This is a genomic window from Leptolyngbya sp. NK1-12 (genome assembly GCF_032598965.1).
Classification (GTDB): domain Bacteria; phylum Cyanobacteriota; class Cyanobacteriia; order Elainellales; family Elainellaceae; genus Elainella.
Genome location: NZ_CP053586.1, coordinates 5860003 through 5917144 on the forward strand (window position 1 = coordinate 5860003; position 57142 = coordinate 5917144).

Sequence of the window (57142 nt, forward strand, 5' to 3'; positions counted from 1 at the left end):
CATCCCAGACAATCACCAGGCGCGTGTTCTCAACATACAAAGACTGGAGATACTGTAGGAAGGCAACCGTATTCTCTTCGTTGCCTGCGCTGTACTCTTTGACAACAAACTGCTTGGTGAGATAATCCAATGCCCCATAGTAGGTCTGTCGTTGCTTGGTAGACTTGACTTCCACATCCACCCGTTGCTTGCGGCGGCTCCACCCATAGCCACTGATATCGCCCCACAACAGGTGGCATTCGTCGAGAAATAAAACTCTTAATTGTCCATCGGCGATCTCAGATTGATGCGTTGCCAGTAGCGCTTCAAGTTCTCTTTTTTTTCCTGAACCAGAGTTTCATCCTTGTCAGGGTGAACCGGTTGTGCCTTCTTCCAACTGAAGCCAGCGTCTCTGAGCAGGGCATAGTAGCTCTGGAGTGATTGGTAGACCACCCCATACTCATCCTCAATGTGGTCAATTACCTCCTGGAGTGTCCAAGCATCCTGCCCGTCGAGCCACCGAAACAACGCTTGCTTCTGCTCACAATCGAGATAGCCTTGGGTGCCCCAATAGTTGGAGCGCAGTCCCTCCACACCTGAGCATTCGTAGCGTTGATGGCTAGCTGTGATGAAGCCAACCGACACTTGCAGAATGTCACGGATCTCCCGATAGCTGTGACCGCCTTGACTCATCTGCACAGCGAGTGCACGCTTGAGTTCCAACGGAGGTGGGTTACTTTGAATGAACTGTTCGAGCGTTTCCATCGGCTGAGGGGGTAAAGTTTGGGGCACGTCCTCAGCCTACCATTTGTTCACATCCTATTTAGGATGCCTATAGTGATCAACAAGGTAACTGATGATGAGTTGTTCCAGTCCTGCTAAATTCAAACCTATTTTCTGTTTCTCTAGCTCACGTAGATGTTTAACAGCGCGCATTATGTGCCAATTAAATGACTCGATTGCTCCGGCCATTCTCCATGACGGATTTTCCCGATGAATTTTTACTCCCAAGATGCTGCCCAATTTCAATAGCTGTGAGAAATCTCCTGTCCAACCAATAACTAAATGATTAGGAAGACCAGATGCAGTCCATTTGTGCAGTAATGAACTTTCGTCCTTCACATCTTTACGCAGGATCGCCTGCCGTAAGGTCAGAGCTATTGCTTCTGGCGAAATTGATGATGTCAGTTTTGCACCCATGTTTGTTGAGTACCTATCATGCAGGGAGATGAGAATGGGATACCCCGCTGATTCACCAAAACAATCTCTAGTTTGTTGAGGCAATTCAACCAGATTGCAACACCACACCTCGTTACTGACATTATTTAAGGTAATTTGTGAGTGTCGCACTTTGATAGGAGTTTGTGTGCGATCGCTAGATTCATTCTGTTCAGCCTTATCTTCTGGTTCAAGTTTCATTAGATGCTCCGAAGGTTGCAATTTAGAGCAAGGTAAAGTAGAGCAGAAATTCTAGGAATTTGCTCGGTTTTTTTGATAGAGATCGTTAAATGGTGCAGAGTGCAGTTAGACCAGTTCTACAAATTGTGTGAACTGGCTAAAACAGGCTACATATTATCTTCCATGGATCCTGCTCATTTAGCATTGTCGATGCCAACAGAGATGATTTATCAAATCCAATAGCTATGACATCATCCTAGTCTCCATCACTAAATTAGTGAAGCTGCTTTAGATAAGGATGCTAAATTGAATCTGTTTTTCTTCTATCAAGTTTTTATCGACGTTAAGCAGATGACGTAGTGATAATCTGCTCTTCCTCTTTTTGCCTTTGGGCAGTTGAAACTATTTCTATAGCTAGAAAATAAAGATTATGTTTTTTCTACGGTGAAACCGAGAACCAGAAGCAACGTTCAGCCACAATTATTTACAATCAAGCACATCAGGTTTTGACGGTTGTTGAGCGTAACTTGGATAAAGGCTCAGCATTAGGTGAGTACTTATGCTTATCTCCCACCACCTCTCAATTTGAACGAAACTTTTCATTTGGAAGTCTGACCAACCGAGCCAATCACTGAGTGAATTGGTTGCACAATCAACCTACTCACGCAAAAGGTAAAAATAAAACGCTTTTTGATACGTGATATCAGACACATTTGTAATCAGAGACCAGCTACCGTCCCCAAAGTACAAATCTGTAGGAATACTGCTAACCTGCCAGCAGCGCAATGAACCTTCTTTGAAGTAACCATCACGGATAAAGAAGTCTCGTGAATTGGCATCGCTGAGTTCAATCCAGTGGTTTTCCCAGGAGGCTTGTCTCCACTTCAACCAATCTCGGTTGCTACCAGAAACGGTTAAAACATAGTTGCAACGTAGTTCTTCTTCAAATACCTGTAAACAAGTAGCTTGATCTTCACCATGAAAACCATCAACCGAAACGGTTTCTGTATTGAATCCAAGCTGAGTCAAATATTCAACTATCTCAATGGCTAGTTGAGTTTTACCTTTGAACTGCTCACCTAGCTTAAGTCGTTCTCTAGGTTTAAAAACTCGAAATGTAATCGGGAAAATGATTTCATTTAAAACACCATATGCAATAAGTACAATAATTCCATTTTCTTTTCTCTTTAAATTACCCATGTACTGCCGAGTTACGTAATCCGTACCTTTCCCTTTCTTAAGGATGCCTAACTCTTCGATAACAAGTCTTATTGATCTTTGGTTCAAGATTTTTAGTATCAGTGCTAGTCTACATCGATGTAACGTCATCGTATCCCAAGACGGAACCATTGATTAGCTGAAGTAAGCTTTTATAGCTAGCAAGTCTGATAGTCTTAGCGATATCTGAAACATACTTTCGCTCAAGTTCCGAAACCATACCAAAATGTAGTGCTCTAAAGGCATTAAAATCTCTGCTACTTGAGAAAACTGGCTGGTAATTGTCACAATAATCATTCAGAAATTGAGCGTTTAAGGGTGGTAGATCTGGCAGAAAATCTTTTAAGGTTGGCATTTTGTGCGTTCCACCGTTTTTCTATTGCACCAGAGTTATGATTGCTTGGGAGTTTCGTCGATTGCCTTGAAGAATGCATCTTCCGCTGCCGCCAGTCGCTTGCCCTTGATATATCTCTCGAAAACTTTCTCCGATTTGTGTCCTGTCAGACTTCGGGCAAGTAGGCTGTCGATGCCTAGCTCTACAAGTTCACTGGCATAGGTGTGCCGGAAGCGATGCGGTGTTAAGTCTGAAATTCCTGTCGCTGTCCCCAACCGCACCTTGGTGAAGTAATAGATTCCTTGATAGCCCAGTCTTTGCCCGCCGCTACGGAAATCGTAGGATAAGAAAAGTGGGCGATCGCCCGTCAATTCTTCCTGCTGCGATCGCCGCCGCTCCAGGTAAGCCTCAATCTGCTCCCTTGCTACCTGACGCAGGGGAACGATCGCATCACTTTTATCCTTCTTGCGAAGAAACTTGAGCCGGATACCGTCATAGTTGCCAACATTCAAGCTGGAAACGTCTTCCGCTCGCAGACCGTGAGTTAGAACCGCCAGCAAAGCGCAATCGCGCAGATTAATGTCCTCATCTCCAGTCACTGCTTGATAGATTACCTCCATCTGCTCCAAGCTAAGATGCCGTGGTAAAGGTTCGCCCAACTTCTCAAACTGCACCGCTGCCGTTGGCAGAACGGCAGTGAGATCCAAGTAACCAGCGAGCTGAAACCACTTGAAAAAACTTTTGAGAGCCGTGATTGCCTGATTAATTGCAGCAGGAGACAGAAGCTTTCCCTGGCGAGTTCGGCATTCATCCTTTAAGTATTTTTTGAAACTAGCAATATCCCTGGGTGTGACGTCAATCCAGGCTTTATCGCTCCAGGCTATAAAGCGCTCTAGTTCAAGCCGATAGGATTTTTGTGTGTTGGAAGCCAAATTACTAGCGCTTAGGAACTCCTTAACCCGCTCCAATCGCAAATCAGCCATCTCCGAGCTACCTATAGCTTGAGCAGAGACCGGTTGGTTTGAAATTAGACGAATAGGGGGTAAAGGCTGCTGATCTGCTGTCATGTGAGGCTAATTCCAAAGGCTAGATACAAAAGTACCATATTTATAGAGTAAGATATTTATCTAATATCTATGTCTGACTAAAATCTGACTAACTTACTAAAAGCCCCAAAATCTGACCTTTTATGGCCCGCCGAGTGAATAAAAAATGCCTGAAATGCTCAGTCCTAGACGTTGAGGAAGCTCGGCGATTACACGGAGCAGAGGGGATGGATGTTGGGATGACCTGAAATGCCACAAGCGGAGATCGCATTACCGTCACCGGAGCGATCGCAACTTCAAGCGGTTTATCTCCCGCCAGCTTCAGCAGGAAGCAGATATACCAGAGACTCTTAAACTCACGCCTGGTTTAACGACATCGGAGTATTTTCCGCTCCTGATTCTTTACGTTGATCATCCACCTCGCCGTAAAGACCGTAAAGAGAAAGTCTTACTTCACGCATTGGGTGCGGAACTATGGCTAGGTACAGAGCAACAAGCCAAAATCGAGCCTGTTCACTGCCTCGCTTTGTCGCAAGAGCAAGTTGGCAGATTGACTCAGCAGGTTCTACAGAAATTTTCGGAATATTGTAATAGCGGCGAAAAATTTACTGTTTTCTCGGAGATCATCTATCGGGATATGCAGCACTGCCCTATTCGTCCCTGTCCGCTTCACTCCTAGTTGTTCTGCTTATCTTGTAGTCTGCCGCCGTGAGATGCCAGTTCGGTTGCTGAGGATCCGATTGATTCAAAAGCGATTGCTTGCCATGTAAAGGTTCAATGGTCTACCCTCTTAATCCTGGAAGAAGTTAGATGGTGCAGTAACGCACCCTGTCGCCACCAGTTGCTTGAATTGGTTGAGGAGGTCAGCTTGGCGCAAGAGACGAGGGCATATTTGGGTCGTCGCTCGAAGTTGGCTCCCCAGTCCTTAATCGTGGATGGGCTAAGTCCTGTTACCTCTGCAAGAGCGTTAATGCAAGTTTTCCGATAGCCTTTCCCCTCTATCGTCGGAACCCAGCGTCGGCAGTACTCAATCGGCTCTAAGGGCATCCGTTGAAGCCTATCAATAGGATGCTCGTTTGGCATAGAGCGGATTCTAGTAATTTCATTAGGTTTAGGCAAAGTAAAATGGGCTGTTGATCCCTCGACAGCAAACTTAGGGTTCAGCTTAGGCGACCCAAATTACCAAGCGCAAGCTTTTAGTCATAGATCACGACTAAATTATTCCGAAAAAAGATCCTCATCCAGAATAATCTGTTTCACTTGATTTAGCTTGTTAGCCATCTTTAGCATGTGCAAAACGTACTTAGGGCGCTTCTCGAATGAAGCCCCCTAGTTGTTAATCGTCCTCTCACTCAATCCTGTCGCTTGGGCTAAGGCGGCGATACAAGCTTTCCTATATCCCCACTCATCGGGGGACACTTGAACCCATCGTCTACAGTACTCCAACGGCTCCAAACAATCACTCCTCAGTACATTGATCCAATATTCAGCAATGATGGAACTGCTGTCTATTCGCCTACCAATGGTTGTGAAGAAGCAATAGTCATGATTCGTGACTAAAAGAGCGAGAAGAGTAGGAGCTTGGGCAAGTGATCGTAACCTACGATCAGAATCCTCCAAATTCTGTTGTTTTGCTGGTTTAATTTATTTATCCTGCTTGAAGGTTAGTAGCTACGTACTATCTCTGGGACGACTCATCCTCTAGAGAATAATGCGCCCTATTTGTTCTCTTTGAAGTTTTATGCTTTCTCTTTACTCTCAACTCACTGCTTATCAACAAATGCGCCGGGAACATCGCACTCAGATGAGCGATCGCCTCTCTCAGCTATACCAGGAAGTTCAGGATCAGCTTGAAACATTACGACAGCAGGAAGAACTTGCGATCAAAGCCGAAGAGGAGGTCCTTAGCCGGTTTCGCGCTTTCATCGGGGCAGATGCCCGATGTCTTCTATCCACACCCGAGTTGGCAGCTTATGCTAAAAGCATCTCGGTCGAAAGCTTCTGCAAACAGCCTGATTCCCCCTATTCAATTCACTTCGATATAGATCCTGGTAAGTGGCTGTTGCAGAATCTTCCCGCTCCTATCCAAATTTTGGAGTTCAGCCGTAGCTGGGAGGATGTCGATGGTGAGGACAAGGAGTCTCCCAAAACTTACTGGTTGTACTGGCTATCGGTGAAAATCAGCTCCTACCAACAGAGATTCTACATCCCTACCGCCGATGAGATTCCAGATCTGTCTGCGACTTATCGATCGCTGCCATTGATTGCTCAATATTACGATTGCTGCCGCAAGCTCAAGTTGGATGCAAAGGCGTTGCAGGTCAAGGAAGCCCAAGTCGGGCGTATAACTCAGGAATTGAGTTGCCTCCTCGTAGCGGTAGGGAGCTTATTTAACCCAAATCGCCAAACTGAGCATTTTTGTTACCCTCGTCCGCAATAGGGGTGGTAATGCTCAACCAAACTGCCTATTCTTTTGAGGAATTTGTCCAGAAGCATCCTCAGCTTTACCGCAAGCTCTGTTATTGGGCGAGCTGGCGCGACTTGGATGAACCGTCTGCACAAGTGCAAGAGTATGTTACCGAACTGGTATTGGAGGCAAAGCCTGATCACGACAATAGCGTATTGCTGAAAAAGTGGTCACAGATCCTATCTTTACAGGAACGGAATGGTCTAGCCGTTCTCAGCCCAATCGCGATCAGGGATTACCCTCATTCCGCCCAGTGGTACAAACTACAGCAGGGTGAGTACAGTGTCATGGACGAACCAGTGCTGGGTGAGATCTGTCATTCAGGTAAGCAAATAGCAGCCCTCACTCGCAATCGCTACGACTGCTTAATTCTCAATACTGATCGCCTACTAATTGTCGATGTTGATATTGGTGTGCCACAAGGGACAAATACGAGGGATTGTCCTGCCAGTTGTCAGATGGCAATTAGTCAGCAACAGGCGATCGCAGCGCTGGAGGCATTGGTTGAACAGTTTCCCAATCTCGGTTTCAGAGTCTACCGAACGCGCAACGGATTACGGTATCTCTGCACAACTCACGAATTTCACCCGCTAGAACCCAAGTCGCAGCGATTGATGAAAAGCCTGTATGCAGATCCGCTTTATGCACGGCTTTGTAAATTCCAAGCAACGTTTCGAGCAAGATTGACTCCAAAACCCTGGCGAGTAGAGCAGTCTGAGTATGTGGAACAGTTAATTTGCGATCGCATTACGGGAATGGTGTTGCCATTCTCTAACCCTTATGCAGTTTGTCACCTGATTGAAATTGTGGGTGAACAGGCAATTTTGCCGGATTTTGAGCCACTCGTTGAGGCACACGATGCTTACTGCCGAGTGAGTCGATTGGGTCTGGAGCTAGCGTAAATTCTACCGTGGGGGATAGTGGCTGATGCAAAACTTAGATGATTCCCTATCAATGTACTATGCACTGCGGCAGCAGAAGGCAGTAGAAATTTCAGCCCGAATTGGACAAATTCAACTGCAACTGGCTACTGAGCTTCAGGGCTTGCAGGAGTTGGAGCAGCAGCTTTTATCTGCTCAAGAAAATGTTCTAGAACAAATTCGCTTGGTGTTAGAAACAGATGCGCGATCGCTCCTATCCACGCCACAATTTCAGGAGTTTGTGCGCGATCTGTTGAAAGAGGTTAAAGCAAAACCAAAGAAGGCTTCTTTTGTTCTAGAAGTCGCGCCAAAAACAACTAAATAGATACTACACACACTAGAGCAGCCATTGCTGATAAATCAGATTGAAGTGTTTGAGCGAACGAATTCTTATGATGCTGGAAAACAATCTTTAACAAGGTATTGCATTCATATGCTAATTCAGTTGGGTGAATGGCGACAGGCGTTCGACATCCCAACTGCAACCGCTCAGAACAATGATCCCGATATGTATCATGCTTGCTCTGCATTTACTGTATGGTACGAATGTGATACTGGTATAAAAACGGCAGTGAAACAGTTACCTGTTGCAACTACAAAACAACAAAGATTGGCACAGGAACTCACTTATGTGATGGCATACGTCTGCGACTTGTTTAATCTTTATTCGATCGCAGAGCGAGTTGGTTTCCTACATCAATTGCAGTAGATAAAGCTAGATTAACCTATAATTATCACCAGATTCTGCTACTGTCGGTTACAGCCTAGTATCGAGATGTAACCAGCAACATCAGTACACGAAGGGGATGAGCCTCCAAGTTCTTTCTGAGTAAATTTTGTACTGTTCTCCAAATTCAGTCTCTAGCATTTCTTCTTCTACGTGGACGCAGTAAAACTGTGATAGTACTCAACGACCAGCGGAGAGATACAAAAGATTTTCAAGAGGGGCAGGGAGTTTCAGCGGCTCATCGCGCTCAAAGTGTTGTACTGCCATTTGATCAAGGACGAGTGGCTGTACTTGGAGAAGCCGCAATGCTACCTGCTCAATTGGTTCAAACACCCGACGAAGGAGTATTTCCAATGGGGATGAACCGCCCAGGATTAGACAATGAACAGTTTGCCCTGAATCTGATGCATTAGCCATCTGGATTGTTCGTTTAATAAATATATTCAGGATTAGGCGGGCGCAAGCTTAGCAATGTCTTGAAATGGGTATGAGGATATTCACAAAATTCAATAGTTTTGTTGATATGCCTTTGGAGTAATCCCTGTTAGCTTGCGAAACTGATGGCCCACCAAGCCGTTGAGTTTGGGCTGGAGGTAGGATATTGATGGCAGGAACGGCATAGGCTCCCATCCTGACCTATGAGTCGCCCGTTTGGGTGAAATACTCTGATGACAGGCAATGACCTTGAAGCGAGATAGATAGCTAGAAGCAGGAAAGTTGGGCTTGGCTGAGAGGGAACTTGCACATGTGAACTTTGAATTGCAATAATTTCAAACTGAGTCTCAATATCTTAGATTTCTTTGCAAAAATTGTTTTTGAGCAGGTTGAAGTGTGAACGCGGCTCAAGAATCAAGTGGACTTCGTACCCTTTTCCATCCCGATTGAGAACGTGATAGCAGTATAATCTGCTCGAAGATTGCTTTTCACCTAGCACTTAGAATCCGCCCTACCTCAAGTTTTTACTGCGATCGGGAATAAGCAAGCACGGGGATTAGTCGTTGCTGCGCCCAGTGCCTTTGCTCGATTGGCTGCCACAGTCAGAACGCAAGAAAGGGCAAACCCACTGGACATCGAATTATTCGATTGCCTTTCGCAACAGCGAAGCTCCCGCATTTCTGCCGAGATTGGCGACGAGACTTTGGGTTACCTGGAACCTTATCCTCCGCTGCCACAGAAATTTAGTCATTGGAAAACCTTCAGATCCACCCAGAAGCTTAATTTTCTGGAGTTTGGCAAGCGATATACTTTGGGAGACGGCTGACAGTCCTTCGTCGGAGGGAGAGTTCAATGATTACTCTGCCTGGAATGATCCATCTCGATCAGTTGATTGCCACGTTGATGCAGGTGGTAATCGAAAATGCAGGAGCCGAAACTGGTACTCTGGTTCTCCTAGAAGAGGATCAACTTACTGTGGTGGCTCAATGCAGCGGAAGTAGACCGTGCGACCTAGAAAAGCTTGCTGTTGCCGACTGTGCAATGATTCCTGTCTCTGTCATTCACTCAGTAGAACGCACTCAAGAAACTTTGGTGCTTGATGATGCAGCCAGCGAATCGCCTTTTTCAACTGATCCTTACATTCAAAAGCAACAGACGCGATCGCTTCTCTGTATGCCAATTCTCCAACAGAGTCATCTAATTGGCATTCTTTACCTGGAGAACAATCTCAGTACCGGAGTGTTTACCAACAATCGCTTACAAGTCCTGAAGCTGTTGATGATTCAGGCAGCAATTTCACTGGAAAATGCTCGATTGTATGCACAATTAGCAGACCATACCAAAACGCTGGAACGGAAAGTAGAAGCGCAAACTCAAGCCTTGCAGCAGGAGATCGCAGAACGTCAGCAAACCGAAGCCGCATTGAGACAAAGTGAAGCAAATTATCGCAACCTGTTGCAAACTGCGAATTCAGTCATCATTCGCTATGACACGCAAGGACGGATTCATTACATCAACGATTATGGAGTGAAATTATTGGGCTATGAAGAACATGGAATTGTAGGGCGAACCTTATTTGAAACCATCATTCCAGACATCGAAACCTCTGGACGCGATGTCAAACCCTGTGTCCATGCTTTACTTCGTAATCCTCAACTGTACCCACAAGGCGAGGGTGAATACCTGTGTCGAGACGGTCGGCGAGTTTGGATGACCTGGTCGAATCAAGCCATCTTCAATGACCAGGGAGAGGTCGTTGAAATCTTATCGGTGGGCAATGACATTACCCAGCGCAAACAAGCAGAAGAGGCATTACAAAGCAGTGAAGCCAAGTTCCGAGCTATCTTTGAAAACTCGCAGGTCGGCATCTACCGCACCCGCCTCTCGGATGGATTACTTCTCGATGCCAATCAACGCTTTGCCAATCTGTATGGCTTTGACTCACCAGAAGAGATCATTGGGATTGAACACACCGCAGGCTACTATGTCAATCCCAGCGATCGCCAACAATTCCTTGAGTTGCTGAAGCGGGATGGGGAAGTGCGAAACTTTGAAGCCCAGATGCGGAAACGAGATGGGACATTGTTTTGGGTACTTTTCTCTTCTTATCTGAATGCAACCGATGGATACATCGAAGGGGTGGTTGTAGATATTAGCGATCGCAAGCAAGCAGAAGCCGCTCTACAAATGAGTGAAGAACGACTACGCTTAGCATTAACCGCTTCAAATCAAGGACTCTACGATCACAATATCAAAACTGAAGAAATCGTGGTTAACCCAGAATACGCTTTAATGCTGGGCTACGATCCGGCAACATTTCACGAGACCAAATCGAGGTGGATTGAGAGTTTGCATCCTGATGACAGAGAATCAATGGTTGCAATTTGCAATGCTTTTAATACTGGAGAAGTCCCCAACTATCAAGCAGAGTATCGCCATCGTACCCAGGATAGTCAGTGGAAATGGTTTCTTTCTGTCGGCAAAATTGTTACCTGGAATGAATCCGGTGAACCCATCCGAGCGTTGGGAGTTGTTACGGATATCGATGATCGCAAACAGGCAGAAGCAGCGCTGCAAGCCTCTGAAGCAGAACTGCGAGCGCTCTTTTCAGCCATTCCCGATCCGCTGTGTGTTTACAGTGCTGAAGGGCAATTGCTCGGTTCAATCAAAGGAAATCCATCCTATGGAGAGTTGGATGAGGAGGAGCATATTGGTAAAACACTGCATCAACTTTATGCTAAGGAACAAGCTGATGAATACCTGAGTTACATTCAGCAGGTGCTGAAAACCCAACAAGTACTCACAGTTGAATGCAGCAAGTGGATAGCTGGACGAGAAATCTGGTTTTCGGCTCGTATTGCACCAATTGACCACGATCAGGTGATTTGGTTAGCGCGAGATATTACGCTGCAAAAGCAAGCAGAAGCAGCCTCAATTTTAGAAGAACGCAACCGCATGGCGCGTGAAATTCACGACAATTTAGCACAAACATTTACAGGTATTATCATTCATGCTCGATCGGCGTCCAATAAGGTAACCGTAGCTCCAGAAAAAGCGCAAACTCTCCTCACTCAGATCCTCGACTTAGCTCGTTCTGGGCTTGCGGAGGCACGTCGTTCAGTAGAGTCACTACGCCGCCCATACCTTTTGGAGAACGGTAACTTACAGGGTGCTTTAAGGCGTCTTGCGGCTCAATTGGACTCCTCGATCGCAACTCAAGTCGTCTACGAAGTCATGGGTACAACCTATCCCCTATCCTCTGATCTGGAAAATAATCTGTTTCGGATTGGGCAGGAAGCTGTGACAAATGCAATCAAACATGCCAAGGCGCATGAAATCCGCATTGAACTGGTCTATCAACCGACCCAATGCAGCTTGCGAATTAAAGACGATGGGCAGGGATTTGATGTAGAAAACCAGGCGATGAGGAATGGCTTTGGTCTAATCGGAATGACAGAACGGGCTGAACGCATTAGAGCTGAATTAAAGATTCAAAGTCATTTAGGGCAAGGGACAGAGATCGTGGTATCCATTGATCGGGAGTAAGTTAGCATGAGTCAGCCCAGTCACATTCGTGTTCTTGTTGTGGACGATCATCCCGTTGTCCGTCAGGGTTTGATCGGAATGTTGGAGGAGGCTCCAGATATCGTCATTGTGGGTCAGGGGCGAAATGGGCATGAGGCGATCGCAGTGTTTCAGCAACAACAGCCTGATGTGACTTTGATGGATTTACGGATGCCTGAGATGGAAGGTGTTGCGGCGATTACGGTGATTTGTAATGAGTTTCCCAATGCCCGGATTATTGTGCTGACCACGTATGACACTGATGAAGAGATTTATCGAGGATTGCGAGCCGGGGCAAAGGGGTATTTACTAAAGGACTCTGAGCCAGAGGAACTATTGACAGCCATTCGTACCGTGAACAGGGGGCAACAGTACATTCCCTCCAACGTGGCTGCCAAGCTAGTACAGCGGATGACTGGTCCAGAACTGAGCGATCGTGAGCTAGAAGTTCTCCAGTTAATCGGACAGGGCATGAGCAACCAGGAAATTAGCACGGCTCTCAATATTAGTGAAAGTACAGTAAAGACTCACGTCAACCGAATTTTAAGCAAGCTAGATGTCAAAGATCGTACCCAGGCAGCCATCATAGCGTTGAAACGAGGAATTGCTAATTTGTGAAAGCTAAGATTGTACTTCTGCCTGGGTTAACGCTCATCGCTAGTTACCCCTCTGGAACGCAGGATTTTAGTCGATGAGGCAGGCAATCAAACCTAAGTTTGATTCAAACCCCAGCTTAAGTTTGATTCGTTCTACTGTCTCAGGTTGACTCATCCTCAATTATTTTGTTGATTAAAATACAGACCTTAAATTGACTACAATTCTAAGCCAGCCTTATACATTAAATTTATACAAACGATTACAGGGTTGAAGGAGAGATTTCAGAGTGCCTCTCACACGATGAAACTCTTTCCATCAGAGGTTTAGAATGAGCGATGTTATTCCTGGTGATACACCTAGCAATCACAATCAATTAGTTGTACCCCCTTCTGAGCAAGACCATCGGCAAGGATCATTAAACGCCCGCGTTGTACTTGTTGAATATGGGGATTATCAATGTCCTCAATGTGGTGAACTTTATATCTCAATTAAGGCAATTCAACGACAGCTTGAGGCGACCCTATTTGGGAGAGGTTTTCTATGCTTTGTATTCCGGCATTTTCCTCAACCTCACATCCACCCTCAAGCTCAAAAGGCAGCAGCAGCAACAGAAGCAGCGGGGGCACAAGGTCAGTTTTGGCAGATGTACGAAATCTTACTGGAGCATCAACAAGAGTTAGGGAATGGCTACCTTGCCGAGTATGCTGATCGTTTAGGACTTAACGTTCCTCAATTTCTGCGAGATATCGCAAGAGGGACATATCTCGATCGCATTAATCGAGATATCGAAAGTGGAATACGCAGCGGAGTGACCGACGCTCCAGCCCTATTTATCAATAACATTCGGTATACCGGACGCTGGAGAGTAACAGAGTTGATGGCAGCCATTGTTGCTACAAGTCACTAAGCTCTTTTCCATAACTCATCAACGTTAGTAATAGACGAAAACAGTTTCGTTGTTTCGTTAGTGAATTATGCCCTGATTGCGATCGCACAAGAAGTTGCTGAGTTGCTGAAAACTTGCTTATCCAGTACAAGCTGATGACACTGATTATCTGGAGTCAACAACCAGGGATCACTCTAGTCAAAGCCCTCTCATGTAGTAATTTAAGCATTTTATATTTTCAGTCAATGCTCGTTGAAACAGAAGGAAAGCACTACCCCAATTCAAATGGAAATCACACGATGAACATGCTTAACCTCGGGAACAGAATCCGCCTGCTTCTGATTGTCACTCTCTTTTTAGGAACTCTTACCCTCACTTCTCTAGGAGCCATCATGAATACTGCAAATCCACAAGTCAACAAGCCCACGATCGTCCTCGTCCACGGTGCATTCGCCGAATCCTCTAGCTGGAATGGTGTATTAGCTAGGCTAATCACGAAAGGTTATCCAACGGTTGCTGTTGCCAATCCCCTGCGTGGAGTCAAAAGCGATGCGGATTATGTCGCCAGCGTCCTCAAGGGTATCGAGGGTTCCATTGTGCTGGTTGGGCACTCCTATGGAGGTGCGGTAATCAGCAATGCAGTCAACGACAACAGCAACGTGAAAGCATTGGTCTACGTTGCTGGCTTCGCTCCCGATGCGGGCGAGACTGCTATTGAACTCTCAGGACGTTATCCGGGCAGCACACTCGGGCCCACACTCGCGCCACCCGTTGAACTGCCCGATGGTGGTAAAGTCCTCTACATTCAGCAGGACAAGTTCCACGCCCAGTTTGCTGCGGATGTGCCCGCTAACGACGCGCAACTAATGGCTAGCACCCAGCGCCCGATTACGGAAGCCGCGCTGAACGAAGCCTCCGGTGTGCCCGCATGGAAATCTACTCCGTCCTGGTTTATTTATGGCGATCGCGACTTGAACATTCCTCCAGCAGCACTGTCTTTCATGGCGAACCGTGCTAACTCAAAAGAGACCGTTGTTGTGAATGGCGCGTCCCATGTCGTGATGGTTTCCCATTCAGATGCCGTTGCCAATCTCATCGATCGTGCTGCAACCGCGCTATAGACGAGGCGTAAACGCATCCGGCTACAAGCATCTTCTCTAATTGGTACTTGAATCTGATGGCATTAACAGAAGGAGAAACAGAATGATACTTCAGGATAAAGTGGCGTTAGTCACTGGAGGAACAACGGGAATTGGCAGAGCAACCGCGATCGCCTTTGGTGCTGCCGGAGCGAAAGTTGTGTTTTCAGGCAGACGCGATGCAGAAGGAGAAAAAACCGCCAAACTGATCCGCGAAACGGGTGCTGAATGCTTGTATGTTCATTCAGATGCCGCGAATGAGGAAGAGATCAAAGCATTAGTGCAAAAGACAGTCGCAACCTATGGACGACTCGACTGTGCCTTCAATAATGCAGGCGTTGAAACACCTGTAAAGCCCCTACATGAACAATCAATTGAAGACTTTGACAACCTGATGGCAGTCAATGTTCGGGGACTGTTTTTGTGCATGAAGTACGAAATTCAGCAAATGTTGTCTCAAGGATCTGGTGTGATCGTGAACAATTCGTCAACGAGTGGTCTCGTTGCGTTTCCGAAGACTTCTCCTTACGTTGCGAGTAAACATGCTGTCATGGGTCTGACGCGATCGGCGGCGCTGGACTATGCCAAGCAGGGCATCCGGATTAATGCGGTGAATTCTGGAGTCACTGCAACTGAACTGCTCGATCGCGCCTTTAAGCAACTGGGCATCACAGCAGATGATTTCGACTCTTTTGTTCCAATGGGTCGGATCGGTCAGGCAGAAGAAGTTGCTCAAGCGGTTGTGTTTCTCTGCTCCGATGCTGCCAGCTACATCACGGGACAACCCTTAGTGATTGATGGCGGATTCACGGTGAGTTGATGGAAACAGTTCTATCTAGAACATGAAACTACAAGCTCTCTAAACATTAGAAATATGGCGATGCGTAGACTCGTGAGTTCACCAGATGATACTAGTAATCTCATCTTTCAAAACACTGAAGTTCCGATTCCGAATTCTAACCAGTGCTTGATTCGCGTCAAGGCATTTTCAATGAATCGGGGCGAACTTAAACGATCGCAAAACGACCCACCTAATACTCCCATTGGCTGGGATGTCGTGGGTATTGTTGAACAAACAGCGCAGGATGGTAGTGCTCCACCTGTAGGAACAAGAATTGTTGCCCTCTCCATCCGCTCGGAAGGTTGGGCAGACTATGTAGTCATTCCGTCTCACTTTCTAGCTATCATTCCCCAGAGTGTGTCAGATACTGATGCTGCCGCACTGCCTGTAGCAGGGTTGACAGCGCTGTATGCAGTGGAAAAGGGGTCTCGTTTACTGGGAAGTCGGGTGCTAATCACGGGAGCAACGGGAGGAGTAGGACTGTTCGCGATGCAGATTGCCCGGGCGATGGGCGCTACAGTCGTTGCCCAGATTCGTCAGCCAGAGCAAGAGGCATTTGTGCGAGACTACGGTGCGGATGAAGTAGTGATTACCGAAACTGGGCAAGCAGCCAAGCAGTTCGCACCTTATCGACTGATTGTTGATGGGGTAGGTGGTGAATTGGTCGGGAACCTCGCTGCATTTTTGTCTCAAGGAGGTATCTGCGTTTGCTACGGCAGTAGCAGTGGCAATGAGATAAAGCTTTCCCTGACAGACTTCTACGGAAATGGAGGGCAGCGCACACTCTACGGGTTCTCGTTGTACACCGAAGTGGAGTTGGAAAGTGCCCATTCCGGGCTGATTCGTCTGTTGAGTTTGGTTGAGCAAGGGCAACTCAAAGCTCACATCAATCGAGAAGTTTCGTGGCGTGAAGCAAGCGTAACGGCGGCTGATTTAATCGGGCGCAAATTTTTAGGTAAGGCGGTTCTGTATGTGGACTAATTGTTGTACTTCAAAGGAATGTTTCTATGTCAACCTTTGTCTTAGTTCATGGCTCCTGGCATGATAGTTCTGCTTGGCAAGCAGTCGTTGACCATCTAGAAGCAAAAGGACATCAAGCGTTTGCTCCCACGATCGCAGGTCATGGTAAAGGCGTAGATAAAAACGTTAACCATGCTCAATGTACACAATCGATCGTCGATTACATTGTTGGCAAAGACTTAACCGATATTGTTCTCTTAGGTCATAGTTTTGCCGGAACAATCATTGCGAAAGTTGCTGAAGCGATTCCTGATCGGATTAGACGGCTGATCTTCTTCGATGCTTTTGTTCTCAACGATGGAGAGAGCCTTAGAGATAACATTCCGCCGCACTATCAAACGTTATTTGACTCCCTAGCGAGAGAATCGGACGATCATACGATGGTGATGCCCTTTGAGATGTGGCGAGAAGTGCTTCTCAATGATGCTGACCTCGAACTGGCTCGATCCAGTTACGCACAACTATCCCCTGAACCGTATCAACCGTGGCTTGACAAGCTGGACTTGAAGCAGTTTTACTCGCTGCCCATGCCTAAAAGTTACCTCTACTGTACAGAAGATAATGTCCTCCCTCAAGGCGAACAGTGGGGTTGGCATCCGAGAATGTCTAACCGCTTGGGACTATTTCGGCTTGTACAAATGCCCGGTAGTCACGAGGTCATGTTTTCTAACCCGATTGGTTTAGCCGAAAAGATTATTGTGGCAGGACGTGACTAGCAACATGATGGTTTCATAACAAAACAAACGAGTTGCCGTTCTTTGAGAAGTAGAAAAATAGCTTGAACACCGTTGAGTGACTCAATTTACAACACGGAGAGAAACAAGGAGAAATTATGGAAACTAGACAAATCCTCGTCATAGAGCGACTGCAACAAGCACAGAACGCACAAGACCTGGAAGCGCTTTTAGCCTGCTTTGCACCCAACTTTCAGGGCAATCATCCACTTCATCCTGAGAGAGGTTTCGAGGGAATTGAGCAAGTCCGTAAGAGTTGGTCGATCATCTTCCACGCCATCCCAGACTTTCACTCAGAGTTACTCCGTTCGGCAGTTGAGGGTGACACGGCTTGGGCTGAGTGGTACTGGTTCGGCACCCATCGTGATGATTCGCAGTTTGGGATGCGCGGGGTGACGATTTTTGGTATCCCAGCGGATCGGATCGAGTGGGCACGTCTGTATATGGAACCAGTGCAAGCAGTTGGTGAGGGTATAGATCAAGCAGTGAAAAGCCTATTTCAATGAAACGTTACCAACAGTCTACAGGTGAAGAATCCAAATCTTACCCCAGTCCTGATGCAGATGCCTTCTTAAGGAGAAACTTTCAATGTCATTAGAACAGAACAAAGCCATTGTCCTTCAAGTCTATAAGGCTTATGACCAAGGGAATTTAGAGCAAATGAAGGAGATGGTTGCCCCGAACATTGTTATTCATACACTGGGCTCTGTTATCCACGGTGGTGATGCCTTTTATGAGTACATGCAGATATTTCGCTCTACCTTCCCGGATAGCTACCACACATTTGAAGATGTCATTGCTGAAGACGATAAGGTTGTCACCCGTGGCACGTTTACGGGTACTCATCGCCAAGAGTTCCTTGGTATTCCGCCGACGGGCAAGCAGGTGACATGTTCAGTCGTACATGTTGATCGTCTGAGAGATGGCAAGCTCATTGAGCATTGGGGGCTAGGTGATTCACTGGCTATGACGCAGCAGTTACGCGGAGAAAATTTGGTATAACCTACACATTACAAGCTATTTGCACTGACACTAGCGTTTGGAAGAATTTTGGCAACGCAATCCTCGATTGTGTATCACATTGACCAAAGACAGAAAGTCACCTCTGAAGCTGCCTGATCGTGTCTTTCGATCGACGATCGGACATCTCGCACCCCATTCGCCGTCATTCAACAAACAATGACCCTCAAAGGAGAAATCATGACAACTACACACCATCACAGTGCTGCTTTTGATTATATTGTGATTGGAGCCGGTTCAGCAGGCTGCGTTGTTGCCAACCGTCTTACAGAAGACCCTAATACTAAAGTATTGCTGCTCGAAGCGGGTAGTCCTGATACCAAACCAGAACTTCAAGTTCCCTCAGTATGGCCTACTACACTCTTAGGCTCGGAAGTGGACTGGGCATACTTAACTGAAGAGGAACCTTATTTAAATAACCGCAAAATTTTATCTTCACGCGGTAAAGTCTTGGGCGGCAGCAGTTCGATTAATGGCATGATTTATATACGAGGCAATGAACGTGACTACAATAGCTGGCAAGCGTTAGGTAATATTGGTTGGAGTTATCAGGATGTCTTGCCTTACTTCAAGAAATCGGAAAACCAGCAGCGGGGAGCATCGTTATTTCACGGGGTTGATGGACCACTGAGCATCACAGATCCACTCTCTCCTGCAAACGTGTCGCAACGCTTTGTGGAAGCCGCGATCGCACAGGGCTATGAGCAAAATCCCGACTTTAATGGCGTACAGCAGGAAGGTGCAGGACTTTACCAAGTGACCGTGAAAGATGGCAAGCGCCAAAGTACAGCAGTGGCATTTCTGCGTCCAATTTTTGATCGCCCCAACTTGACCATTCAAACAGGAGCATTGGTGACTCGTTTACTCTTTGAGGGAAAGCGTGCGGTAGGGGTAGTATATATTCAAAACGGAACGGAGTATCAAGTTAGGGTCAACTCCGAAGTGATTTTGAGTGCTGGTGCCTTCGATTCTCCTAAACTGCTCATGCTTTCTGGAGTTGGACCCGCTGAACATCTGCGGGCAGTAGGCATTCCTGTAGTTTTTGATTTGCCGGGTGTCGGGCAGAATCTTCAAGATCACCCACTTGCTGTTATTGCCTACCAGTCTATTCAGGACGTGCCCCTTGCGCCAAGTAGTAATGGGGGAGAGGCTGGGTTATTTCTGCATGTCAACAATGATTCAGATGCTGCGCCTAATTTGCAATTTACAATTGTTCCGATTTTATATGTCGATCCTGCCTATGCACGTGAAGGTCCAGCATTCACCCTTCCCTTTTACATCACCCGTCCCGAAAGTCGTGGTAGTGTAACACTACGTTCCTCCTCCCCCTTCGAGCCACCGTTGATTCGGGTCAACTATCTTCAGAAAGAATCTGATATGCAATTGATGGTTGAAGGACTTAAAATTTTGCGTCAAATTGTGTACTCCGATGCGTTTAATGATTTGCGGGGCGAGGAAATTGCTCCAGGGAGTTCCGTGCATAGCGACAAAGCAATCGAAGATTATATTCGGCAAACGTGCGGTACGGGATGGCATCCTGTTGGGACGTGCAAAATGGGTATTGATCAAATGGCGGTTGTCGATCCTCAACTCAAGGTACGGGGGATTGAAGGGTTACGAGTTGTTGATGCATCGATTATGCCAACGATGATTACAGGAAATACAAATGCAGCGGCAATTATGATTGGAGAAAAGGCTGCCGATTTGATAAAAGTTGGAACAAAATTGCCTCAATGATGGTGAAAGCCGCAGAGATAATATTCCGCTGCACCATCAAGCGTTATTCGACTCGGCGGACTGTTGGAGTTGCGACCTTGGGGATCGCCTTGCCCTCACGATTACATCAATACTCCTGATGGATGTGGATCGGGCTGAGAGCGGTTGCTCCGCAGTTGCGCTTTGCGCTAAACGAGCTGCAACTGCTTTTCTATTGTCAGGAGTGAAGCATTTAGAGCTTTCAGTAAGACAGGAAGTTGCATCTGTTGCTGCCTGATCGTGTCTTTCGATCAACGATCGGACATCTCGCACTTCATTTTCTCACACGGTAAGACTCTGAAGTATCTAGAACATTCACAATTACAGGAGATTCAAATGACAATTTCAACTCAAACATCTTCAACTCTGGGCTCAAATCCTCTGAGTTCGATGCAAATCGATCATGTTTGCTTGAATGTCCCCTCCCAGGAGAATACACAATGACTGGTGAAAATTTTGAACTCACAATCTGTCGTACAATTCGCGCACCCCGATCCGCAGTCTGGGCGGCATGGTCTGAGCGCGAACATTTCGAGAAATGGTGGATACCAGAACCCATTAAGTGCAAGACTATCAAGATGGATCTAAAACCAGGTGGCGGTTTCGAGACTCAGATGAGCGAAGATGGTGGGCTTACCTTTATGCCGCATTTGGAAGGCTGCTTTCTTGAGATTGTGCCGAAAGAGCGCATTGTATTTACCACCGCCCTCACGGAAAGCTGGCGACCCTTTGACCCGTGGCTGGCTCTTACAGCTATTATCACAATGGAAGACAAAGGGAAGGATACCAAGTACATGGCACGAGTGCTACACAAGAACCAAGAGGAAAGCTGCAAGCATCAGGAAATGGGGTTTGAGGAGGGTTGGGGTACTACGATCGAGCAACTAGGGAAAATGGCTGCTACCCTTGTGGACTCGTACCCTGCGGTGTGAATTCGCCAACCATTTCGGGTAGTGGCAGTCGTTTTGAACATATCTGTCAGGGCTAGCATCAGTCTAATTTGCCCCTCAGTCGATTGCATTCATTCAGTAACGAGTTCAGTTCCGCAGCAACTTTCCACGGATTGCGACCTGTGAAAACAGCAGCAATAACTGCTTCGTAAGGATTTCTCCCAGTTTGTTTGACTGTACTGATCGCGTCTTTGATAGAGAATTCTCGTCCAGCCACAAGCCAAGCAGCTAAAACATGCCCCGTGCGTCCAACGCCACCAGAGCAATGAACAACTACCTTTTCAGTATTTTGATTAGCAATCGCTAAGAACGGTAAAATTTGGTGGATGAGAATTTCAGGGGTTGCAAAGTGAAAATCCTCGATCGGTGTCCAACATACATGGTCGAATCCAAAAGTCTTTCGGTAAACGTCAAGTAGATTGGTATAGCGAGACAGTTGAGATTTAGGTAGCAGACAGCAGACACGCTTGATGTTCTGGTTTTGCATAAATTTAATCCACTCAGTCACCTGCTCGTTACGATATCCAGGGCGAGCAGAGCCAAACACAATGGGTTCATTTTCCGAAGCGGCAGCAAATTTATACATAGTGAGTGTGTTGAGGTGTTCAATGACTGATCTTAGCGATTAAATCTTCATGTCGATGCAGCACAATATAGTGATTGATCAGTAAACTAGAAAAGTTGTGTTATTCGCACGACAGAACAACCCGATTAGAGTGGACTTGCAGGATCTCTTCGTCTATCGTTTAAAGTTAGCTTCTGATATGCGTCGTAAGTATCGGGAAACTTCTTCCTCCAACTTTCGCCAGTGATTTTTGAGAATATTTCCCGCACTGGTTCGATACTGTTTGAATGCCAGGCAGTACCAATTATGACCAGCTTTTCAATGTTCAACGAAGAAAACGAGGCGAGTCTGAGTGCAACGATACCTCCATCACTCAAACCAATTATGCTCAGCGTATTAATGTGAAGGTGTTCGAGAATACGATCGACATCTTTTTGCATTTGCTCGTAAGTCAAACGGGTTGAGCCGAGCGTTGATTTGCCCACGATTATCAATTCCAATGATCTGAAACTCTTCCTTCAGTTCGGAAAGAACAGAATTGAAGTCTTCAAGATTGCCAAAACCGCCGTGCAAAACTAATAAGGTCGGACGGTCTCTGTCACCGATAACTTCGTAATAAATTTTTGCTTCGTCAACCTCTAAGTACTTGCCTGATCGATGGCCAAAAGTGGTATTAAAGCTCATGCTGGTTCATCGCTAAGGGTAGTATATTAGTGGTATACTAGCGAAAAGCCAATTTGCCAGTTTGACAAATTGAATTGGCGAAGATGGCAAGCTGAGCGCGATTTCGCAGGTTGAGGCGATCGAACAAGTGCGTGACATGAGTTTTCACCGTACTCTCGGAAATATAAAGCTGTTCAGCAATTTCTCGGTTTGTGGAACCGTCGCCAATCAAGCACAGGACATCTCGTTCGCGGGGTGTCAAGGAGGATAGCTCAGAAAGGGCTGGTTTGGATGATGCAGTCTGCACTTCTGATGAATGAGACATCAGCTTTTCCATCAATCCTGGAGCCATTTGGGTATAGCCGCGATGGGCGAGCCGGATTGCCTGCACTAATTCGTCTATGGGCATATCTTTGAGCAGATAGCCCTTTGCCCCTGCCCGAATCGAATCAGTAATGTATTGATCGTCATCAAACGTACTCAAAACCAGGACTTTCACGGCGGGAAACTGCTGAGAAATTGCCCGTGTTGCCGCTCGACCATCCATTACGGGCATCCGCACATCCATCAGCACTAAATCGGGCTGGAGTGCCGCAACTTGTTCTACAGCAACGCTTCCATCATTGGCAATGCCAACGACCTGCAAATCTGCTTCTAGCTCCAGCATTGCTTTCAACCCCTGGCTGATTAACGTTTGATCGTCTACCAGCAATAGCCGAATTGGAGAAGTAGAGTTTGTGGCGGACACCGAATAGTCTTCGTGCATTGCACCCTCCGATCGTACTGAAAATTGTTTCTCGCGAATGAATTGTTTGTGGAGAGCTGGCCGTCTAACCAGCCCGACATTAATGGGCTGTTAGTCAAGACGGCAAAGCAAGTTGAGGCTTTAGACAACTAGAGGTGATACTGTCGCTCGACCCATACCCTAACTTCTGATTCAGAATCAAAGGTTCCAGAATTTTGAGTTCTTGGATTGTAAGCATGCCACCAGATTTGACCGTTGCGATCGGTGCTTTGCCAAACTCGGATTTCACAAGAGTCTACAAAGAGACTCCTGAAAAGATCACCGAGTTTCTCTAACCACACTGACCAGCGAGAATGCACTGTAGGGTTTGCTTCAAGCTCTGTTTGCAGGGATGACCTACACAAATCAGGAGATTGAGCAGAGGTGGATTGTCGATCGAATTTTTGAGAGGAGTATTTCATGGTTACTCTCCTAAAGTTGAGGTGAAGGAATATTTAACGAAAGCATCAGGCAAGAATCATCACTTCTTTTTCCGTTAAACGTCTCAAAATAAAGCGATCGCTTGATGAGGCATCTTCCAGTGTGGCGTCTTGTCCGACCTCTGTCGGTAAAGGAAAGTTCAGGAAAAATACAGGAAAAATACAGGTGGGATGACAAAATGCTTTCCGGGCTGGATCAATGGAATTTGAGGCTGCCCTTATCATTGTTGATGAAGCGCTGTTTCGTAAGGCGGGGAGGCGATTCTAAAGGGTTCCTGGCAGCGGTAGACTTACGCAGAAATTGTAGAAGCGACACATTACTCGGTCAACTATTACAACAGAAGCTGCAAAAGCAATGCTCTGTGCGACAGGTGCTGTCGTTCACGATGACTCATGAAAAAATAGCCAAAAGGATGACAAAAGAATAACTAAAAGTACTAGAAATCAAAAGCTCAGCAAACAGTTGAAAGAGCTACAATTCGTTTGTACTATAACCAACTCAAGCACTACAGAAGGTGAATATGACAGAAGCACCTGCACTGAGCGAGTTTCCCTTCACAAGCCATTTTGTTGAGATAGATGGACATCAGATTCACTACCTTGATGAGGGACAAGGCGATCCAATTTTGTTCCTGCATGGAAATCCAACTTCATCTTATTTGTGGCGCAATATTCTTCCCTATCTGGTCACTCAGGGGCGTTGCCTTGCTCCTGACTTGATTGGTATGGGAAAATCCGATCAACCCGATCTGAACTATTCGTTTTTTGATCACGCTCACTACATCGAAGCATTCATCGAAAAACTTAATCTGACCCATATCACGCTTGTTCTGCACGACTGGGGATCGGCGCTTGGCTTAAATTATGCCCAGAAGCATGAAGCCCACATCAAAGCATTGTGCTTGATGGAATTTATTCGTCCCACTACCTGGGATGAATGGCAAGAACCAGCGAGAAGCCTGTTTCAGGCATTTCGTCAGCCAGAAGTAGGCTGGGATTTAATCGTCAATCAGAATGCATTTGTTGAACAGGTATTACCCCACTCGATTGTTCGCCAACTATCAGAAACGGAAATGAACCAGTATCGTGCTCCATTTGTTAATGCGGCACACCGTAAACCGCTGTGGCAATTTCCAAATCATCTTCCCATCAGCGGTCAACCTGAGAACATGGTCGAGATTGTGGAGCGTTACCATGAATGGTTGCTTCAAACTGACTTACCAAAACTGCTCTTTTGGGCAACTCCAGGAGCGCTGATTCCTGAAGAAAAAGCCATGTGGTATCAACGTCACTTACAGCGTGTGAAAGCTGTCCGCATCGGAGCGGGCATACATTATCTTCAGGAAGACAATCCTCATTTAATTGGAAAAGAATTGTCAACCTGGTATACTTCACTTCACGGGTAGCATATCTATTGGACCGAATCATATGAAGATTTTAGTGACGGGTAGCAGCGGTCATTTAGGTGAAGCACTAGTTCGCACATTGAAACTGACGAATCATGAGGCGATCGGGATTGATATTTTGCCTTCAAATTTCACCGATTCTGTTGGCTCGATTAGCGATCGAGACTACGTCAAGCAGTGTATGGTGGGAGTAAATGCCGTTCTTCATACAGCAACCCTGCATAAACCCCATGTTGCCACCCACAGTCGGCAAAATTTTGTTGATACCAACATCACAGGTACGCTCAATCTGTTAGAAGAATCTGTCTTGGCTGGTGTGCGATCGTTTATTTTCACCAGTACAACCAGCACGTTTGGCAGTGCCCTCATTCCCCCTGCTGATGCGCCTGCGGCATGGATTACAGAGTCAGTGCCTTCTATTCCCAGGAATATCTACGGTGTCACCAAAACTGCGGCAGAAAACTTGTGCGAACTCTTTTATCGAAACAACAAACTGCCGTGCATCATCTTGCGAACCTCGCGCTTTTTTCCAGAAGCAGATGATCACAAAGAGACACGACTGATTTATGAAGATAGCAACATCAAGGCAAATGAATTACTCTATCGTCGCGTGGATCTCGAAGATGTCGTGAGTGCTCATCTTTTAGCGATCGAGAAGGCTCCTTTGATTGGCTTCGATCGCTACATTATCAGCGCAACAACTCCCTTTGCACCAGATGATCGATTTGAGTTGCGAGTTAATGCCCCTTTTGTTGTGAAACAGAAATTTCCAGACTATGAGGAAGTGTATCGTCACCGAAGCTGGAAGATGTTTCCCAGCATTGAAAGAGTCTACGTCAACGACCGAGCCAGAAACGATCTAGGCTGGCAGCCGCAATACGATTTTCGGCACGTTCTTGACTGCTTGAAGACTGGAACTGACCCACGTAGCCCGCTAGCACAAACAGTAGGCTCGAAAGGATATCACGATCGCAAATTTACAGAGGGTCCCTATCCTGTGGAGTCATCATAAGCGAGCCAATGGGATTGGATGCTGTTAATTGACGCTTGTCATCGGGAAGGGGATGCTGTGGGATGGGGACACTGTTGAAAGTTGTCTATATCAACTGGACTGAGCTAATTTCTCCTGACGCTGATGACGGATATGATCCTCGCCCCACTGCCATAGTGCATCAAATACAGGGCTGAGCTTCCGTCCTTGAGGAGTTAGAGAATATTCAACCCTGAGCGGCATTTCCTGAAAGTCTTGACGACAGATAATTTCATCTTGCTCTAGTTCACGCAATTGTTGGATTAGCATTTTCTCTGTGATTCCTGAAACAGCCCGCTTTAACTCGCCAAAACGCATTGGCTTGTCCCGAAGCTTCCACAGAATGATGATTTTCCATTTACCGCTGATGGTTTGAACAGCAGCATCGATCGGACAATAACATAACTCTCTCTGGGTAGCCATCATTGTCTGATTCTGCTCCATGAAGCTTGAGGTACTTACCAAAAAGTAGGTTCTATACAGGCAGTTGATCCCCACCTATGATCAGGATAGCAACCCATAAAACCTCAGCGGAAGTTGCTGTGAGAGATTTCAGTTTTTTGCCTGTAGTACAAAAGCTGTTAGCACAGTGGATTCATGCTGAGAATGATTTTGACAGAGCCACAGGAAGCACGATGAATGTTTTGATTGTTTTCGCTCATCCAGAACCCCAAAGTTTCAATGGAGCCTTGTTTCAGAGGGCGATCGATACGCTTAAAGAATTGGGACATGATGTACAGTGTTCAGATCTTTACACGATGGGGTTTGATCCGGTATCCGATCGCCGCAACTTCACTTCCATAAAAGATCCTAACGCTTTCAAGCAGCAGATTGAAGAGCTGTACGCAACTGAGGTTGAAGGCTTCGTTCCAGAACTTGAAGCCGAACTCCAAAAACTAGAATGGTGCGATTTAATGATCTGGCAGTTTCCGCTGTGGTGGTTCAGTGTACCCGCCATTTTAAAGGGATGGGTCGATCGCGTTTTTGCAATGGGGCGTGTATACGGTAATGGACATATTTACGAAACAGGTCGATTTCGTGGCAAGAAAGCAATGCTTTCGTTAACGGTAGGTGGAGCAAAAGAGGCTTATCTTGAAGATGGCTTTAACGGTGACATTCAGGCGATTCTTCGACCTATTCAGCGTGGCATTCTGCAATTTACTGGCTTTGATGTTCTTGCTCCACATATTGTTTATGCGCCTATCCGTCAAACTGATCAAGTTCGTCAGGAGATTTTAGATGATTTTTCTCAACGATTAAAAACGATTGAAGATGAATTACCAATCGCCGTTGGCAGATACTAATCAGCGTTCTAAATGTTGAAAGTTAATGACTAAAGCTGCTGTTGGATACTTTTATTGGCGACAGGTGTAGATAAAACGATCGAAACCTCCACTGAGCCAAGCTGCAAGAATTTCTCCATCAAAGCTTCCAAATGCTGCATTGAAGGAAGAACCGCTTTCAAAAGGTAATACTCATTGCCAACAACTCGATGCGCCTCAATGATCTCTGGCAGCGCGATCGCCATTTCTCGCAGTTTTTGACAATGCTCAACCCGAACTCGCAGCTTGAAAAACGCCATTACAGGCAAACCAATTTTCTCCCGATTGAGCTTGATGCTGTAGCCTTCGATGATTCCTTCATCTTCTAGCTTACGGACACGTTCTGCGATCGCCGTTCCTGTGAGCTTAATTCTCTGACCCAGTTCTTTAAACGAAATTCGCGCTTCCACTTGCAGGATTGATAGAATTTCCCAGTCCACTTCATCCAGGTGTGCGATCGCTCCCATACTGACCTCTGCAACACATTCTATATGCCGTCATTTTACTTACTCAAGCATTAGGCGGCTACTACTTCATTCTATAAAGCGTTGCACGCAATTTTCGCTTAATAGTGAAGCAAAAAGACAAAAACGGTTGATATTTCGTCTGTACTTTGACCTAAAGTTTTCCTACGCTAAAGAAGCAGCAGAAATTCGAGGAAAGCATTCAATGGAATTAGGATTACAAAACAAGGTTGTGTTGATAACAGGTGCTAGCAAAGGCTTGGGAGCAGCGATCGCGACTGCTTTTGCTGAAGAAGGCAGTAAACTTATCCTGGTTGCCCGCACTCAATCAGAGCTAGATCAGGTTGCAGCGAACGCTGAAGAATTAGGAGCCTCAGCGGTGTTAACGATCGCCGCAGATCTGACTCAGACAAATGAAATCGATCGAGTGGTGTCAAAAGCGATCGCTCAATTCAGCACGATTCACGTCCTGGTCAATAATGCAGGTATTTTAGGAAGTTTTTCGTCCTTTGCAGACCTGACAGATGATGAATGGCTGCAAGTCTTCAATCTCAACTTATTTTCCGTTGTGAAACTAACTCGTGCCATTCTGCCCTACATGGTTCAGCAACACTGGGGACGCATCATTAATCTATCTTCAGAGAGTGGTTTACAGCCCGATGCCGCCATGCCTCATTATGCTGCCACTAAAGCAGCTCTATTAAACCTGACCAAAAGTTTGTCTAAAGCCTACGGACAGCATGGTGTGTTGGTGAATAGCGTTTCACCCGCTTTTATCAAGACACCAATGGTGGAGGCAATGCTAAAACAAATCGCTCAAGACCAGCATTTGAGTATTCAGGATGCTGAGGCATATTTTCTGAAGGAAAACCGTCCGCATATTGAGCTAAAACGAGGCGGCACTGCGGCTGAAGTTGCAGCAGCAGTTGTGTTTCTCGCTTCTGAAGCAGCTTCATTCATCATCGGAACTAATCTACGAGTTGATGGGGGTTCCGTTGCCAGTATTTAGCGATCGCAAACACTCTTTCGATAAAGTAATTTCAACGCATTAACAAGTCTTTAAACACGGTGGAGAATACCAATGAAAGAACAACAAGTTTGGTTCATTACTGGCTGTTCATCAGGTTTTGGACATGCTTTGGCAGAAACAGCGTTAGAGCATGGTGAACGAGTTGTTGCAACTGCTCGCAACCCTCAACAGTTGAACGATTTAGTGCTGCAATATGGCACTCGCATTCTGGCATTGCCGCTAGATGTGACCCAATCTTTCGATATCCAAGCAGCAGTGAGTCAAGCGATCGCTACCTTTGGACAAATCGACGTGTTAGTGAACAACGCTGGCTATGGCGTATTTGGAGCCGTAGAAGAAGTGAGTGATGCTGATATCAAGCAACAGTTTGAAACAAATGTGTATGGCTCGCTAAATGTAACTCGTGCGGTTTTACCTCACCTGCGTCGGCAACGTTCGGGGCATATTCTCAACATTTCTTCTAGCGGCGGTTTTGTAGGTTTTGCGGGGGCAGGTATTTACTGCGCCTCCAAATTTGCGCTGGAAGGGTGGTCAGAAGCTTTGGCGAAAGAAGTCGCTCCGTTAGGAATTCGCGTCACGATCGTGGAGCCGGGTGCTTTCCGAACCGCATTCAATAGTGCTCTGGTTTCCCCTGATCAAGCCATTGAAGACTACGCTGCAACCAGCGGTCAGATGCTTCAGTGGCTTGATCAGATGAACGGTCAACAACCCGGCGACCCAAAGCGAGCAGCAACCGCAATTCTGCAAGCCGTGCATCACTCTGCTCCTCCTTTACGGCTGCTGCTGGGCGCAGATGTGCTGGATGTTGTTCATGCCAAATTGGAAGCTGTAGCGGCTGATTTGGCAGCCTGGAAGGATATTTCAATCGATACTGCTTTTGAAGGATTGGCTGTGAGTGCGATCGGGGGTTAGGATAATTTTCTATAACTCGGTAAGCTGCGATCGTTGCTATTTACATCAGTCGGGAAAGTTCAAGAAAATTTTAGTCAAGATGAAGGGAGTGTTGTTGAATCCGTATAGGAGTCTACATCAATGGAATTTGAGATTGCCCTTCACGTTGCTGATGAAGCAGTCTTCCTGAAGGCAGGAAGAAGGCTGCTGCCTGTCGAAGTGGCAGTCTTACAAGGTTCTTGGCGGCGGCAAACCTATGAGCAAATTGCGAATGAAACGAACTACTCTGTCAACTACCTAAAGTTAGATGTGGGTCCCAAGCTATGGAAACTCTTGTCTCAAGCCCTGGGTGAGACAGTCAGCAAGACGACGGTTCAAGCGGTTCTGGAGCGGCAGTGGCGATGGAATCAGGACACGGGTTGGAGTAATAGCGCGGTACAGACGAATCAAAAGATAAGCTCTCCTGCTCAGGATTGGAGTGAAGCAATCGATGTCTCTGTTTTCCACGGTCGCACCTCGGAACTCGAAACGCTCGCACAGTGGATTGTGCAGGATCGCTGTCGCTTGATTACGGTTTTGGGCATGGGTGGAATTGGCAAGAGTTCCCTGGCTGCCAAAATTGCGAAGCAACTGCAAAATTCATTTGAATTTGTCATTTGGCGCAGCCTCCGCAATGCTCCTCCTCTAAGCACCCTTTTAGATGACGTGATCCCTTTTCTGTCGCAGCAGCAAGACTACAAAGCAGAGCCACATCGACTGCTGCACTGGCTACAATCGCATCGTTGCCTAGTCATTTTGGATAACGTAGAAACGATTTTGCAGGCAGGCGGTCAGGCAGGACAATACCAACCTGATTATGAGGATTACGGTGATCTATTTCGCTTGATGGGCGAGTCAGTGCATCAAAGCTGCCTGATCCTCACCAGTCGCGAGAAGCCTGCTGAAATTGCCATGATGGATGGTATTTGGGTGCAATCGCTGTACTTGAACGGCTCTCAGGATACCGCTTTAGCCTTGATTGAATCAAAGGGATTGGTTGGAACAGACACAGAGAAGCTTCAGCTCTGCGAGATCTATAATAGCAACCCGCTAGCTTTGAAGATTGTGGCATCTTCAATTCAAAATTTATTCGATGGCGAAATTCAGGGGTTTCTTCAAACAGAAACGATCGTTTTTAACGGTATTCGGCGGCTGTTAGATCAGCAATTTGAGCGGCTGTCCGAACTGGAAAAAACAGTGATGTACTGGCTTGCAATTAATCGAGAATATACATCCATTGCAGAGCTGTTAGAGGACATTGTGCCTCCGGTTTCCCGATCGCACCTGCTAGAAGCACTGGAATCCCTAAGCTGGCGAAATCTGATAGAAATTGCTCCGCGCAGCTACAGAGAGACACCCTTACAGCCAAGAGAAGATTCTCCTGGCAAATATACGCAGCAATCCGTCGTGATGGAGTATGTGACCGAACAGTTTATTGAAAAGATTAAAGCTGAACTACTCACTCAGCAGCTAGATTTTTTCAATCGGTTTGCACTCATCAAAACGACAGTTCAAGATTACATTCGGGAAAGCCAAATCAGAGTCATCCTGATGCCTATCGTCACTGCCTTGCGACAAACTTTCAGGGAGGCTGAGTCAGAATCACATCTGCGGCAAATCCTGAAATGCTGCGATCGTCATCCGCTTCATCCAGAGTATGCCGCAGGAAATCTGCTCAATCTGTTGTGTCAACTTCGGGAGGATATTGTTGACTATGATTTTTCCAATCTCACCATTCGGCAAGCTTATCTCCAGAAGAATCGGTTGCAGCAGGTCAGTTTTGCCCATTCCCACATTGCTCAATCTAGCTTTATTCAGACCTTCGCGGCGATTTTTTCGATCGCCTTTAGTCCAGACAATCAGCTTCTGGCGGTAGGAGAAGCAAGCGGCAGAATATATGTTTGGCGAGTGATAGATGCTCAACTGCTGTTTAGCCTGGAAGGACATACAGGCTGGCCCTGTTGCTTGCAATTCAGTCCAGACGGAGCGCGACTTGCGAGTGCTTGCGCTGATTACACTGTTAAACTTTGGGATGTTCAAACCGGGCAATTGCTCACCACTTTGCGAGGGCACAACGGCTGGGTTTACTCCTTGAGTTTTAATCCAGAAGGTACGATTCTTGCTAGCGGCAGTTCTGACCAAACCATTAAACTTTGGGATGCTCAAACAGGACAATTGCTAAACGACTACCAGGCTCATCTGGGAACGGTGCGATCGGTTGCGTTTTTGCCCGCTGAGAACTTTATCAACAGCCCACATCATCCGATTCTGGTGAGCGGTGGAGATGACCATCTGATCAAGCTTTGGGACATCGACACAGGACATCAACTTACCGCATTACAGGGACACCAGGACTGGATACACTCGATTGCTGTGAGCAGTGACGGGTTACGTATCGCTAGCGGTAGTTCAGATTACACCATCAAACTTTGGGATGTGCAGACTGGAGCATTGCTCAACACATTGACCTCCCATACGGAAACGGTGATGTCTATCGCATTCAGTGCCGATAACCTGACGTTGGTCAGTGGCAGCGATGATTGGACCATCAAACGATGGAATGTGGAAACCGGGAAATTGCTGCAAACCTTACAGGGACACCTCAACCCAGTTAATTCGATCGCGCTCAGTCCCAACGGGTTGCTGTTAGCAAGTGGTAGCCTTGACCAAACGATTAAACTCTGGGATGCCCAAACAGGGCAACTCTTAAGAACGTTGCAGGGATATGTGTTGTGGATGCGATCGATCAGTTTCAGCCCCGATGGCACAGTTTTAGCCAGCGGCAGCACTGACCACAGCATTCGACTGTGGGATGTTAAAACGGGAAAGCTGCTGAAAACGCTGCACGGACATCAGGGCTGGGTTTGGATTCTATGCTTTAGCCCGGATGGAGAAATTCTAGCCAGTGGTGGTAACGATTACACGATCAAACTATGGGATGTTCAGAGCGGAAAACTCCTGAAAACTTTGGAAGTACACAACAATTGGATATGGGGTGTGAGCTTCAGTTCGGATGGAGCAATCCTTGCTAGCGGCAGTTGCGATCGCACTCTGCGATTATGGAATAGGCAAACTGGAGAACTCTTAAGAACAATTGAGGCACATAGTAACAGCATCACATCCGTTAGTTTTAGTCCGACTCATAATCTAGTTGCAAGCTGTAGCCGAGATCGAACAGCGAAGCTATGGGATGCAATCACCGGAGAACTCGTTCACGCCTTTCCAGAACAAATTCACGATTTAGAGGCGATCGCCTGGAGTTCAGATGGTTTGTTCATTGGAATTGGCAGTGCTGACCATACCATCCAGCTTTGGGACGCGCAAACAGGCGCGTTGCGGCAAACGCTGAAGGGACATCACAACTGGGTGCGATGCGTTGCGTTTCATCCTCACCAACCCCTGCTTGCCAGCGGCAGTTTTGACGGTACGATCAAACTCTGGGATATTGCTCAACATCTTGCTTCTGACAACTTTGAGCCAGAGTGCAGAACTCTGGAAGGACATACAGGCTGGGTGGTTTCGATCGCTTTCAGCCCAGATGGTGAAACGCTTGCTAGTTGCAGTATCGACGGCACTATTCGGTTTTGGGAAATCGAGACCGGAAAATGCCTCACGATTTTAACCGTCGATCGCCCCTACGAAGGGCTAAATATTACTGGCATCACAGGGGTTACTGAAGCTGAAAAAGCAACCTTAATTGCTCTTGGTGCTTTCATAAAAGCGACCTGACAGAAATGGAGAATTTTGAGCATGAAAATTCTTGCGATCGGCGCAACAGGCTTCATCGGATTGCCCGTTGTGCGTCAACTCATCGGATAAGGACATCAGGTTGCCCTTTTTCACCGGAGCAAAGTTAAAGGAGATGAACTGGAACGCCTGGTTCATTTCTATGGCGATCGCCAGCAGTTGCCCAATTTCAAAGCTGAGTTTGAACGATTTGCCCCAGATGTGATTCTCGATCTGATTCCCTACACTGAAACCCAAGCGCAAGCGGTTGTTCAAGTCTTCAGCGATTGCACTCAACACATCGTTGCCATCAGCAGCGGAGATGTCTACCGCAACTATGAAGGACTGCAAGGGAGAAGCAACCATCCTCCTGATCCAGTTCCTTTAAAGGAAAATGCACCCCTGCGTGAAACGCGATATCCTTACCGGGATTTAGAGGGGTTGGATTTCGAGTTTAAGCAGGATTATGACAAGATTCTGGTAGAACAGGTTTTGATCAATGCTCCAACACTTTCCACCACAATTCTGCGCCTGCCAGCCGTGTATGGGGAGGGCGATCGCCTGCAACGAATTGTTTGATCAGCGACCCGTGATTCTGCTGGAGGACAAACAGGCTTTCTGGCAGATGACTCATGAATATGTCGAGAATGTTGCAGCGTCGATCGCCCTTGCTATTACTAACGATCGCGCCACAGGACGTATCTATAATCTGGGTGAAGCAACCACTCCGACTCTACTGCAACGCATCCAACTGTTAGGACGAATTGTTGGGTGGGATGGGGAGGTTGTCAGGCTACCTACAGAAAAACTGCCTGCCCATCTTCAGATGAATTTGCAGTGGCAATATCACTTTGCCACCGATACAGGTCAAATCCGAGAGGAACTGGGGTATGTTGAACCGATTTCAGTCGAAGAAGCTTTGAGACGCACGATTGCCTGGGAGAAGGATAATTTATTGGATTCCAACCGTACCGAGCTGTTGGAGCAATATCATGCAGAAGCAGCAGTGATGACGCAATCGAGTACAGGAGAATAATTAGGTTTCTGTGATGCAAGAACCCCTCAGCTTTCGTGCTGCTACCCAATCAGATGCTGAAGCGATCGCTCAGGTTTACTTGAGTTCGAGAAAAACATTGGTTGCATTCGCGCCGATCGCCCATTCTGATGAAGTTGTCGTCCTATGGATTCGTAACCATCTGATTCCAAACCATCAGGTCATCGTGGTAGAACAAGGTCACACTATCATTGGCATGATGGCATTGTCAGTTGATCAGGAAACAGGCTGGATTGATCAGCTTTATTTGCATCCAGATTTTGTCGGTCAGAGAATCGGTACAAAGCTGGTTGAATACGCCAAAAATGCGTTAGGTTCTCCAATTCGGCTTTACACATTTCAGGAGAATCAGGGGGCAATTCGTTTTTATGAGCGGCAGGGGTTCAAAGCAATTCAGTATGGCGATGGATCAGGCAATGAAGAGAATTGCCCGGATGTGCTGTATGAATGGCGTTAGTGCCATTAGACCTCATTCTTCTGAGTGGCAACTCAACCTGAATCTGACATCCCCTGCTGGGTGCGCTTTCAATCCGTAAATGACCGTCAAAGGCTGCAACTCGTTCACGCATTCCCTGCAATCCAAACCCACCTGCCACCTGAGCTAGATCAAAACCTACTCCATTATCCGTTACTGTCAATTGAATAAATTCGTCTACTGTTCTAAGTTGAATCTTAATAACTGTTGCTTGAGCATATTTATTGATGTTTGTAAGAGCTTCTTGAAGAATGCGATAGAGTGTTCTATCAATCTCTGATGATGTAGAAGCCTGGAGATTGATATCGATTGCAATGAACATTCCGGTTCCCTGCCGAAAGTCTTCAATTAAAGCTTCAATTGCTTGCTGAAGACAAAGCTGTTCTCGAACATCAGCTCTCAACGTGCTAACCGAACATCGAACTTCCTGCATGGCGATCGCTGCCAAACGTTGAGCTTGTTCGACAAACCCTTTTGCCCGATTGACATCTTGCTGCCAGAGCTTAACTGCACTCTGTAGCTGAATATTCTGAGCAGTGAGCGTATGTCCTAGAGAATCGTGAATTTCGCGGGCGATGCGATTGCGTTCTTGAATCGCAGCTAAATCTTCTACCTGAAGCGCGTAGTTTTGCAACTGTTTATGAGCAATGGCAAGCTGTTCTTTGGTCTGTCGTTCAGATAAAAGAGTACTAACCAATTTCAACGCAAAAAATAAACCCAAACCAAACATTAAAGTTTCAGCAATCAGGTGCATCCAGAACAGATGACGGTTTTCGGCACTAACCAGTAACGTGACATTCTCTACATAGCGAACTTGATGAACTAAGAACAATAAAAAACTTAAGCCTGCCACTGCCCAACGACCGACTGATTCAAATAGAAAGCAGCTTTGAATCAGGACAATTAAATATAGCGTTGGTAAAACGTGCAAATATCCCAATGTTGCACCATAAAATATCAGGAGGATCTCAACTGCGACATAGCTAACTTTGCAGATTAGTTTGCTGCTGGGCAGAAAAGCTGCCATCACACTCAAAATCCCCAACACCAGAATATGCTGGATGGGCAATTGATTTTCTTCCAATGATTCCACTACAGCAAAGGAAAAACAGGTCGTAATCATTACCCACTCTGCATAGAGTAGGAAGCGAAACGGGTTCGGCTGGAGTTTGAGAGAATAAAAAGGAGTGTTCATAATAACAGCCCATGTGCCATTCCAAAATTACGACTATCTACACGGCAGTACCATCCCCTTTTGATATAAAAATCAGGTTTTCGCTGTTTCGATCTGCCGCTTCACAAATGAGTGATCAGTCGAGCTTTACGCAACAGAAATTGCAGCACCGTTTCTTCTCTTGTCACAATATCAATGCTGCCTTCCATCCCGGATTGGAGAAGACATTGGCGATCGCCCTGACCCAATGCCCGCTGATCTGGCATGATAGTGACTTCATAGAAGGTAGGCTTGGGAGCCGTTGCCGTGTCGTCTGGCTTGATCGTATCTTCGGAAATTTGCTGCACTTTGCCATTGAGCACACCGTAATCTGGATAAGGACAAGCTGAAACTCGCATCTGTGCCATTTGATTTATCTTCAGTTTGTCAACGTCATCCGGTGACACGCTAGCTTTAATTTGAAGTGGAGCATTGCTAGGAACTATTTGGGCAATCTCCTGCCCCATCGTCACCGTCTGTCCGGCATTGCGTAAATTCAACTTCGTGATGATGCCATCCGTCGTTGCTATAATTCGAGTTTGATTTAAGTTAATTTGTACCTGTTGCAGTTCACGAGTATCTTGCTCTCGCTGTTGATTCAGTTCAATTCGTTGCTGAATTAGGGCTTCTTTTTCTTTAGTGAGTGTCGCTAAATTTGCTGCACCGCTGGCTTGTTCCTGAGCAATCTGCTCGATCGCAATAGACACCTCTGCATTCGTTGGATTGAGTGCCGCCTGAGCGCGATGTAGTTTTGCTCTAACCGCCTCCAGCATTTGGGCTTGCTGTTCCGCCGCAAATTCCGCTTCTTCTAGCTGATCTTGAGAAAGTGCCCCACTTGCTGCAACCGTTCGATAGCGATCGCGTTTTGCCCGTGCAGCATCCAGCCCTGCTTGGGCGGCTCTCAACTCTGCGGCTGCTTCTGCCGCTGCCGTTGTCGCAGAAACCTGTCGCTCCTGATGTTCTCTACGACGACCCACAAGTTGAGCAGATGCCGAAGCCACTGCCCGATCGATGCGATCGGTTTCTGCCTGCATCTGGCGATCGAGGGCATTGATTTGAGCGTTGATTTGATTCATTTGCAATCGCGTCTGCTGAAGCCGATTCTGAAGCTGACTCTTTTGGGTTTCCAGGCGAGAATCATCGCTCGCGGCGATTAAGTCACCCTGCTGAACCGCTTGATTCTCTACAACCGCAACGTTGATAACTGTGCCTTCCACCGCTGCTTGAACGAGTCGTAATTCGCCTACAGGACGCACGGTTGCCTGTGCTTTGACGGTGACTTTGTATTTGACGATCGAGGCAAGTGGAATGGCAATGAGCATGACAGCGATAATCACAAATCCACCGAGAACGGTCCAGCGACCCAGAGGCGGCAAAAACTCATCGGATTGAATTTGAGGTAGGAATTTTTCGTCAGCACGATCGAGTTTAGTTTGCATCACAATCTCCTGAGTTGACGAGTTACATTGAATAACTCGCTGAGGCATGACCGTTAGAAGCAGCTTTTACAGCAAGAGAACTGCTTGGAGTCAGATTTGGGTGAACACTATCAAGAAAGCTCAAGTGATTGCCTGGGATCTGGCTTAGCTCCGCAGGCGTACCCTGAATTTTCAGGTGTCCCTGTTCGAGCATCACAATCCAATCCGCCCGCTGGATCACGCTGGGGCGATGGCTGATCAAAATGGTAGTTTTGCCTTGTCGCTGAGCAAAAAGCTGCTCCAGCACTCGCGTTTCACTTACTGGATCGAGTGCGCCCGTAGACTCATCTAAAATCAGCACAGGTGGATCGGTGACAATGGCTCTGGCGATCGCCAACCGCTGCTTTTGTCCGCCAGATAGGTTCGCTCCAAACTCACCCAGTACAGTTTGATAGCGATCGGGCAAGTTGCCGATAAACTCATCGGCTCCGGCAATCTGGCAGGCGCGGACGATTTGATCAAACTCGATCTGCGGGTAGCTGAACCGAAAGTTGTCGAGGATCGATCGACTCCAGAAATGCGGCTCTTGCGGAACCAACACCACCTGCTGCCGCAGACATTCCAGTGCCAAATCTTGCTGATTGTAAGCTCCGTAGCGAATGTTTCCCGATTGCGGGGAGTACAGCCCTGCCAGCAGTTTCGCCAGCGTACTTTTGCCGCAGCCCGACTCGCCGATCAAGGCAATCACCTGACCACCGGGAATCGTCAACGAAAAGTCTTGCAGCAAATCGACCCGTCCAGCATGATGAAAGTTGAGCTGAGTACAGGTGATATCTGCATCGTCGCCAATTTCTACCCAGGGCTTCTTCTCGTCGTTGAGGTTTTCTGGTGTCGCGTCGATTACCTCCGTTAATCGCTGAATCACGATTTGGGCCATGATGAATTCATCAACTAACCCGATTACCGCTCCTAAAAAACCGAGAAAATTGCCGCTCATGCCGTTGTAGGCGAGAAGCTGCCCGATCGAGAGGGTGCGATCGATGACCAGGTAGCTGCCCAACCAGAGTAATGCAATGCTGGTAAACGAGGAAAGAATCCCCGTAATTGTGCCGCTATACAGCCCCAGCTTCATCGTACCCCAGCCCAGCCTTGCCAGCCGCCCATAGTTGCTTTGATATTCCTGCCATGCTTGCGGGGTTGCCTGCGTCGTTTTCAGCACCATCGAACCGCGAAAGGTTTCCACAAGAAACCCCTGATTCTCAGTCCCCAAAACAATCAAGCTGCGCGTTTTCTGACGCATGGCAGGCAAGAAGAGCAGATTCACCAGTGTCACCAGAATGAATGCGGCGATCGATGCCAGCGTTAGTTGCCAGCTATAGATCAGCATGACGCACAGAGAGACGATCGCAATAAAGAACTGGCTGGGTAAACCTAACACGATTGCAGATACCAGAGAATCGATCGCATTCACATCGGCAATCCGGCTGACCACCTCGCCACTGCGTCGCCCTTCAAAGTAGCTGAGCGGCAAATGCAGCAGCTTGCGCCCATATTCGAGAATTAATCCAAGCTGCAATCGCTGTCCAAAATGCCCAATCAAATGCGCCTGCACCAGCCCGATCGCGCTTTGAAACAGATTCATCACAATCACGCCAATCGCCACGACGGTCAACAGTTGCGTGTCGCCCCGCACCAGCACATCATCGGTGAGCAACTGCATCAGAAACGGCGAAGCGAGAGAAAGTAGACCAACCCCGATGTTGATGGCGATCGCCTGTGCCAAAACAGCGCGATAGGGCAGTGCCCGCCGCAGAAACCGCCCAAAGCCGCCGATCGGATCGTCGGTCTGCTGATAGAAGCGGCTGTCGTCCGGTTCAAGTAACAGCATGATGCCATTATTCCAGCCCTGCGTTAGTTCTTGACGACTGAGATAGCGAATTCCCATTCCTGGATCGGCAACCACATATTTGCCGCGCTTGTGCCCATACAGCACAACCCAGTGCGTGCCCTTCCAGTGAATAATTGCGGGTAGCGGCACTTCATGGAGGCGATCGACTACCTGCGGGGAAGCTTTTACCTGCCGCACATTAAACCCTAACGCTTCGGCTCCTCGATATAATCCCAGTAGCGTTGTGCCGCGTGCTCCTGTACCGACTGCTTCTCGCATCCGGCTGATGGTGAACGTGCGTCCGTAATGCTTGGCGACGGTGGCAAGGCAAGCTGCTCCACAATCTTCTTCGCTATGCTGTAATACACTCTGATAGCGCATGATTAAATTACATTTGATTAACAACAAGGCGATCGCGGTCATTGCTGCGATCACTCTTACAGATATTCAATTCAATGAGTCAAGATCTGCCCAGTCTGATGCTCCAGAGAGGGAATTTCCACGTCGTTTCTGGTAGATTAACAAACGGACGTATCTGATGTATGTGTTCTTGCTGCCAAAGCTGACCTTGTTGAGAGGTACGAGTGTCCCGCGACCAGATGCCCCTCTACGGTCTACAAACTCTGCTGAGCTAGTCAAAACAACGCCATTTGAAGTCTTTCCCTGAAATTTTGCATATACTGGGTAGCCATCCCGCAACCAATCTTTAATCTCCAAGCTGCCAGAGATCGAATTTATCCCGCTGGGTCTAATCTTAGCGGTAGCCCCACCGTAACTAGCACCTACATGTAAAAAATCATCTAATCCAGCAGCGATCGTTTCAGCTTGAGTAGAAGTCAAATCGGTAAAGAGCTGTTCATCATGTTGAAGAGTATTCATAGATTAGATTTCTCCTAACTTTATTTAGCCAGTGTGAGATGTGTTTCTTGAGAAACTTGTACTCATCATATGAGCATATTTAGAAACAATCATCAGCAGAACGTCTTTGCTTAAACTCAACGAAAGAACTACTTCTCTCAGACTTTCGTTAATTCACCAACTAGTCAATTCATGCTCTACAGGGGACAGCAAAATAGAATCTCAGATACAGTAAAAAGCGATCGAAGTATTTAACCCCGATCGCTTCTCACATTTAGTATGCTAATCAAATCTTTGAAGGTTAGAGATTACTGTATAGCAATGCAGCAACGAAATTAGGCTAGCGAAGCTCTGAGCAAGTGGCTATCAGACATCCATCCACGGTCCTGCAACAAAGAGATCGCGACCAGGATTCTGCCGCATAATCACTAACCGCAGTTTGCCAATGGGTTTGCTGAAACTGTAAGTGGATTTAGGATAGTCCGTACCATCACCAGCCGCCCCTTTGAAATCGAAACGCTTGGTCTGGGTATTCAAGATACTGCCGCCGCCAATTGGCAGTCCTTGAAACAGCGCATATACGGGGTGCCCATCCTTCAATTCATCTTTAACACGTAAACTAGCACTAAATGAATTTAGTCCTTGGCGCTTGAGGCTAGCGAAAGCTCTGCCATAGAAGGCGTTTGCACCGGTATCATGAGTGAAGGGAATGGGATCGGGAAACGAAAGACCGCCATCATCAAAAGGGCGACCTCCAGCAGTAGTTTCAGCTTGGGCAGACGTCAGTTCTGTGAAAAGTTGTTCTTGTTGTACTTTGTTCATGATCTTCTCTCGGATTATCTGTGATGAACTATATCTACTCTAGAAAAGTGCTCAGAAATTACCATCAGCAGAACGTCTTTGCTTAAGCTCGGCAAATGGATGACTTCCCTCATACTTTCGTTGATTTACTTTCATTGATTCGTCAATAACTCAACCTCTGCTCTACAAAGAACGGTAAAACAGAAACAAAACTCAGGTAAAAAACGATCGCAGCATTGAACCGCGATTGCTGCTAATATTTGAGCTACATTAGTGCAGGAAATATTTAGACCAAGAAATCTATCCAGTTTCCTGCTGTGAAGAGATTGCGACCGGGATCTTTCCAAAAGATTGCCACTCGGATACGTTTGATGAGTTTGTTATTCGGAGCTTTCCACGTAAGTCCCGGGTATAGAGTACCAGAACCATTAGCCCCTTTGAGATCCAAACGCTCGGTTGGTGTAGTCCAGATGTAGCTATCAGCTCCGTAGACAGCAGTTGTTTGCACCTGAAACTTTGCTGTACACTGGGTAGCCATCCCTGACTTTATCTTTGACATACACGTTGGCTGACAATGTGGACGTTCCTCCACCGTCTACGTCAGCAACAGCATAACCGTAAGATGCCATAGCTTCTGACCGAAGACCAGCACTGATGGATTCGGCTTGTGCTCCGAAGTCAAGTCAGTAAAAAGTTGCTCTTGTTACATGGTAGTCACTGTTTTATCCTTATTTTGTTTAGTGAGTGTGTTTGTCTGTTCTATTCACTGTTCAGGAGCTTGTTTCTACCATAGATACAGAATTGAAGATATCCATCAGTAAAACGTCTTGATTTGCGTTAGACGAATGAACTACTTCTATCGAACTTTCGTTGAGTCATCATGCAAGGAGCAATCGAAGTATTAATCTCGATCGCTCCTCACATTCAGTCTGTCAATCAAACCTTTGAAGGTTAGATATTGCTGCATAGCGGCGCAGCAACAGAAGAGGTTAACTAAACCCTGAGCGAGTGGTGATTAGATATCTACCCATGATCCCGCAACGAAGAGATCACGACCAGGATTATCCCGCAGAATCACCAACCGCACTTTGCTGATGTGTTTCTCAAAGGGGTTGAAACCGAAACTGAATCCAGGAATAACCGTGCCCTTTCCAGCAGCCCCTTTGCGATCGAAATGCCTCCCTCCGGAGGTCAAGATGTTGCTGCCATCGGACGGTTTTCCTTGGATCTGGGCGTACACTGGATGTCCATCCTTAAGAATGTCTTTAACACGCAGATTTGTAACGGTAAACGCGTTCGGATTGAATCCTATGCGTTCGACGGAAGCGGAAGCTACTCCATAATCGGCAAATACGCTAGGAAACTTAGTAGGACTACCGCCAGTAGTTGTTTCAGCTTGAGCAGGCGTTAGATCAGTGAAGAGCTGTTCTTGTTGTACGTTGTTCATGATTTTTTCTCCTTTTGTTTGCAATGTATTGTTCCTTTTAGTTTTTCAGAAACCTATATCTACTCTAGAAAAGCACTCAAAAATCACCATCGGCAGAATGTCTTTGCTTAAACTCAGCGAATGGATGACTTCCCTCATACTTTCGTTGACCCACAGACAGCTAGATAAGTTGAAGCGATCGCAGCGTCAGTAACACCATCCGCAGCAAAACAAGATGCCGTTTGATTTCGCCAGTCTTGCCGCAGAATCGCCCATAGCTTTGCATCTTCAAACACTCCCCATTTTCGGACTCTCTGGCGGAGTAGCCCTTCCTGGGTGAACCCATTCTTCTGCAATACCTTGCCTGAAGCTGGATTTCTCACCATGTGGTAAGCATAGAGACGATTGAGATTTAATGTTTCAAATGCGAAACGGAGTACAGGTTTCAAGGCTTCACTCATATAGCCCTGCCCCCACATCTCAACCGCTAGCCAAAAGCTTAACTCCGCTTGAGAATGCTCCAGCTCAATCCCTCGAATCTCGATCATGCCGCAGAATGCTTTTTCAGCTTTGCGCTCAATCACAAACGCCACCGAATGCCCTGCCTCAAATTTAGCAATTTGCTCAGATACATACTGCTCTGCTTCACCTTCTGGATAGGGATGAGGAATCGAGATCATTGCATCGGCAACCTCACGAATGCTCGCGGCAGTCTGAATTGACGGTGCATCTGCATGAGAAATTAGACGTAAAAGCAATCTGTTTGTCCCTAGCTGACGATGTTGCGACATCACTCTTCCTCCCATAATCAAACTTAGGTATGGAGAAAACCCAAAGCTGTGAACTTCTCACACACCTATTGCTTTCTATGGCAATAACCATATTGCCAGTATTAGGATCTGAAACTTCTACCGCTTACTTTTTCTACTGCCTTGACTGCTTCTTGAAAAGTAGCTCCTGTCTTTTCTTGATACAATTTCACAGCTTTGAGCCTTTGACGTGGATCTGCATTAAGAGCAATTTGCTTAACTTCCTCTGGGAAGCGATCGAGTTCTAAGTGATCTACTACTAAATCCATGTAGAACTCAATTCGCTTAAGTCTTCGCTCAACTTTATCTTGATGTTTTCCAAGTATTGAAAAGAGAATGACAAAATTCAAAATAAGTACAAACAGAGTTAAAGCATTCATCTCATATTCTCTCCAGCGTTGTACAACAATTTTGAATTCAACTGTAAATCTTTCTATCTGCTGTCATCATTTTTCAGCTTATTGTCAATTTGTTGAGCTTGATAGTGCAGCACCTATGCCTAGCCCAAAATAAATGATACTTTCAGCATAACTTTGTTTTCTCAACAACCATCTGCTGCTTCTTAAAAAGCTTCTAACCGATCCAGCCAGCACTGCATAAAGCAAGTCAATGAAGGTAGCCAGCCCAACAAATAGAAAGCCAAGCGTTAGCATTTGTAAAGCAATGCTACCTTTGCTAGGATCTACAAACTGTGGCAGAAAAGTAAAGAAGAACAGCATTGTTTTGGGATTAAGTACTTCAACGATTACCCCTTGCCAAAAGATTTTTTGTAAGCTCTCGTACTGCACTGCCATTCTGCACTGAATCTTCTTGAGTGATGAGAGTTTAGAAACACCAAGGTAAATCAAATAAGCTGCACCAAGCCACTTCAAAATGGTGAAGGCTGTAGTAGAAGACAGTAACAGAGTTGAAATACCGAATGATGTTGCAACATGAAAAAGTGTTCCAAGCTCCAGCCCTAGCACAGCTACCATACCTGCTATACGTCCTTGCTTTATGCTTTGGATAGCAGTATAAAGCACAGCAGGACCAGGTATCAGTAAAATGACGATAGATGTTATGGAAAATAAGTACAGTTGAGATAGGTTGGGCATAGTCCCATCCTCTAATCCTTACTTTTGAAATGATTATCGTAGTGCGTGGAATAGCCTGAGGACACTATTCTTCACTCCAAACTACTCCTCCAGCAAACCCTTGGCAGTAGTGAAATAAAGCAGGTGTAACAAAAGAAAGAGCGATCTAGCCAGACATATCGATCGCTCCTCGCATTCAGTATTGATTAGGCTTCTGCTAGTGGGTTGCTGTTACACAAGCCTATAGTCAAGTCACTTAAAAGTTCTTCGTGTTGCATCTTGTTCATGGCTTCTCCTCGCTATTGTTTGGGGCATATTATTTCTTCAGTTTCTCCACGAACTTAAATTCAATATAAAGAAGCAGTTAGGAATCGCCATCAGCAGAATGTCTTTGTTTGGACTCAACGAATGGACTAGTTCTCTCCAACTTTCGTTGAGTACTACTTCCTTGAGCGAAGACCCACTCGGCATAGAGCAGAAACCGGAAGGGATTGAATGGAGTTTGAGCGATCGTTGAAAGATAGTTATAGCAATGTTTCAGCAATGCTACTGTCTACTAATACTGCCAACTCCTGCCTACACCATCTCACTTTTGTTGTGAATCACTGATGTGGGCTAAGACAAAAGTGATAGAAGTGTCGCTATTTCGTTGAGAGTACGATCGAGACATTCTTCAGATGTGCCGTTCAACCTCCTTACGCCAAACTCTACTTATTACTCCGAATTCTCAGGAGAGATATGATGCACTCTCAACACGACAAAGAGCAATTCCTTTACCCCCGAAGCCGCTATTACGGTTCCTACACCGCAGAGAATTTGCTCTTCAACGCCAATCTACAAGAGTTTGCCCACAAGGTATCGATTATCTCGGCACTTCATACGGGAGGTAAACTGTCATCTGAGCAAGCCTACGACCAAATAGAAAAACTCTGGCAGCAGAGAATTTGGGCTTCCGGGTCGGCGTTACTTTCGCAAGCATCGTTTGCCCGATATTAGAACCCACAATGTCCATGTTTATCAGGTCAGTTCGCCTGAAATTGCCCGCCATTTAGCCTTTCGGGATTATATGATTGCTCATCCTGATGCCGCTCAGCAGTACAGTGACTTAAAACGTGAGTTGGCGAAACAGTATCCTCAAGATATTGAAGGCTACATGGATGGCAAAGATGAATTCGTCAAATTGATGGAGAAAAAAGCATTGGAGTGGAAAGCAATGACGCAGACTCATCAGGACTTACTAACGAAAGCCTATGCTGCTTTTAACGATCGCGACATTGATGCCGTGCTTGCAGTCATGCATCCAGAAGTGCAGTGGGCAAATGGCATGGAAGGTGGATATGTCTACGGGCATGAAGCCGTTCGTGATTACTGGACTCGCCAGTGGAAGTTAGTTAATCCCCATGTTGAACCAACAGGATTTCAACTCGATCGCAGCGGACGAGTGGTCGTTGATGTTCATCAAGTTGTGCACGATTTAGACGGGAACCTGATCGTTGACCAAATGGTTCAGCATATTTACACGATCGAGCATGGGTTGATTCGACGAATGGACATTCGGGATGATTCAGTTGAAGCAGAGAATACTTGAGCAGTTATGAACCATTTTTTCACAGCTTCTAATGGAAGGGCGTCAGGTAATCAAATCTGCATCAAACGGTGACTACAATTTTTCCAAGTTGTTCGTTCGACTCCATGTATCGGTAGGCATCCACGATTTGATCAAGGGTGAAGCGTTTCTCGGCAATCAGCGGACGAAATATGCCAGATTGTAATCGTGAATTGATGTAGTGAATGCCCGCCTGCAACCGTTCCGGGTGAGCGATAACGTGGTAGCCGAGATGAAACCCTTGTACCTGAAAGCCCTTGACGATCGCCGGAACCACGGGAAAGACAGGTGTTCCTTCGGCAAGCCAGCCATATTCAAGAATCAAACCTTCAGGAGCAACAATGTCCGCTAATTTTTCCAGGTAAGGTCCGCTTACAGAGTCGAAGACAATAGTTGCTCCCTCGCCATCCGTGATCGCATTTACCTGCTCAATCATATCCTCTTGGTCAGTCACGATCACATGCTGAGCGCCTGCCTTGAGCAACCCTGAGCGCTTATTGTCCTTGCGAGTGATAGCAATACTCGTTCCCCCAGCATCATTAACCAGTTGAATGGCGGCAAGTCCAACGCTACTACTTGCCGCAGTAATTGCAACGACATCACCCTGCTTAAGCTTGCCAAATTCAACTAAAGCGCCGTAGGCGGTCAGATATTGCATCCAAATTGATGTTCCCTCTTCTGGTGAAAATTGGTCTGGATATTTAGCAACATGCGTTGCAGGGACAACAGCGGTGTCACCCGCTACGCCATATTGGTTCAGGCTAAAGCCAGGAATGGTGCTGACACGATCGCCAACTTGAAAGTTAGTCACACCTTTACCAATGACATCAATCACACCCGCTGCTTCATAGCCGATTCGTGACGGAAATCGGGCTTGCTCGGTGTAAGTGTTAGTCCGATACAGCACCTCCGCGCGATTCAACCCCAATGCCTGAACCTGAATTCGCACTTCTCCAGTTTGCGGTTCACGTAGCGCTTCTTCTTCAATTTTCAGAACCTCGGGATTACCAAACTCATAGAATTTCACCGCTTTCGACATGACGGAATCTCCTTTCTGTTGGATGACTGGGTTAGCCTAAAGCTGCTTTTGAAACCGCAAAGCTATCTTCAAATAGCCGATAGCGAACAATTAAGCCATCTTGAATGGTGAACTCGAAGGCAAATTCACTTTCGATGATGTTTCCAGTCTTTTTAAGTCGTGATGCAAATTCGCCCAGCGCGACAGCCTTTTCTCCTTCAACTACGATCGCATGAATTTCAAACTGAATCGGCTGATCTTGTTCTCTCAGTTCACGAATGAAGTCTGCTACACCAACCCGCCCTTTTCTACGACCAATCCAGGGAACCAAATCGACATTGCCAGGGATATGCCAATCGACATCTTCACTAAATAAAGCGGCGATCGCTTCAGGTTCTGCACCGGATTGGATGCGATCGAAATATTGCTTGACGATCGTTCGAGTCTCATCAATGTTTGTTTTCTCACCTTGAAAAACTCGAATACGGTCTTGATCAGCACTCGTGAAATCAGGATCGACGTAGATGTGCATTCGCCGGATCAGTGTTCCGTCAAATTCAAATACACTACAAAAACGACCCTGTGATATAAGACCATCGGGCCATTGGATACCTTGCCGTGTCACCCCACGTTCTGTTCCCTCAACCACAACAGAGTTACCAGAAACAATGTAGTTGAACTTCTCAACATCATGTTCAATGTGTTCCAAATAGTTCGTCATGATTTCTGCAAACTTCACAAGAGATATTTTGCCATGTGCTAAGCCAAACTTTGGAAAAAACATCTGAACATCATCGGTGAAGAGATCGAAAACAGTGTGATTCCTGGCATTTACCCTTCTGAAATAGGTTTTAACGACTTCTTTTCGAGCATTGACATCAATATCAGTAGTCATGGAAACTTGGTTACTCCACATTTATGCAGCAACTAGCTCAGTGATTTTGGCACGAGCAGCCGCGATCGACTCTGCCAACTTTTGTCCACCATATTCATCATTTTCTACATGAATAAAGGTGATATCTGTGATACCCATGAACCCAAACACAGTGACCAAGTAAGGATCATGATGATTCATCGTCTCGTAGCGCCCACCGGGGTGAAAGCCAGAATCGCCGCGTGATTCGACAATGAACATCTTCTTACCTAGCACGAGTGGTTTAAAGACATTGGCAGAATCATTGGGTTCAAAGGCAACGGTTCGCCCAACGCGCACAATTTGGTCAATATACGCCTTGAATCCACTGGGGACGCTGAAGTTGTACATTGGAACACCAATAACGTAGATGTCCGCTGCGAGGAATTCGTCTACCAGTTGATTACTCAAATGGATCGCCTCCTGGAGTTGCGGTGTAAGTTGTTCTGGTGGTGAAAATGCAGCCGCAATCCAGGGTTCATCAACATGAGGAATAGAATTGCGACCAATATCTCGATAGGTAACGGTATCGTTGGCATAAGTCTGTTTCCATTGCTCAACAAACTCTCTGGTCATGCGGCGAGAATGAGAACGTTCGCCACGCGGACTTGCATCAATATGCAATAGATGTGCCATTGTGATAAATCTCCTGTTGAGTTGAAGGATGTGAGGTCGTTACAGATTAAGACGAAATAACTTTGCAATCCTCGTTTACGTCTTATTTGTGCTGAATGGCGATCGCCAGCGGGCGGATCGGTGATGCAGTCGCGCCTCGCAATTTCAGAGGAGACGCAACAAATAAAAACTCATACACCTGCTCCTTTGCCAGGTCTTCCAACCACAGGACTTCCATGATCGAAACCCCTTTCTCAGCAAACAGATAGGCATGTAGAGGCACAAAATTATCAGGGTCTTTGGAAGGAAAGCTTTCAACACCAAAGTTATCTGCTCCCAGCAGCATCGCCCGTTGCTCTTCTACCAGCCATCGGGCTGCTTCCAGGCTCAGACCTGCCTGGTCCGTAAGCTGGTACTTATTCTGGTCGGGCCAGAGGGTCATGAGTCCAGTCCGCACCAGGACTACATCACCTGGACGAAGCGTTGTTCCTTGCTGCTTCAATGCCGCTTGCAAATCTGTCACTGTGATGGCATAAGAGGCTGGCAAATGCGCCACATTCTTGGATTTTGCTACATCAATCAGTACTCCCCGTGCCACGATCGGAGGATATTTGTCCACACCAGATTTGTTCCACCCTCGATCGCCAAGCGCATCATCAGCCTTCACCTGGTTCCAAATCTGCCCACGCAATCCGAAATGGTTAAGCGCATCAAGGTGCGTACCGCTGTGGGTATACATGGAGATGCTGTCACCAGAGTAGGACAACAATTCCTTGTCGGTGCCTCGCGCTGGTGTATGCGTCATCCAGATTTGGAAAGGCGGATCTCCAAAAGCAGCGCAACAGTTCGGCATTCCGACGAACAAGTCCACGCCTAAATCGTAAATCTTGCCGCTAGCAACCTGTTTAAGAATGTCTAACCTGGAGGCATCACTCATCATATTGAGAGTGCCAATCTCATCAGCGGCACCCCACGGACTCTTCTGCGCCACATTCTGAGCAATCCGCGTCTGTACGGGCACGTTCTCCTGCGCCACATTTTTAGTGATTTGTGCCTGCACGGTTGCGTTACCAATGATGAATATGGTGATCGCGCAAATAACGATGCCTATGCCTGCTACTAGCCGTTTCATTGCAGTCTTTCTATGTTTAGTGAATTGAAAACTCAACGCAGCACTTTGATTAGCGCAGCCGCTTCCTCATCTCCGTAAATCGATTACTGTTACGTTACTCATCTTTTCCTCTTGCTGTTTCCTTTAGTTATGCTTGAGCAACTTGAGATTCAAGGTAAGTCGGAAAATCAGTGTAGCCTTCTCGATCAGCGGAAAACCAAACACTTGTGTCGGCGGGTGGATTTAAGGACCAGCCATTGGCAAACCGCTCAACCAGATCCGGATTGCTGATGATCGGTCGTCCAAAGCCAATTAAGTCAGCACTGCCATCTTGAACAGCGGCTGAAGCGGTTTCTTGCGTATAGTCACTATTTGCCATGATTGCGCCCGTGAACACATCGCGAAATTCGCCTGTCCCCATCGGCTCTCCTAGCTGATGAAAGCCGTTGAACTCCAGTCCATCAATCAGAGCCAAGTAACTTAGACCATAGGTATTCAACTGTTGGGCAACATAAAGAAAAGTTTCTCGAAAATCCGGTGAACCCATGTCATTGTAAGTACTGTTTGGAGTCAGTCTTACTCCCACTCGGCTAGCCGGAAATACAGTGAGAACCGCTTCGACAATTTCTTTGAGGAAGCGATAGCGGTTCTCCAAACTCCCTCCATATTGATCCGTGCGCTGGTTGGTTTTCGATTGCAAAAACTCATCGATCAGGTAGCCATAACCTGCATGAACTTCCACGCCATCAAAACCAGCATATTTAGCACGCTGAGCAGCCTGACGATAATCTTCTACGATTAGAGGAATCTCGTTTGTCTCCAAAGCGCGAGGAGTCTCATAGGGTTGCTTGCCAATTGGAGTATGAATGTAGTCATCATTCAGTTTGATGGCAGAGGCAGAAACGGGCAGTTGACCATTCTCCTGAAAACTACTGTGAGACGCTCGCCCAGTGTGCCAGAGTTGCAGAAAAAATGGTGTACCTTTGGCATGAACCGCATCAACAACTGGTTTCCAGGCTTGTGCCTGTTCCTTTGAATAAATTCCAGGACTATTCAGCCAACCATTCGCTTGTTTTGAGATGGTAGCCCCTTCGGAAATGATCAAGCCGACTGAAGCCCGTTGTGCATAATATTCTGCCATTAAAGCGTTGGGTATTCGCTCTTTGCCTGCCCGACCCCGAGTCAAAGGAGCCATTACCACACGATTTTTGAGGAGCAACCCTGCTAAATTAAATGGACTCAGTAGTGTTGCAGCCAGTGTTTGAGTGATCATGTATTCTCATCTCAACGTCACTCTTTCAGCTTAAGTAGATCCTCCCTATTCAACTATCAAATTCCTGTATAACTATCAAAATCCTGCAATCAGTTTTCAGACTACTCAATCAAACCACTCTGAAAGTGAATAGAATCAGAATTAGACACATTGGGTTTGCATGATGAAGACATTTTTTACCTATCCGTCTGAAACAACTGACCCACCCATCTTGTCAAGTCAAGCTCAAGGTTGGGACAATATTCTGGTTGAGCAATTTCAGCACCCGCCAGGTGAGGAAAAGAGCCATTTCAACGAGGAACACTCCATTTGTTTGTCTCTGGCTTCCCGTCCAGTGCGCTTACTGCAAATCAAGGGCAGCAGAACCTATGTGGGGTTGCAGTCCAAAGGGGATGTTTCGCTCACGCCTGCCAAGGTTCCGTCTTATTTCCGTTGGGAGAGTGACGATAGTTGTTTGCAAATTCGCATCGCGTCACAGTTCATTCAAAACGTTGCTAGGGAAACAATCGCCACCGCTCCCGATCGCCTTGAATTGCGTCTGGAATTTCAAACTCGTGATCCCCAACTTGAGGCGATCGGCATGATGTTGCTGGCTGAACTCAAGCAAGAAAACCCCGGTGGCAAACTTTATGTTGAGTCCCTGTCTAATGTCTTAGCAATCCACTTGCTGAGACAATATGCGGCACCGAACTCTCGTCTGATTGTTTACGAGAGTGGTTTATCTGAGCGGCAAATTCTACAAGTCGTTGAGTACATCAACGAACACCTCCATCAAGATATTAAACTGTCTGACCTGGCTGCACTACTGAGTATCAGCGAATCTCATCTCAGTCATCAATTCAAACAATCAATCGGCATGACTCCCTATCAATATCTGCTGCAACAACGGATTGAACGAGTAAAACAGCTATTGAGAGAAGGCGATCGCTCCATCATGGACATTGCTTTCCTCTGTGGATTCAACAGCCATAGCCATTTGAGTAAACAATTTCGGCAATTGACAGGCATCACTCCAAAACAATATCGACTCGATCAATCCTTTTGATACTCAGATGAGTAGGTCGATTGCTCATGCCATTGACGTAGCGGATCCTGTTTTTTGAAAGCGTGTACCACCGATTACTAAAAGTTTCATACAAGAATTTCCCCCTGATATGAATTTGGGAATGCTCGACGTTGGGATGGAGCTTTAGCGGATGTAAAAATTCTGCTCCAACCACTGCCGCACTTCTTGCTCAGAGCTAAATCTGGCAAAGCGATCGCGAATTGGATCATAGGCTTGCCAATAAACTTGACCAAAACGATCGCGTTTCTGCCAAATTTGTGGTTCGTTAGAAGCGGGTGTGGATACAGCATCCCAAACAAAAAGTAGAACGGATTTTAATCCAAGGGCGATCGCTCCAAACATTTCCCTCAAACTTTTGGAGGTAGCGGATGGATAAATGTCTTGGTCTTTTTTCTCTGACTTGCAGGAATGACAAGTGTTCATGACAGTCTCCCTTTAAACTTTTGCGAGTAGTGGATAATCCAGATAGCCTTTCTCACCACGAGCATGGAAGGTAGTGGGGTCAGGTGAGTTGAGCGCTGCTCCCAAACGGAATCGTTCCACCAAATCAGGATTGGCGATGAAGGGAACACCGTAAGCAATTAAATCCGCTTCACCGTTGGAAATCGCTGCCTCCCCAAGTTCGGCATCATAACCACCACCAACTACCAGCACACCGTTGTAAGCCTCTCGGATGACAGGTGTATAGCGATCGTCCTCAGCCGCAAGTTCATGTCCTGGCAACGGTTCAAAAACATCGAGAAAAGCCAGATTAAATGCATTCAATGCCTCAGCCACATAGGTAAACGTCGCCTTTGGATCGCTGTCTCGCATATCGTTGTACCCATGATTGCTGGGCGAAAGCTTAATTCCAACGCGATCGCTGCTCCAGGCATTGACAACGGCTTCTGTCACTTCCAACAAAAATCGGGCGCGATTGGCAATACTACCGCCATAGGCATCGGTACGCTGATTGACTCCATCTTTAAGAAATTGATCAATGAGATACCCGTTGGCAGCATGAATTTCGACACCATCAAAGCCAGCGTCCTGCGCTCGTCGGGTTGCGGTGGCATATTGCTGCACGACCCCTGGAATTTCATCAAGCTGTAACGGACGAGGGGCGAGGTAAGGCTTTTTACCTTTTGGCGTGTGGCTGTAACCATTAATCGCGATCGCAGAAGCGGATACAGGTAATTCACCTCCCGGTTGAAAATCAGGATGGGAGGCCCGCCCCGTATGCCAGAGTTGCAATACAATCCGTCCCCCCTGACGATGAACCGCTTCTGTAATTTTCTGCCAACCTTGAACCTGAGCATCCGTGTGGATACCAGGAGACTGATCCCAACCCGCAGCCTGTTCTGAAATTTGTGTAGCTTCGGTAATAATCAGTCCAGCCCCAGCCCGTAGTGCATAATACTCCAGCATCAGATCATTTGGAATTCGCTCTGCACCAGCCCGTCCACGGGTCAATGGAGCCATCACAATGCGATTTGGAAGATGAATTGCACCCACTTGAAGGGGTGAGAAAAGTTGTTCAAGGGACATCGTTACCTCCGATGAGTATCAAGTTTGAGATTGCTCGTTCCATCCCCACCTGCATCCACACCACCATCCACTGGAAGAATCACACCCGTTACCCAACTTGCATTTGCTAAATAGAGAACTGCATCCGCAATATCTTTCGGTGTGCCAACTCTTCCTAGGGGTTGCTGTTGATTCAGATAATCTAATGTCTTGGTATCCACTTCGCCTAAAAGCGGTGTCAGCACAATACCAGGGGCTACCGCATTAATCCGAATCTTGTCTGCCGCGAGTTCTACCGATAGGTTTTTGACCATTGCCGTAATTGCCGCCTTCGCCATAATTGGTGCCGACGAAGGAAAAGCCTTAACCCCATTGAATGCAAAAATTGTACTGATATTGATAATCGCGCCACCCTCTCCCTGCGCTCTCATCTGCTTGACCGTCTCCTGAGTCAAGGCATAAGTGCCACGGGCGTATCCCAGAAACTGATCTAGTTCAGCGATCGCGTAGTCAGTAAAGTTTTTAACAGCAAAGATCCCTGCATTATTGATCAGGATATCAACTTGACCAAACTTAGCAACCGTTTCAGCAACAAGCTTGGGCGCAAATGCAGGATCAGTGATGTCACCTGCAACAATCTGGCTACGATCGAGTTGATTGAGTTTTTGGGCTGCATCTTCAAGCTTTGAGCGTGTTCTGCCATTCAGCGTTACGTTCGCTCCAGTGTTGAGAAATGCTTCAGCGATCGCATAGCCCAAACCCGTCGCAGCACCTGTGACTATCACAGTTTGAGGAGCCATACTAATGACCTCTAGATTTAATTCAAAGTTTCATTTTTCAACAGTTTCTCAGCTTGATTAGTCTGAGTCTGTCGTTGCAATTCTTGAACCGATACGCCACCAATTCCCCAATCTTCAGTTGCGACCTCATCGATTACTACAAATGTTTCTGCTGGAGCTTTATTCAGAACACGAATAAGTAAATCTGTGACTCCTTTAATCAGTTCAGTCTTTTGCTCAGATGTTGCCTCTTCTCGTGTAATTTTGATGTTGATGTAGGGCATAACTCTAGTAACTCCAACGAAATAACAGAAGTCGCAAATCCAGCATTTCGGCAACAGTTAAACTGCTTCAGATAGGCTGCATCAACCTGTTTAGGATTGAAGCAATCGTTTGGGAGAAGAAAGTGCATGATGCCTCAAGTGGACATACAAAAATGCTGTAACTGAGCCAATTCGAGAGCTTAACCAACTCGGTAGATTGAGTTGGCATAGATAGCCAGTTGAGAGCGATTTCGCAGGTTGAGGCGATCGAACAGGTGAGTGACATGAGTTTTCACCGTACTCTCGGAAATGTAGAGCTGTTCAGCAATTTCTCGGTTTGTGGAACCGTCTCCAATTAGGCACAGCACGTCTCGTTCGCGTGGCGTTAGGAAGTCTAAATCGGGAAGGGCTGTTTTTGATACTGCGGTCTGCGCTTCTGAGGGATTGGCTGATGAATTAGACATCAGCTTTTCCATTAGTCCTGGAGCCATTTGGGTGTAACCCCGATGCGCCAGCCGGATTGCCTGCACTAATTCGTCTACGGGCATATCTTTGAGCAAATAGCCCTTTGCTCCTGCTTGAATTGAATCCGAAATGTACTGATCATCATCGAAGGTACTCAGGATAAGAACGGTTACGCCTGGAAATTGCTGACGAATCGTGCGAGTTGCCGCTCGCCCATCCATCACAGGCATTCGTACATCCATTAGCACCAGATCGGGTTGTAACGCGCTGACTTGTTGAATGGCAACTTTTCCATTTTCAGCAATGCCTACGACCTGCAAATCTGGCTCCAATTCCAGCATTGCTTTTAGCCCATGACTGATTAGCGCCTGATCGTCTACCAGCAGTAACCGAATTGGATAAGTAACGTTTGCAGTCGGCACCGAATATTCTTCGCTCATTGCATTCTCCCATCGACCTGAAAACAGTCCCTAATTCACTGTTCATCATTCATCTACTGATACACAACCAACACTGCTAAGGAGAAAACTGAATTTACGCAAGGCTTTTAGTTACTTTTAAGATAATTACGTTTGTTATTATTATAAGGCTTAGCATTATTTAGTTACAAATGCAATAATTACATCGAAAATTAATTGTATGGTTTAGATGGCTCAGATCGATTTACCTCAAGGCTGGCTTTCCCGGCAACTACAGCCAAAAGTTCAGAGACTTCTATTGCAGATAACTCCAGCTAGAGCAGGACAAAATCTACAATCAATTCTTATAAAACAGACAGGTCTGTATCGTTTAATAGTTCCATATAAACAGACAGGTCTGTATCTGTCAAGGGTAAGATAGAAGATGTTATTACTCTTTAGGAGATGGAAATGCCCAAACCTCGGACGGATGCACGAGAGCGAATTCTTCGCGTGGCAGATGAACTGTTTTGTCGAGAAGGAGTGCGGGCGATCGGAGTAGATACCATCATTGCTAAATCAGAAGTGGCAAAGACAACGTTTTACCGCTATTTCCCGTCTAAGGATGATCTAGTGGCTGCTTACTTAGAAGGGCGAAATCAGCAATTTTGGCAGTTGTTTGATGAGGTAGTGAATCAATATCCTGACAATCCAAAACAACAGTTGCTGGCACTTTTCCGCTGGTTTGATGAGTTGTTAGCGGCTTCTGAGAGTTACGGGTGTCCGTTTTTGATGGTGGCTTCCGAGTTTCCAGAGATTGACCATCCAGGGCATCAAGTGGCGATCGCCCATAAGCAACAACTGCGCGATCGCATCACAGAATTGGTTACATTAGCAGGGATTCAGCCAGCAGAGGAATTGAGTGCCGCCTTACTGCTTCTAGGTGATGGAGCCTTTGGAGAACTGCGGTTGTTTCGCAAGCCTAACAATGGCATCTCGTTGGAGAAAGCCGCAACACAGATGATTGCAGTGTATGCAAACGGTATTAAATGATTTGAGTAGCATAAACTGCTGTTTGTTGATTGAGTGCCATAAAAAATTCTTCTTGGTGCCGCATAGAATTCAGAACCATCACTTCACCATAGAGTTTTGAGCGCACTCTAAGTTAAGTGTTTTTAGAAAAACTCTTTTTCTTTGAGTTGCTGTTTCCAGTGTATGACTATCACTTACCTTCTTCGTACACCATTTCATTCTCGATGTAAATCATCAGTTTGGGCTAAGACAAAAGTTATAGGGCAGACCGTCATCAACGAAAGTTAGATTAATTTGCGGTGAGGCTATCCGTTTCATCAACAAAAGTATTAAGACATTTTTTAGAGGTGTGTTTTCAAATAAGTTCTTACAATACGAGAAGTCATGGAAGACAATCTATGAAATGCTGATTCTTTAGCTACTAGAGTGCTTTTCAAGATCTGTCTTGTTGCGATCCTATTTATGTCACATTCATGTCACAAAGATGGCTCAGATTATCAGGCTGATCGCTTCTATGACACTGTTCAAATACGTTCTTCCTGCGGTGATGCCAGTACATTAGCTTTGCTAGAGCAATGGCAGAATAGAAATCGACCCTCAGGCAGCCTTCTGCAAAACGTTTTGAACTCCGTATCAACGAAAGAGCGATCTCACCTCTAACTTTCGTTGATGCAGTGATAAATCTAGACAAT

Annotated in this window: 59 protein-coding genes (1 of these 59 cut by a window edge); 29 read left to right on the forward strand and 30 right to left on the reverse strand. The window is 46.4% G+C overall.

Going from position 1 to position 57142, the window contains the following annotated elements:
* The 5 genes from HJG54_RS24955 to HJG54_RS24975 form a co-directional block, all read right to left on the reverse strand.
* Window positions 1-298 carry the 5' portion of an IS630 family transposase gene (locus HJG54_RS24955; protein WP_316435597.1) on the reverse strand. The gene continues 287 nt to the left of window position 1, outside the view, so the window shows 298 of its 585 coding nt (coding positions 1-298); its start codon is at window positions 296-298; its stop codon lies beyond the left edge, outside the window.
* On the reverse strand, window positions 259-744 hold the full coding sequence (locus HJG54_RS24960) for a helix-turn-helix domain-containing protein (RefSeq protein WP_316430114.1): 486 nt from the start codon (window positions 742-744) through the stop codon (window positions 259-261). The genes HJG54_RS24955 and HJG54_RS24960 overlap by 40 nt, the downstream gene beginning before the upstream one ends.
* Before the next feature lie 54 nt (window positions 745-798).
* Complete coding sequence (locus tag HJG54_RS24965; protein WP_316431924.1) at window positions 799-1398, reverse strand: hypothetical protein; 600 nt, start codon at window positions 1396-1398, stop codon at window positions 799-801.
* Window positions 1399-2034: 636 nt separating this feature from the next.
* Window positions 2035-2577, reverse strand: coding sequence for a hypothetical protein (locus HJG54_RS24970; RefSeq protein WP_420717291.1), 543 nt, complete (start codon window positions 2575-2577; stop codon window positions 2035-2037).
* A gap of 408 nt (window positions 2578-2985) precedes the next feature.
* The gene (locus HJG54_RS24975) at window positions 2986-3912 is read right to left on the reverse strand and encodes a tyrosine-type recombinase/integrase (protein WP_316431926.1); all 927 of its coding nucleotides are present in this window, start codon (window positions 3910-3912) and stop codon (window positions 2986-2988) included.
* 1804 nt (window positions 3913-5716) lie between these two features.
* Between HJG54_RS24975 and HJG54_RS24980 the strand changes: the two genes are divergently transcribed.
* The 16 genes from HJG54_RS24980 (at window position 5717) to HJG54_RS25055 (ending at window position 21012) form a co-directional block, all read left to right on the forward strand.
* Entirely contained in the window at window positions 5717-6415 is a 699-nt protein-coding gene (locus tag HJG54_RS24980; protein WP_316431927.1) for a hypothetical protein, read from the forward strand.
* 8 nt (window positions 6416-6423) lie between these two features.
* Window positions 6424-7344, forward strand: a complete 921-nt coding sequence (locus HJG54_RS24985; protein ID WP_316431928.1) for a hypothetical protein — start codon at window positions 6424-6426, stop codon at window positions 7342-7344.
* Between the two features lie 25 nt (window positions 7345-7369).
* Window positions 7370-7687: a hypothetical protein gene (locus HJG54_RS24990; RefSeq protein ID WP_316431929.1), complete on the forward strand. Its 318-nt coding sequence runs from the start codon at window positions 7370-7372 to the stop codon at window positions 7685-7687.
* Between the two features lie 108 nt (window positions 7688-7795).
* A complete protein-coding gene (locus HJG54_RS24995; protein ID WP_316431930.1) occupies window positions 7796-8071 on the forward strand; it encodes a hypothetical protein in 276 nt (91 codons plus the stop codon).
* Between the two features lie 188 nt (window positions 8072-8259).
* Window positions 8260-8502: a hypothetical protein gene (locus tag HJG54_RS25000; protein ID WP_316431931.1), complete on the forward strand. Its 243-nt coding sequence runs from the start codon at window positions 8260-8262 to the stop codon at window positions 8500-8502.
* Between the two features lie 874 nt (window positions 8503-9376).
* Window positions 9377-12070, forward strand: a complete 2694-nt coding sequence (locus HJG54_RS25005) for a PAS domain S-box protein (RefSeq protein WP_316431932.1) — start codon at window positions 9377-9379, stop codon at window positions 12068-12070.
* 6 nt (window positions 12071-12076) lie between these two features.
* Window positions 12077-12706: a response regulator transcription factor gene (locus tag HJG54_RS25010; RefSeq protein WP_316431933.1), complete on the forward strand. Its 630-nt coding sequence runs from the start codon at window positions 12077-12079 to the stop codon at window positions 12704-12706.
* A 307-nt stretch (window positions 12707-13013) separates the two neighbouring features.
* Window positions 13014-13592 carry a DsbA family protein gene (locus tag HJG54_RS25015; protein ID WP_316431934.1) on the forward strand — a complete coding sequence of 193 codons (579 nt, stop codon included), beginning with the start codon at window positions 13014-13016 and terminating at the stop codon, window positions 13590-13592.
* Window positions 13593-13726: 134 nt separating this feature from the next.
* Window positions 13727-14692 (forward strand): alpha/beta hydrolase, encoded by a 966-nt coding sequence (locus HJG54_RS25020; protein ID WP_316431935.1) that lies wholly within the window; start codon window positions 13727-13729, stop codon window positions 14690-14692.
* An 82-nt stretch (window positions 14693-14774) separates the two neighbouring features.
* The gene (locus HJG54_RS25025; protein ID WP_316431936.1) at window positions 14775-15530 is read left to right on the forward strand and encodes an SDR family oxidoreductase; all 756 of its coding nucleotides are present in this window, start codon (window positions 14775-14777) and stop codon (window positions 15528-15530) included.
* A gap of 60 nt (window positions 15531-15590) precedes the next feature.
* Window positions 15591-16532: a zinc-binding dehydrogenase gene (locus HJG54_RS25030; RefSeq protein ID WP_316431937.1), complete on the forward strand. Its 942-nt coding sequence runs from the start codon at window positions 15591-15593 to the stop codon at window positions 16530-16532.
* A gap of 26 nt (window positions 16533-16558) precedes the next feature.
* The gene (locus HJG54_RS25035) at window positions 16559-17287 is read left to right on the forward strand and encodes an alpha/beta fold hydrolase (RefSeq protein ID WP_316431938.1); all 729 of its coding nucleotides are present in this window, start codon (window positions 16559-16561) and stop codon (window positions 17285-17287) included.
* A gap of 116 nt (window positions 17288-17403) precedes the next feature.
* Window positions 17404-17811 carry a nuclear transport factor 2 family protein gene (locus HJG54_RS25040; RefSeq protein WP_316431939.1) on the forward strand — a complete coding sequence of 136 codons (408 nt, stop codon included), beginning with the start codon at window positions 17404-17406 and terminating at the stop codon, window positions 17809-17811.
* Window positions 17812-17893: 82 nt separating this feature from the next.
* On the forward strand, window positions 17894-18307 hold the full coding sequence (locus tag HJG54_RS25045) for an ester cyclase (RefSeq protein WP_316431940.1): 414 nt from the start codon (window positions 17894-17896) through the stop codon (window positions 18305-18307).
* 198 nt (window positions 18308-18505) lie between these two features.
* Window positions 18506-20062, forward strand: a complete 1557-nt coding sequence (locus tag HJG54_RS25050; RefSeq protein WP_316431941.1) for a GMC family oxidoreductase — start codon at window positions 18506-18508, stop codon at window positions 20060-20062.
* A gap of 458 nt (window positions 20063-20520) precedes the next feature.
* Window positions 20521-21012 (forward strand): SRPBCC domain-containing protein, encoded by a 492-nt coding sequence (locus tag HJG54_RS25055; protein ID WP_316431942.1) that lies wholly within the window; start codon window positions 20521-20523, stop codon window positions 21010-21012.
* Between the two features lie 58 nt (window positions 21013-21070).
* Here the strand turns inward: HJG54_RS25055 and HJG54_RS25060 are convergent, their stop codons facing one another.
* From HJG54_RS25060 to HJG54_RS25075, 4 genes are all read right to left on the reverse strand, one after another.
* Window positions 21071-21616, reverse strand: a complete 546-nt coding sequence (locus HJG54_RS25060; RefSeq protein ID WP_316431943.1) for a protein-tyrosine phosphatase family protein — start codon at window positions 21614-21616, stop codon at window positions 21071-21073.
* 375 nt (window positions 21617-21991) lie between these two features.
* A complete protein-coding gene (locus HJG54_RS25065) occupies window positions 21992-22279 on the reverse strand; it encodes an alpha/beta fold hydrolase (protein WP_316431944.1) in 288 nt (95 codons plus the stop codon).
* A 37-nt stretch (window positions 22280-22316) separates the two neighbouring features.
* The gene (locus tag HJG54_RS25070; RefSeq protein WP_316431945.1) at window positions 22317-23024 is read right to left on the reverse strand and encodes a response regulator transcription factor; all 708 of its coding nucleotides are present in this window, start codon (window positions 23022-23024) and stop codon (window positions 22317-22319) included.
* A 485-nt stretch (window positions 23025-23509) separates the two neighbouring features.
* Window positions 23510-23707 (reverse strand): hypothetical protein, encoded by a 198-nt coding sequence (locus HJG54_RS25075; protein WP_316431946.1) that lies wholly within the window; start codon window positions 23705-23707, stop codon window positions 23510-23512.
* A gap of 296 nt (window positions 23708-24003) precedes the next feature.
* Between HJG54_RS25075 and HJG54_RS25080 the strand changes: the two genes are divergently transcribed.
* Window positions 24004-24888, forward strand: a complete 885-nt coding sequence (locus tag HJG54_RS25080) for a haloalkane dehalogenase (protein ID WP_316431947.1) — start codon at window positions 24004-24006, stop codon at window positions 24886-24888.
* 22 nt (window positions 24889-24910) lie between these two features.
* On the forward strand, window positions 24911-25900 hold the full coding sequence (locus tag HJG54_RS25085; protein WP_316431948.1) for an NAD-dependent epimerase/dehydratase family protein: 990 nt from the start codon (window positions 24911-24913) through the stop codon (window positions 25898-25900).
* 90 nt (window positions 25901-25990) lie between these two features.
* Here HJG54_RS25085 and HJG54_RS25090 read toward each other — a convergent pair whose 3' ends face one another.
* Complete coding sequence (locus tag HJG54_RS25090; RefSeq protein ID WP_316431949.1) at window positions 25991-26362, reverse strand: helix-turn-helix domain-containing protein; 372 nt, start codon at window positions 26360-26362, stop codon at window positions 25991-25993.
* A 56-nt stretch (window positions 26363-26418) separates the two neighbouring features.
* On the opposite strand from HJG54_RS25090, the gene HJG54_RS25095 reads away from it, so the two are divergent.
* Window positions 26419-27222, forward strand: a complete 804-nt coding sequence (locus HJG54_RS25095) for an NAD(P)H-dependent oxidoreductase (protein WP_316431950.1) — start codon at window positions 26419-26421, stop codon at window positions 27220-27222.
* Between the two features lie 29 nt (window positions 27223-27251).
* Here HJG54_RS25095 and HJG54_RS25100 read toward each other — a convergent pair whose 3' ends face one another.
* On the reverse strand, window positions 27252-27707 hold the full coding sequence (locus HJG54_RS25100) for an Lrp/AsnC family transcriptional regulator (RefSeq protein WP_316431951.1): 456 nt from the start codon (window positions 27705-27707) through the stop codon (window positions 27252-27254).
* Between the two features lie 202 nt (window positions 27708-27909).
* Here HJG54_RS25100 and HJG54_RS25105 point away from each other — a divergent pair, with 202 nt between their 5' ends.
* The 6 genes from HJG54_RS25105 to HJG54_RS25130 all read left to right on the forward strand — a co-directional run bounded on the left by HJG54_RS25105 (window position 27910) and on the right by HJG54_RS25130 (window position 34901).
* Window positions 27910-28713 (forward strand): SDR family NAD(P)-dependent oxidoreductase, encoded by an 804-nt coding sequence (locus tag HJG54_RS25105; RefSeq protein ID WP_316431952.1) that lies wholly within the window; start codon window positions 27910-27912, stop codon window positions 28711-28713.
* Between the two features lie 72 nt (window positions 28714-28785).
* Entirely contained in the window at window positions 28786-29646 is an 861-nt protein-coding gene (locus HJG54_RS25110; RefSeq protein WP_316431953.1) for an oxidoreductase, read from the forward strand.
* 120 nt (window positions 29647-29766) lie between these two features.
* Window positions 29767-33393, forward strand: a complete 3627-nt coding sequence (locus tag HJG54_RS25115) for an NB-ARC domain-containing protein (protein WP_316431954.1) — start codon at window positions 29767-29769, stop codon at window positions 33391-33393.
* A 177-nt stretch (window positions 33394-33570) separates the two neighbouring features.
* Window positions 33571-33969, forward strand: a complete 399-nt coding sequence (locus HJG54_RS25120; RefSeq protein ID WP_316431955.1) for a hypothetical protein — start codon at window positions 33571-33573, stop codon at window positions 33967-33969.
* Entirely contained in the window at window positions 33935-34426 is a 492-nt protein-coding gene (locus tag HJG54_RS25125) for an NAD-dependent epimerase/dehydratase family protein (RefSeq protein WP_316431957.1), read from the forward strand. The genes HJG54_RS25120 and HJG54_RS25125 overlap by 35 nt, the downstream gene beginning before the upstream one ends.
* 13 nt (window positions 34427-34439) lie before the next feature.
* Entirely contained in the window at window positions 34440-34901 is a 462-nt protein-coding gene (locus HJG54_RS25130; protein WP_316431958.1) for a GNAT family N-acetyltransferase, read from the forward strand.
* On the opposite strand, the gene HJG54_RS25135 is transcribed toward HJG54_RS25130, so the two are convergent.
* The 9 genes from HJG54_RS25135 to HJG54_RS25175 form a co-directional block, all read right to left on the reverse strand.
* The gene (locus HJG54_RS25135; protein WP_316431959.1) at window positions 34828-36012 is read right to left on the reverse strand and encodes a sensor histidine kinase; all 1185 of its coding nucleotides are present in this window, start codon (window positions 36010-36012) and stop codon (window positions 34828-34830) included. The two genes, HJG54_RS25130 and HJG54_RS25135, sit on opposite strands and share 74 nt — an antisense overlap.
* A gap of 203 nt (window positions 36013-36215) precedes the next feature.
* Window positions 36216-37571: an HlyD family efflux transporter periplasmic adaptor subunit gene (locus HJG54_RS25140; protein WP_316431960.1), complete on the reverse strand. Its 1356-nt coding sequence runs from the start codon at window positions 37569-37571 to the stop codon at window positions 36216-36218.
* 22 nt (window positions 37572-37593) lie between these two features.
* Complete coding sequence (locus HJG54_RS25145; RefSeq protein ID WP_316431961.1) at window positions 37594-39819, reverse strand: peptidase domain-containing ABC transporter; 2226 nt, start codon at window positions 39817-39819, stop codon at window positions 37594-37596.
* A 66-nt stretch (window positions 39820-39885) separates the two neighbouring features.
* The gene (locus tag HJG54_RS25150; RefSeq protein ID WP_316431962.1) at window positions 39886-40317 is read right to left on the reverse strand and encodes a hypothetical protein; all 432 of its coding nucleotides are present in this window, start codon (window positions 40315-40317) and stop codon (window positions 39886-39888) included.
* Window positions 40318-40662: 345 nt separating this feature from the next.
* The gene (locus HJG54_RS25155; RefSeq protein WP_316431963.1) at window positions 40663-41118 is read right to left on the reverse strand and encodes a hypothetical protein; all 456 of its coding nucleotides are present in this window, start codon (window positions 41116-41118) and stop codon (window positions 40663-40665) included.
* Between the two features lie 994 nt (window positions 41119-42112).
* Window positions 42113-42544 (reverse strand): hypothetical protein, encoded by a 432-nt coding sequence (locus tag HJG54_RS25160; protein WP_316431964.1) that lies wholly within the window; start codon window positions 42542-42544, stop codon window positions 42113-42115.
* Between the two features lie 134 nt (window positions 42545-42678).
* Window positions 42679-43314, reverse strand: coding sequence for a GNAT family N-acetyltransferase (locus tag HJG54_RS25165; RefSeq protein ID WP_316431965.1), 636 nt, complete (start codon window positions 43312-43314; stop codon window positions 42679-42681).
* 101 nt (window positions 43315-43415) lie between these two features.
* Window positions 43416-43712 (reverse strand): hypothetical protein, encoded by a 297-nt coding sequence (locus HJG54_RS25170; RefSeq protein ID WP_316431966.1) that lies wholly within the window; start codon window positions 43710-43712, stop codon window positions 43416-43418.
* Window positions 43713-43796: 84 nt separating this feature from the next.
* Window positions 43797-44426, reverse strand: coding sequence for a LysE family translocator (locus tag HJG54_RS25175; RefSeq protein WP_316431967.1), 630 nt, complete (start codon window positions 44424-44426; stop codon window positions 43797-43799).
* Between the two features lie 717 nt (window positions 44427-45143).
* Here HJG54_RS25175 and HJG54_RS25180 point away from each other — a divergent pair.
* Both HJG54_RS25180 and HJG54_RS25185 read left to right on the forward strand, forming a co-directional pair.
* On the forward strand, window positions 45144-45401 hold the full coding sequence (locus HJG54_RS25180; protein ID WP_316431969.1) for a DUF7219 family protein: 258 nt from the start codon (window positions 45144-45146) through the stop codon (window positions 45399-45401).
* The gene (locus HJG54_RS25185; RefSeq protein WP_316431970.1) at window positions 45388-45993 is read left to right on the forward strand and encodes a GrpB family protein; all 606 of its coding nucleotides are present in this window, start codon (window positions 45388-45390) and stop codon (window positions 45991-45993) included. Before HJG54_RS25180 ends, HJG54_RS25185 begins: the two co-directional genes overlap by 14 nt.
* A 61-nt stretch (window positions 45994-46054) precedes the next feature.
* Here HJG54_RS25185 and HJG54_RS25190 read toward each other — a convergent pair whose 3' ends face one another.
* The 5 genes from HJG54_RS25190 to HJG54_RS25210 all read right to left on the reverse strand — a co-directional run bounded on the left by HJG54_RS25190 (window position 46055) and on the right by HJG54_RS25210 (window position 50941).
* Window positions 46055-47050, reverse strand: coding sequence for a zinc-dependent alcohol dehydrogenase family protein (locus HJG54_RS25190; protein ID WP_316431971.1), 996 nt, complete (start codon window positions 47048-47050; stop codon window positions 46055-46057).
* Between the two features lie 31 nt (window positions 47051-47081).
* Window positions 47082-47924 (reverse strand): nuclear transport factor 2 family protein, encoded by an 843-nt coding sequence (locus HJG54_RS25195; RefSeq protein ID WP_316431972.1) that lies wholly within the window; start codon window positions 47922-47924, stop codon window positions 47082-47084.
* Between the two features lie 21 nt (window positions 47925-47945).
* A complete protein-coding gene (locus HJG54_RS25200; protein ID WP_316431974.1) occupies window positions 47946-48578 on the reverse strand; it encodes an FMN-dependent NADH-azoreductase in 633 nt (210 codons plus the stop codon).
* 82 nt (window positions 48579-48660) lie between these two features.
* Window positions 48661-49689: a cyclase family protein gene (locus tag HJG54_RS25205; RefSeq protein ID WP_316431975.1), complete on the reverse strand. Its 1029-nt coding sequence runs from the start codon at window positions 49687-49689 to the stop codon at window positions 48661-48663.
* Window positions 49690-49816: 127 nt separating this feature from the next.
* Window positions 49817-50941, reverse strand: coding sequence for an alkene reductase (locus HJG54_RS25210; RefSeq protein ID WP_316431977.1), 1125 nt, complete (start codon window positions 50939-50941; stop codon window positions 49817-49819).
* 160 nt (window positions 50942-51101) lie between these two features.
* Between HJG54_RS25210 and HJG54_RS25215 the strand changes: the two genes are divergently transcribed.
* The gene (locus HJG54_RS25215) at window positions 51102-51986 is read left to right on the forward strand and encodes an AraC family transcriptional regulator (protein WP_316431978.1); all 885 of its coding nucleotides are present in this window, start codon (window positions 51102-51104) and stop codon (window positions 51984-51986) included.
* Between the two features lie 144 nt (window positions 51987-52130).
* Here HJG54_RS25215 and HJG54_RS25220 read toward each other — a convergent pair whose 3' ends face one another.
* From HJG54_RS25220 to HJG54_RS25240, 5 genes are all read right to left on the reverse strand, one after another.
* Window positions 52131-52430 carry a hypothetical protein gene (locus HJG54_RS25220; RefSeq protein ID WP_316431979.1) on the reverse strand — a complete coding sequence of 100 codons (300 nt, stop codon included), beginning with the start codon at window positions 52428-52430 and terminating at the stop codon, window positions 52131-52133.
* 12 nt (window positions 52431-52442) lie between these two features.
* Window positions 52443-53534, reverse strand: a complete 1092-nt coding sequence (locus HJG54_RS25225; RefSeq protein WP_316431980.1) for an alkene reductase — start codon at window positions 53532-53534, stop codon at window positions 52443-52445.
* 2 nt (window positions 53535-53536) lie between these two features.
* A complete protein-coding gene (locus tag HJG54_RS25230) occupies window positions 53537-54313 on the reverse strand; it encodes an SDR family NAD(P)-dependent oxidoreductase (protein ID WP_316431981.1) in 777 nt (258 codons plus the stop codon).
* 17 nt (window positions 54314-54330) lie between these two features.
* Window positions 54331-54630, reverse strand: coding sequence for a 4-oxalocrotonate tautomerase family protein (locus HJG54_RS25235; protein ID WP_316431982.1), 300 nt, complete (start codon window positions 54628-54630; stop codon window positions 54331-54333).
* Between the two features lie 125 nt (window positions 54631-54755).
* The gene (locus HJG54_RS25240; RefSeq protein ID WP_316431983.1) at window positions 54756-55460 is read right to left on the reverse strand and encodes a response regulator transcription factor; all 705 of its coding nucleotides are present in this window, start codon (window positions 55458-55460) and stop codon (window positions 54756-54758) included.
* Window positions 55461-55889: 429 nt separating this feature from the next.
* Here HJG54_RS25240 and HJG54_RS25245 point away from each other — a divergent pair, with 429 nt between their 5' ends.
* Window positions 55890-56471, forward strand: a complete 582-nt coding sequence (locus tag HJG54_RS25245; RefSeq protein ID WP_316431984.1) for a TetR/AcrR family transcriptional regulator — start codon at window positions 55890-55892, stop codon at window positions 56469-56471.
* Window positions 56472-57142: the final 671 nt, after the last annotated feature.

What these genes read in the sequence shown, in the direction of transcription:
- HJG54_RS24960 (WP_316430114.1), bottom strand. Translation starts at nt 744, where the DNA reads ATGGAAACGCTCGAACAGTTCATTCAAAGTAACCCACCTCCGTTGGAA.
- HJG54_RS24965 (WP_316431924.1), bottom strand. Translation starts at nt 1,398, where the DNA reads ATGAAACTTGAACCAGAAGATAAGGCTGAACAGAATGAATCTAGCGAT.
- HJG54_RS24970 (WP_420717291.1), bottom strand. Translation starts at nt 2,577, where the DNA reads ATGGGTAATTTAAAGAGAAAAGAAAATGGAATTATTGTACTTATTGCA.
- HJG54_RS24975 (WP_316431926.1), bottom strand. Translation starts at nt 3,912, where the DNA reads ATGGCTGATTTGCGATTGGAGCGGGTTAAGGAGTTCCTAAGCGCTAGT.
- HJG54_RS24980 (WP_316431927.1), top strand. Translation starts at nt 5,717, where the DNA reads ATGCTTTCTCTTTACTCTCAACTCACTGCTTATCAACAAATGCGCCGG.
- HJG54_RS24985 (WP_316431928.1), top strand. Translation starts at nt 6,424, where the DNA reads ATGCTCAACCAAACTGCCTATTCTTTTGAGGAATTTGTCCAGAAGCAT.
- HJG54_RS24990 (WP_316431929.1), top strand. Translation starts at nt 7,370, where the DNA reads ATGCAAAACTTAGATGATTCCCTATCAATGTACTATGCACTGCGGCAG.
- HJG54_RS24995 (WP_316431930.1), top strand. Translation starts at nt 7,796, where the DNA reads ATGCTAATTCAGTTGGGTGAATGGCGACAGGCGTTCGACATCCCAACT.
- HJG54_RS25005 (WP_316431932.1), top strand. Translation starts at nt 9,377, where the DNA reads ATGATTACTCTGCCTGGAATGATCCATCTCGATCAGTTGATTGCCACG.
- HJG54_RS25010 (WP_316431933.1), top strand. Translation starts at nt 12,077, where the DNA reads ATGAGTCAGCCCAGTCACATTCGTGTTCTTGTTGTGGACGATCATCCC.
- HJG54_RS25015 (WP_316431934.1), top strand. Translation starts at nt 13,014, where the DNA reads ATGAGCGATGTTATTCCTGGTGATACACCTAGCAATCACAATCAATTA.
- HJG54_RS25020 (WP_316431935.1), top strand. Translation starts at nt 13,727, where the DNA reads ATGACACTGATTATCTGGAGTCAACAACCAGGGATCACTCTAGTCAAA.
- HJG54_RS25025 (WP_316431936.1), top strand. Translation starts at nt 14,775, where the DNA reads ATGATACTTCAGGATAAAGTGGCGTTAGTCACTGGAGGAACAACGGGA.
- HJG54_RS25030 (WP_316431937.1), top strand. Translation starts at nt 15,591, where the DNA reads ATGCGTAGACTCGTGAGTTCACCAGATGATACTAGTAATCTCATCTTT.
- HJG54_RS25035 (WP_316431938.1), top strand. Translation starts at nt 16,559, where the DNA reads ATGTCAACCTTTGTCTTAGTTCATGGCTCCTGGCATGATAGTTCTGCT.
- HJG54_RS25040 (WP_316431939.1), top strand. Translation starts at nt 17,404, where the DNA reads ATGGAAACTAGACAAATCCTCGTCATAGAGCGACTGCAACAAGCACAG.
- HJG54_RS25045 (WP_316431940.1), top strand. Translation starts at nt 17,894, where the DNA reads ATGTCATTAGAACAGAACAAAGCCATTGTCCTTCAAGTCTATAAGGCT.
- HJG54_RS25050 (WP_316431941.1), top strand. Translation starts at nt 18,506, where the DNA reads ATGACAACTACACACCATCACAGTGCTGCTTTTGATTATATTGTGATT.
- HJG54_RS25055 (WP_316431942.1), top strand. Translation starts at nt 20,521, where the DNA reads ATGACTGGTGAAAATTTTGAACTCACAATCTGTCGTACAATTCGCGCA.
- HJG54_RS25060 (WP_316431943.1), bottom strand. Translation starts at nt 21,616, where the DNA reads ATGTATAAATTTGCTGCCGCTTCGGAAAATGAACCCATTGTGTTTGGC.
- HJG54_RS25065 (WP_316431944.1), bottom strand. Translation starts at nt 22,279, where the DNA reads ATGAGCTTTAATACCACTTTTGGCCATCGATCAGGCAAGTACTTAGAG.
- HJG54_RS25070 (WP_316431945.1), bottom strand. Translation starts at nt 23,024, where the DNA reads ATGCACGAAGACTATTCGGTGTCCGCCACAAACTCTACTTCTCCAATT.
- HJG54_RS25075 (WP_316431946.1), bottom strand. Translation starts at nt 23,707, where the DNA reads ATGATAAGGGCAGCCTCAAATTCCATTGATCCAGCCCGGAAAGCATTT.
- HJG54_RS25080 (WP_316431947.1), top strand. Translation starts at nt 24,004, where the DNA reads ATGACAGAAGCACCTGCACTGAGCGAGTTTCCCTTCACAAGCCATTTT.
- HJG54_RS25085 (WP_316431948.1), top strand. Translation starts at nt 24,911, where the DNA reads ATGAAGATTTTAGTGACGGGTAGCAGCGGTCATTTAGGTGAAGCACTA.
- HJG54_RS25090 (WP_316431949.1), bottom strand. Translation starts at nt 26,362, where the DNA reads ATGGAGCAGAATCAGACAATGATGGCTACCCAGAGAGAGTTATGTTAT.
- HJG54_RS25095 (WP_316431950.1), top strand. Translation starts at nt 26,419, where the DNA reads ATGATCAGGATAGCAACCCATAAAACCTCAGCGGAAGTTGCTGTGAGA.
- HJG54_RS25100 (WP_316431951.1), bottom strand. Translation starts at nt 27,707, where the DNA reads ATGGGAGCGATCGCACACCTGGATGAAGTGGACTGGGAAATTCTATCA.
- HJG54_RS25105 (WP_316431952.1), top strand. Translation starts at nt 27,910, where the DNA reads ATGGAATTAGGATTACAAAACAAGGTTGTGTTGATAACAGGTGCTAGC.
- HJG54_RS25110 (WP_316431953.1), top strand. Translation starts at nt 28,786, where the DNA reads ATGAAAGAACAACAAGTTTGGTTCATTACTGGCTGTTCATCAGGTTTT.
- HJG54_RS25115 (WP_316431954.1), top strand. Translation starts at nt 29,767, where the DNA reads ATGGAATTTGAGATTGCCCTTCACGTTGCTGATGAAGCAGTCTTCCTG.
- HJG54_RS25125 (WP_316431957.1), top strand. Translation starts at nt 33,935, where the DNA reads ATGGGGAGGGCGATCGCCTGCAACGAATTGTTTGATCAGCGACCCGTG.
- HJG54_RS25130 (WP_316431958.1), top strand. Translation starts at nt 34,440, where the DNA reads ATGCAAGAACCCCTCAGCTTTCGTGCTGCTACCCAATCAGATGCTGAA.
- HJG54_RS25140 (WP_316431960.1), bottom strand. Translation starts at nt 37,571, where the DNA reads ATGCAAACTAAACTCGATCGTGCTGACGAAAAATTCCTACCTCAAATT.
- HJG54_RS25145 (WP_316431961.1), bottom strand. Translation starts at nt 39,819, where the DNA reads ATGCGCTATCAGAGTGTATTACAGCATAGCGAAGAAGATTGTGGAGCA.
- HJG54_RS25150 (WP_316431962.1), bottom strand. Translation starts at nt 40,317, where the DNA reads ATGAATACTCTTCAACATGATGAACAGCTCTTTACCGATTTGACTTCT.
- HJG54_RS25155 (WP_316431963.1), bottom strand. Translation starts at nt 41,118, where the DNA reads ATGAACAAAGTACAACAAGAACAACTTTTCACAGAACTGACGTCTGCC.
- HJG54_RS25160 (WP_316431964.1), bottom strand. Translation starts at nt 42,544, where the DNA reads ATGAACAACGTACAACAAGAACAGCTCTTCACTGATCTAACGCCTGCT.
- HJG54_RS25165 (WP_316431965.1), bottom strand. Translation starts at nt 43,314, where the DNA reads ATGTCGCAACATCGTCAGCTAGGGACAAACAGATTGCTTTTACGTCTA.
- HJG54_RS25170 (WP_316431966.1), bottom strand. Translation starts at nt 43,712, where the DNA reads ATGAATGCTTTAACTCTGTTTGTACTTATTTTGAATTTTGTCATTCTC.
- HJG54_RS25175 (WP_316431967.1), bottom strand. Translation starts at nt 44,426, where the DNA reads ATGCCCAACCTATCTCAACTGTACTTATTTTCCATAACATCTATCGTC.
- HJG54_RS25180 (WP_316431969.1), top strand. Translation starts at nt 45,144, where the DNA reads ATGATGCACTCTCAACACGACAAAGAGCAATTCCTTTACCCCCGAAGC.
- HJG54_RS25190 (WP_316431971.1), bottom strand. Translation starts at nt 47,050, where the DNA reads ATGTCGAAAGCGGTGAAATTCTATGAGTTTGGTAATCCCGAGGTTCTG.
- HJG54_RS25195 (WP_316431972.1), bottom strand. Translation starts at nt 47,924, where the DNA reads ATGACTACTGATATTGATGTCAATGCTCGAAAAGAAGTCGTTAAAACC.
- HJG54_RS25200 (WP_316431974.1), bottom strand. Translation starts at nt 48,578, where the DNA reads ATGGCACATCTATTGCATATTGATGCAAGTCCGCGTGGCGAACGTTCT.
- HJG54_RS25205 (WP_316431975.1), bottom strand. Translation starts at nt 49,689, where the DNA reads ATGAAACGGCTAGTAGCAGGCATAGGCATCGTTATTTGCGCGATCACC.
- HJG54_RS25210 (WP_316431977.1), bottom strand. Translation starts at nt 50,941, where the DNA reads ATGATCACTCAAACACTGGCTGCAACACTACTGAGTCCATTTAATTTA.
- HJG54_RS25215 (WP_316431978.1), top strand. Translation starts at nt 51,102, where the DNA reads ATGATGAAGACATTTTTTACCTATCCGTCTGAAACAACTGACCCACCC.
- HJG54_RS25220 (WP_316431979.1), bottom strand. Translation starts at nt 52,430, where the DNA reads ATGAACACTTGTCATTCCTGCAAGTCAGAGAAAAAAGACCAAGACATT.
- HJG54_RS25225 (WP_316431980.1), bottom strand. Translation starts at nt 53,534, where the DNA reads ATGTCCCTTGAACAACTTTTCTCACCCCTTCAAGTGGGTGCAATTCAT.
- HJG54_RS25230 (WP_316431981.1), bottom strand. Translation starts at nt 54,313, where the DNA reads ATGGCTCCTCAAACTGTGATAGTCACAGGTGCTGCGACGGGTTTGGGC.
- HJG54_RS25240 (WP_316431983.1), bottom strand. Translation starts at nt 55,460, where the DNA reads ATGAGCGAAGAATATTCGGTGCCGACTGCAAACGTTACTTATCCAATT.
- HJG54_RS25245 (WP_316431984.1), top strand. Translation starts at nt 55,890, where the DNA reads ATGCCCAAACCTCGGACGGATGCACGAGAGCGAATTCTTCGCGTGGCA.